The organism is Nocardia caishijiensis NBRC 108228 (assembly GCF_001612825.1).
GTDB classification, from domain to species: domain Bacteria; phylum Actinomycetota; class Actinomycetes; order Mycobacteriales; family Mycobacteriaceae; genus Nocardia; species Nocardia caishijiensis.
Genome location: NZ_BDBE01000041.1, coordinates 1 through 57,019, shown reverse-complemented (window position 1 = coordinate 57,019; position 57,019 = coordinate 1). Strand labels below are relative to the sequence as shown.

The following is a 57,019-nucleotide window of genomic DNA, read 5'->3' as shown; positions in this document are numbered from 1 at the left end:
GCCCGACCAACTCCACGACGCGATCGTCGGCGCCTATGTCGACGCGCTCGTCCCCGGATTCTGGTACCTGATCCCCGGTGCGATCCTCGCTTTCGCGCTCGCGTTGTTCATCCCGCACCTCACACTGTCCGACGAGGCGGGAATGGTCGCGCGTGGCGAAGCCGTACTGGCCGAGGAGAAGCCGGACCTCGTCGAGGAAGGCTGAGCATCCGCGCGGCGTGGGTCAGTCGTCGATGCGCAGTTGCGCGCCGAGAGCGGCGAAGGCGGTCGGGGTCAGCCCGAACATCGCGCGGAACGTATCGCTGAAGTGCGAGGGCGAGGCGAAGCCCGCGTCGGTGGCGGCGCGCGTCAGGTCGTGACCCGCCGTGAACGCCTTCGCCACCCGCAACATGCGCGCCCATTGCACATAGCGGCGGAAGCTGGTGCCGGTCTGATCGGCGAAGATGCGCAGGAAATACGAGGTGGAAAGACCGGCGGCGCGCGCCTTGTCGGCCGCACGTTGCTGCTGTGTCGGGTCGTCGCGGATCGCCGCGGCCACGGCGGCGATGCGCCGATCGCCGACGGTCGGCACCGGAACACTGGCCAGGTCGAGGACCCGGTCGATATCGGGGTCGGGGGAGTTGCCCAGGTCGATGAGGACGGCTTCGTTGCGCTGATCGGCGCTGAAGCCGTCGACGATGCGCGACATCCCGCCGAGACACCGTGCTACCCGTGACGACGTGGGGTCGAAGAAGCAGAACAGCCTTCGCCCGTCGGTGTCGAGAATGTGGTGGGTGACGCGGGCGCGGAACAGGAAACTGCGCGCCGTGATATCGGGAATACCCGCCGCGCGAACCCGGAACGGCCCGTCCAGGCCGACCCCGAGACTCGCCACAGCGGTCGAATGCGGCCCCAGCGCCATGCCGGGACCGATGTAGACCGCGTGCCCGAGGCGCAGCCACAGCCGTGCCGGTGCGGTCGCCGAATCGGGAGCGCACGTTTCCGGAAGTGCGGGCAACACCATGCACGCGACCATACATCCACGCCGACCGGCGACCACCGAGCGAGATGTGGAGCGGACAATGACGAAACCTTTCGAACTGCACGAGGTCACCGTCGACGGGGCAGTCCTGCGTTATGTCGATGTGGGACAGGGTGATCCGCTGGTACTGCTGCACGGTTGGCCGGAGAGCCACGCGGCGTGGCGGCATCAGATCGGGCCCCTGTCCCGATCGGCGCGGGTGATCGCTCCCGACTGGCAGGGCTGGGGTGCCTCGGCCCGTGACCTCCGATTGAGCTGCGACTACGACACCGAGGTCGATCGCATCGGGCGCATGTTCGACGCGCTGAACCTGGACCGGGTCGATCTGGCCTGCCACGACTACGGCGGCTTCCTCGGTCTCGGGTTCGTGCAGCGATACCCCGAGCGGGTCCGGCGCTTCGCGATCCTCAACTCCCGGGCTCATCGCACCTTCACCACGCCCTACTATCAGCTGTTCGGCCTGATCTCGGCGCTGGCGCGACGTCCGCTGCTCCGCCCGATTCTCACCGCACGAACGATCCGGATCGTGCATCGGCTGGGGCTGGCGCAGTTCGTCCGCAACGGTTCGTTCGACACCGAACGGCTCGACGCCTACCTCGACTTCCTCGACACCCGGGAAGGCCGCCGGTGGTATGCCCACTTCTGGGCTGGCTACAGCGTCCGGGTGCGCCCGGAACTCGCGGCCGGGCTCGGTGCGGTCCGCTGCCCCACCTCGGTGATCTGGGGCGACCAGGACCCGGCGATCCCCTTTCGCTACGCCGAGGACCTCGCCGCCGCGATCCCGGCGGCGGATCTCGTGCGGATCCACGGCGGGCACTTCATCATGGAACAGCGCCCCGCCGACGTCACCGCGGCACTACAGGCGTGGTTGCGGCGCCCCGCTGTGATCACCCGGAACGCGGCTCACCACACGGAAAGCCGACTCCGGTGAGCTCCTCCGACGCCATCCACAGGCGACGCGCGAGCTCGGCGTCGCTCGACGCCCACGACGAAACCGGCTTCGCCCGCCCGCCCGCACACCGCGCCGCGGACGCGCTGGCCGCGGCGCTCGTCGACGACCCTTCCGACACAACGGATTCGAACTCTTGACCTCGAGTGGAGTAGAGGTTCGAGACTGTGGTCATGCGAGTGATCAGAGTCGGCCGTTTCGGCGGCCCGGACGTGTTGGAAACGATCGAGAATCTGCCCGACCCGGAGCCGGGCCGAAACGAGCTCGTCGTGGATGTGGTGGCGATCGGTGTGAGCTGGCTCGACACGCGGATCCGGGCGGGGGAGGGGCCGGATGTGTTCGCGGTGACACCGCCCTTCGTGCCCGGCAGCGCCGTGGCGGGTACCGTCCGGGCGATCGGCCCGGCCGTCGACGGCGACCTGCTCGGCGCGTCCGTGGTCACGCACGCGATCGGCGGCTACGGCGGCGGATACGCCGATACGGTGCTCGCCGCGGCGGACGCCACCTTCCCGCTACCGCCCGGCCTCGATCCACACACGGCCGTCGCCGTCATCGATGACGGCAGCACTGCCCTCGCACTGCTGGAAACGACGCCTGTCGGACCCGGGGACGTGGTCCTGGTGGCGCCGGGTATGGGTGGACTCGGAAGTCTCCTGGTCCAGCTGGCCGTTGCGGCCGGTGGTCGGGTGATCGCGGCGGTGCGGGGAGCCGAAAAGGCCGCAGCGGCACGGGTATTGGGGGCAGACGTCGCGGATTACGCAGTGCGGGATTTCGCCGAGGAGGTGTTGCTCGCCACGGGAGGCAGACGACTGGATGTGGTGTTCGACGGGATCGGTGGCGCAGTGGGAGCGGTGTGTTCGGCTCTCGTCGCCGACGGCGGGAAGTTCTCCGGGTACGGGATGACCAGCGGGGCGGAGGCGGTCGTCGATGATGCGACGCGACAGCGGCTGACGACGGCGGACATGTCACAGCTGCCCGGATTCTGGCCCGACACCCCGCGACGGGTGCGTCACGTGCTCGCCGAAGCCGCCGCGGGTCGGCTGAACCCCGTGATCGGGCAGACGTACGAGCTGGCCGACGCCGCTGTCGCGCACGCCGACATCGAGGCGCGGCGAGTCGTCGGCAAAAGCGTGTTGGTGCCGTGACTCGCGCGATCACTCGCGGCCGGGCTCGTCCTCGGAAAAGGTTGTACAACCGCACGACTCGCCTCGGTGCAGCGTGACCGGCATCGGTGCCCGGGTCGCGCGGTCGGGTTCGGTCGGATCGAGGACGTCGCCGATCGCGCGGGCCGCGATGACGTCGATCGGTTGCATGACCGAGGTGAGAGTGATCTGCCCGAACTGGTTGGCGGCGCCACCGTCGAAGCCGACGATGCGAACATCGCCGGGAACGCGCGGACCGGCGTCGGTGACCGCGCGCATGGCGGCAGCGGCCTGACCGTTCGTGCCGACGACCAAGGCCTGCGGTGCGGTATCAACCGCGCGCAGGTGTTCGCCGACTGCTCGATACGCGCCCGCGGGGGTGAGGTCCGTCCGGATGACGGTGCCGTCGATGACCGAGGCGAAACCCTCGTACCGCTGAGCGACGGTTTCCCGATCCCCGTATTCCACGTCGGTCGCGGTGAATCCACCGACGAAGGCGATGTCGCGACAACCGTGGACCTCGACGAGATGCGAAGCGGCGAGCCGCCCTGCCGCCACGTGGTCGGCGCCGACCAGCGGGGTCGGGGTGTCGACGGTTCCCCGTCGGTTGTGCACCCACGCGACGGGCACGCGGGCGCGGCGGCATACCGCGCTGATCTCGGGGGTGTTCACCGCGCCGACCACGATCAAACCGTCGATGCCGACATCGGTGAACGCCGAGGCGAACTCCAGCTCCCGGTCGGGGTCGTAACCGGTGTTGCCGATCATGGTCAGGTGCTCGTGGTCGCGCGCCTCGATCTCGAGCCGCCCGGCCAGCGCGGCATACAGCGGCAACGTGAGATCGGGAACCAGTAGGCCGAGTTGGCGCCACTTGCGCGGCCGCCGTAGTGCCCTGGCATTGCGGTCGGGGCGGTAGTGCAGCTCGTCGGCGGCGGCCAGAACTTTGGCTCGCAACGCGGCGGACACGGGGCGAGGTCCATCGTTGAGGACATAGCTCACCGCGGCGGTCGAGACGCCCGCCAGCGTCGCGACATCGGCGAGAGTGGGCCGTCTGGTCGTCACATTCGCTCCATCATCGCGGGTCGCACCCGAGTTGACGCGGGTTTCACTCATCCCGATTCCTACCCTGTCCAACGCCGTATTTCTGCTTACGCTAATCGATTAGACACGTTACCGGCGCGACCCGCCGCCGCAATAAACGACAGGTGAAGTAGACGACATGTCCTACGTACGACTCAGCGGAGTCACCCATCACGAACCCGGCAACGCCCATGACAGCTACATCCTGTTCACCGGCGCCGACTCGATCACGCGCCTCATCGATCTCGCGGGCACCGTGGTGCGGGAGTGGCCGTTCGCCGGAGTTCCTCCCCGCATCATCGACCCGGCCCTCAACGGCGGCCGCATCGGCGACATCGGCGTCCAACTCAGTGAGAGCGGTGACGCCCGAGGCGGGATCTACGCCAACGGCACGGTCGGGCAGCTCACCTGGGCCGGTGACACCGTGTGGGAATGGGGTACGCAGGCTCCCGGCGGTGCCGCCCGCCAGAACCACGACTGGGAACTGTTGCCCAACGGCAATCGCCTGCTCCTGGTGACCGTGCCGCGTGTGGTGCCCGACCTCGGCGCGATGACCGTGGGTGACCAGGGGTTGTTCGAGGTCGATCCCGACGGCGCCGTCGTCTGGCAGTGGCTCGCCGGTGACCATCTGCACGAATTCGGTTTCAGCGAGGCCGGGTGGGAAGCGTTGCGCGCCACGGCCGCTCGTGATCCCGAAGACCCCTGGGGCTACCTGGAGATGAACAGCGCGAAGTCCCTCGGCCCCAACACCTGGCACGACGCGGACCCCGATACGGTGTTTCGGCCCGACAACATCCTGGTCAGCTTCCGCAAGGCCGACATCATCGCCCTGATCGACAAGACATCCGGTGCGATCGTCTGGCAGCTCGGCCCGTATTTCGACGAGGTCCCGGGCGCCCAGCATCAGCGCATCAACGTGCACAAGGTGCCGCGCCCGGTCGATCAGATCTCGGGCCAGCACAATCCGCACATGATCGCGCCGGGACTGCCGGGAGCGGGCAATATCCTGGTCTTCGACAACCAGGGTGGTGCGGGCTATCCGCCTGCCCCGCTCGGCATCTACGCGGGCTCGCGCATCCTCGAGATCGATCCGGCGACCGAGCAGATCGTGTGGCAATACACCGCCGAGGACTCGCGACGTCCGTCGTGGACGTTCTTCAGCTCCTTCGTGAGCAACGCCCAGCGACTGCCCAACGGCAACACCCTCATCACCGAGGGCATGCGCGGCCGGATCTTCCAGGTGACCCCGGACGGCGCCGTGGTCTGGGAATACCACAGCCCCTACGAGGGCTACGGCGTCGCGGGCGAGCCCGAGGTTCGCGAACCCCGCGTCCCCGGGGTCGATCGGTTGACGCTGACGCCGCTGGTCTACCGAGCGCAATCGGTTCCCTTCGACTGGGTCCCCGACGGGGCGGCGCAGGCGGTCGACGGGCGGGCGACGACATGACGACCGGTGTGGGGACCGCGACCGCGGTCGATCCCGCGACCACGAAACGTCGGCCCCGCCGTGGCACCGGGACACCGATCTGGGTCGGGCGCTCGAAGACGCTGGGATGGACTGTGGTCGGGCTGGGGCTGGCCGCACTCGGCTGGACACTGGTCGCGGCCAGTGGGCGATTCCCCGCCGAACTGTTCCCGGCACTGCCCCAGGTCGCGCGAGCCGGGTACGGTCTGTGGCTCGACGGCCTGCTGGCCGACGACATCGTCGCCAGTGTGCGTCGTGCCGCGACGGGATTCGGCATCGGCGCGCTCGCGGGCATCGTCGCCGCCGTGCTGACCGTGACCACCGCCACCGGGCGTCGACTGCTCCAGCCGGTGCTGCGGCTGCTCGCTCCGGTCCCGACCATCGGGCTCGTTCCGCTGGCGATCCTGTGGTTCGGGCTCGGCGAGGACAGCAAAGCGCTGGTCATCGCACTCGGCGTCTTCGTGCCGGTGTGGATCAACAGCCACACCGGCCTGTCCAGCACGCCGCAGGACTATCTCCAGGCTGCCCGTTGCCTTGGCGCGGGGCGGCGCCAGACCCTGCTCGAGATCGTGCTGCCAGAAGCGGCACCCGACATCGTCTCCGGGTTGCGTGTCGGCGCGGCGATGTCATTCGTACTCATCGTCGTCGCCGAGATGACCGGCACCACGGCGGGCATCGGCTACCGCATCTACCAGTCGCAGATGTTCTCCCAGGCCGACCGGGTGATCGCCTGCCTGATCGTCCTCGGAATCATCGGCGCCGTCTGCGATCTCGTGATCGCCTCGTCCACGGCGCCGTTGACGAAGTGGTCGGAAAGAGAGCACTGACATGGCGATTCACATCCGCGACCTGGTCGTGCGCTATCCCGGGCAACCAGCTCCGACACTCGGCGGGATCACCCTGTCGATCCCCGACGGTTCCTTCACCGTGCTGGTCGGCGCCTCGGGCAGCGGCAAGTCGACGCTGCTGCACTGTCTGGCCGGTCTCATCACGCCCACCTCGGGGCAGGTGACCGACAACGGTGATCCGGTGCTGGCACCGGATCCGCGTCGTGGCATGGCTTTCCAGCGTGACGTCCTCTTTCCGTGGATGTCGGTGGCCGACAACATCGAGTTCACGTTGCGGGCGCGAGGTGTGCGCGCCCGCGAAAGGCCCGCCCGGATCGCCGAACTTCTCGACGTCGTCGAGCTGCCCGACGGCGTGGGTGCGCGCAGGCCGAGCGAACTGTCCGGCGGAATGCGCCAGCGGGTGAGTATCGCCCGCATGTTGGCAGGCGAGCCGACAGTGATGCTGATGGACGAACCGTTCGCGGCACTCGACGCGCTCACCCGGCTGAGAATGCAGGACCTGCTCATCGACCTGTGGACCAGATACCACCGCACCGTCGTGTTCGTCACCCACGACATCGACGAGGCGATTCGGCTGTCCGACACCGTCGGTGTACTCCGGGACGGTCGCATCGTCGACCGCATCGACAACCCACTGGCTCGACCACGCCCGTCCGACGCGCTGGCCGAGCAGCCCGGCTACAGCCGGTTGCGCAAGCTCTTGCATCACGAACTCGGCATCGACCACGCCATCGCCTGACCCTCTCGACCTAGGACAGACCACTGTGAAAATCTCCCCTCGTCGCATCCTCGCCGCGACGCTCACCGTTCTCGCTTTCACGACCGTCACCGCCTGCGGTGACGCCGACCGCGCCGATCCGACCAAGCTGACCGTCGGATTCGTCGTCGACCCGTCCTGGGCGCAGATTCCCGTCGCCGAGCGGACCGGGCTGTTCGACAAGCACGATGTGACAGTCGAAGTCGTCAACTTCCCGTCCGGCGTGGAAGCCTTGCAGGCGGTCGCCGCCGGACAAGTCGACATCGCCACCGCCGCCGACGTACCCACCTCCGCGGTCCTCACCCGGTCACCCTCGTTGCGGATCGTCGGCGACGGTTCACGCTGGGAAGGCTCGCGCATCATCGCCCGGCGCAGCGCGGGAATCGACGACGTGGCGGATCTGGCGGGCAAATCCATCGGTACGCCACTTGGCACCAGTGCGGCGTACTTCGCGGCGAGTACGTTGTCGCACAACAACATCACGGCCAACCTCGTGCAGGTGGCACCCTCGGCGACGGTCACCGCCGCGACCAGGCACGATGTGGACGCGGTATCGATCTTCCAGCCGTACCAGGCGCAGGTGGTCGCTGCTCTCGGTGCCGACGCGGTCGAGCTGACCGGAGGCAGCTACAACCAGCACAGCCTCTACCTGGCGACGCAGGACGCCGTCGCCGGTAAAGCCGAGGCGCTGACCGCGTTCTTCGCGGCGCTGTCGGAGGCCGGTGAAAAACTCAGGGCCCTCGACGATTCCGCGGTGGAGGCGGTCGCCGCCGCCACCGCACTGCGCCCCGACCTCCTGCGTGGGGTCCTCCCGCAATTCGACTTCACCCTGCACTTGCCGCCGACTTTGCCCGGCAAGCTCACGGAGCTGGGGCGGTGGGCCGAAAGCCAGGGCAAGATCCCGGCGGGTACGCCGCTGCCGGACTACGCGGCGCTGACCGACAACCGCTTCCTGCCCGTGAGCTGACCGAGCCTGATCCGCCGGACCCTCGGTGTCGATGGACCGTCTCGACACCGGGGACCGAGCCGCGCGAATTCCGCTGAGGGTGCGCGGAAGCATTGCACCTGTTCACGAGACCGGCGAGAGTTCAGGCCTCTCATCGAGTAGGAGCCGCCATGCCCGTCACCGAGCCGCCGCGTTCCGGCGCACAGACTGTCGACCGTGCGGTGCGGGTACTCGAATGTTTCCGCGGCGGTGACCCGGAGTTGTCGCTGAGTGAGATGGCGCAACGCTGCGGCTTGCCGGTCAGCACGACTTTCCGGCTCGCGCAGGCGTTGGTGCGCGGCAGACTGCTCGAGCAGGACCCGACCAGCGACCGCTACCGGATCGGGCACGGTCTGGCCAGCCTGGCGCGGCCCGCACTGGCCCGCCTCGGGCTCGACGCCGCCGCGCCGCACCTCTACGCGCTCGCGGCCGGTATCAAGATCACGGTGTCGCTCAGCGTTCCCGATGCCGGTGAGGCCTTGACCGTCTTCCAAGCGCGACCACCGGTGTCGTTCTGCCACAACCAGATTCCCCCGGAGCGCAGGTCGCTGCACACCAGTTCCGTCGGGCACGCGCTGCTCGCGCACACCCCGGTCGGTGGTGGCCGGGGCGAGCTGATCGATACGGTGCGCAAACGGGGGTTCGCGGTCGAGGAGATCGACGGCGAGGACCCGATCCGTGCGGTGGCGGTCCCGGTACTCGGGCCGGGTAGACAAGTGTGGGGAGCGCTCGGAGTGCAGGCACGCGCGGTGCGCCTCGACCACGACCTCGTCCGGGCCGTCGTGCCCGCCATGCACCGGATCGCGGTGCGTATCGGCCCGTATTTCCACACCGCCGCCGCAGGTACGGAATTCGACGCACGGTGATTTCCACTATGCGAAATCACTGTTGTCCGGCCGTAATATCGCAGGGCATCATGAAATGCGTTGCGGTGAATTCTTCACTGCACCTGCACCGAAAGTTTCCGACATGCTCGAATTTCTTGCGCTCGTTCGCCGTCGTACGGTGGACTTGATGCGCCTTTCCCCCGGATTCTGTCGCAGCTGACCGCACGGCGCGATTCCTCGTCGCCGTCTCACGCTGCCTCCCCGACTGTCCACCGTCGAAAGAATCCGAATCATGTTGCCCACCATCTTCCGACGACGTTCGCTGCGCGCGCTCGCCGCCGCCCTCGTCGCTCCCGCCGCACTCGCGGTGGTCACCGCGTGCGGCGCCGCCGAGGCGCCGACGACCGCCGACGGCAGGACCGTGCTGCGGTACCAGGGCCAGACCGGCCTGGTCACCCCGTACGAACTCGCCGACGAACTCGGCTATTTCAGCAAGATCAGTTTGCAATGGGAAGGTGACACCACCAGCGGCCCGGCCAATATCCAGGCCGCCGCCACCAAACAGATCGAATTCGGCAGCGCGTTCAACGGCGCGGTGGTCAAGCTTGCCGCCGGTGGCGCACCGGTGCGGTCGGTGCTCAGCTCCTACGGTTCCGACGACAAATCCTTCACCGGATACTTCGTCCGGGAGAATTCGGGGATCACCACCGCTCGTGACTTGATCGGCAAGAAAGTCGGTGTGAACACCCTCGGTGCCCACCACGAGTTCGTCACCCGGGAATGGCTGCATCAACAGGGACTGACCGAGGCCGAGATCAAGCAGGTGCAATTGATCGTCGTGCCGCCGGTCAACACCGAGGAGGCATTGCGCAGCGGTCAGATCGATGTCGGCGCGCTGAACAGTGTGTGGCGCGAAACGGCGGTCGGGCGCGGCGGGGTGCGCCCGCTGTTCACCGATACCGCCATCTTCGGTGAATTCGACTACGGCACCTACGTGTTCCGCACCGACTTCATCGCCCAGAACTCCGAGGCCGTCGCCGACTTCGTCCAGGGCACGGCCCGGGCGACCCGGTGGCTGCAGGTCACGCCGCGCGAGGAAGTGATCGCCAAATTCACCGACATCATCACCAAGCGCGGCCGCAACGAGAATCTGAAGCTGCTCGACTACTGGCGCAGCATCGGAATTCCGGTGCCGGGTGCGGTGATCGCGGAGAAGGAAATCCAGATCTGGATCGACTGGCTCGTGCGCAACGGCGAACTGCCCGAGGGCAAGATCGCCGCGAAGGATCTCTACACCAACGAATACAACCCCTACGCCAACGGCACCTACCAGCCCGCCAGCGGTCCGACCGGAGAGGTGGTGGCCGCGAAATGAGTGAGACGACAGCGAAACTCACGTTGCGCGGTGTCGGGAAACAGTTCGCCGTCCGTGGTACGACGGAGAAGTTCACCGCCGTCGACGACATCACGATCGACGTCGGCGCCGGGGAGTTCCTGGTACTGGTCGGGCCGAGCGGTTCCGGCAAGTCCACGCTGCTCGACCTGCTCGGTGGCCTGAGCACACCGAGTTCGGGACAGATCCTGCTCGACGGCTCCCCGATCACCGGTCCTGGCCTCGATCGAGGTGTGGTGTTCCAGCAGTACGCGCTCCTACCCTGGCGCACCGCCCGCGCCAATATCGAGTTCGGCCTGGAAGCCAAGGGCGTGGCCCGCAAGGAACGCAAGCAGATCGCCGACCACTACCTGGAACTCGTCGGGCTCGTCGGATTCGGCGACCGCTACCCGCACGAGTTGTCCGGCGGTATGAAGCAGCGGGTCGCGATCGCGCGCAGTCTGGCCTTTGATCCCGAGGTGCTGTTGATGGACGAACCGTTCGCCGCCCTCGACGCGCAGACCCGGGAGTCGCTGCAGGACGAACTGCTGCGCATCTGGCGTACCACCGGCAAGACCATCTTGTTCATCACCCACGGCATCGACGAGGCTGTCTACCTGGGGCAGCGCGTCGCGGTACTCACCTCACGGCCGGGTCGGGTCAAAGCAGTGATCGACATCGACATCGACCGCGGCGAGGACAGCGACATCCGCTCGAGCGAACAGTTCCGCGACTACCGCCACCGCATCTGGACCGAACTGCGCAGCGAGGTGAGCCGAGCACAGCAACTCGAGCTCGCCGCCGACGACAACGCGGTCACCGCGTCCACCGACAGGAGCCCCGCCCATGTCTAGCGCCGTCCCGCTGCTCGTGCGCCCGAGGGGGGCGACCCTTCGTGCCGTGTCTGTTCCCGCTGGTCTCGACCGCGCCGCTCGCACGACCCTGACCACCGTGGCGCGTGTCACCAAACCGCTGCTCGCCTTCGCGCTGTTGCTCGGCGTGTGGGAACTCGCACCGCGAGTCGGTCTGGTCGACGAGGTGTTCCTGCCGCCGTTCTCGGTGGTGGTGCAGGCCTTCGCCGAGCTCGCCGCCAACGGTCAACTGGGTGAGCATATTTCGGCCAGCCTCACCCGCTCGGTCACCGGCTTCTCCATCGCCTTGGTGATCGCGGTGCCGGTGGGCATCGCCATCGCCTGGTACAAGCCGGTGTCGGACTTCGTGAACCCGGTCCTGGAGTTGTTCCGCAACACCGCGGCCCTGGCGCTCCTGCCGGTCTTCGTACTGATCCTCGGCATCGGTGAGACGTCGAAGATCGCGCTGATCGGTTACGCCACCTTCTTCCCGATCCTGCTCAACACCATCACCGGTGTGCGAACCGTCGACCCGCTGCTGGTGAAATCAGCGGTATCGCTGGGCTTCTCGCCGCTGCGGTTGTTCCAGAAGGTGATCCTGCCCGCCGCCGTCCCGTCCATCTTCACGGGTATAAGGATGGCGGCGGCGGGCTCGATCCTGGTGCTCATCGCGGCCGAGATGGTCGGTGCGCGTGCGGGGCTCGGCTACCTCATCACGGCCGCTCAACAGAACTTCCAGATCCCGCAGATGTACGCGGGCATCGTGGCCATCTCGTTGATCGGTCTCGGTTTCAACTTCGCTCTCGTCGCGCTGGAACGTCGGCTGTCCCGCTGGCGCACCGCACCGACCGCCTGACCAGGAGTCACCCATGTCCCGCACAACCTTTCATCTCAACGCCTTCCTGATGGGCGTCGGACACCACGAGGCGGCCTGGCGGCATCCGCGTACCGACGCGCACCGGGTCCTCGATGTCGGGCATTTCCAGAACCTCGCCCGGATCGCCGAGCGCGGCAAGCTCGACTCGGTGTTCTTCGCCGACACCCTCGCCGTCGGCCCGCGCATCGAACGCAACACCCTCGCGGTGTTCGAACCGGTCACGCTGCTGTCGGCGATCGCCACCGTCACCGAGCGGATCGGTCTGATCGCCACCGCCTCCACCAGCTACAACGAGCCGTTCAACCTGGCCCGCAAGTTCGCCTCTCTCGATCACATCAGCGCAGGCCGGGCCGGGTGGAACATCGTCACCTCCGGCACCGCCGACGAGGCCCGCAACTTCGGTCTCGACGCCATTCCCGAGCACGCCCGTCGTTACGAGCGTGCCGAGGAGTTCGTCGAGGTGGCGCTGGCGCTGTGGGACAGCTGGGAATCCGAGGCGATCGTCCTCGACACCGACAACGGTGTCTTCGCCGACCCCGCTCGCGTGCACACCCTCGACTATGCGGGGGAGCGGTTCCGCGTGCGTGGTCCGCTGAACTCGCCGCGCGGTCCCCAGGGGCGGCCGTTGTTGGTGCAGGCGGGTTCGTCGGAATCGGGGCAGGAGTTCGCCGCGCACCACGCCGAGGCGGTCTTCACCGCCCAGCGCACCCTCGCCGACGGCGTCCGCTTCTACCGCGAACTGAAGGGGCGGCTGGCGAAATACGGTCGCGCCGAACACGAGCTGAAGGTGCTGCCCGGCCTGGTTCCGTTCATCGCCGACACCGTCGAGGAGGCCAAGGCCCTCGAGCAGGAATTCACCGACCTCATCTCACCCGACTACGCACTGCGCCAGCTCTCGACCATGCTCGGTGTCGACCTCACCGCGCACGCGCTGGACGCGCCGCTGCCACCGCTGCCCGCCGAGCGTGACATCGAGGGCGGCAAGAGCCGGTTCACCCTGGTCAAGGAGCTCGCCGAAACCGAGGACCTGACGGTGCGCCAGCTCATCGGCAAGCTCGGCGGCGGACGCGGACACCGAACCTTCGCCGGCACACCCGAACAGGTCGCCGACGAACTGCAGAGCTGGTTCGACGCGGGTGCGGCCGACGGCTTCAACATCATGCCGCCGTACCTGCCGGGCGGCTTGGAGGACTTCGTCGACCGAGTGGTGCCGATCCTGCAGGATCGCGGCCTGTTCCGTACCGACTACGAATCCACCACTCTGCGTGGGCATTACGGCCTGGAACCGGTCGAGAGCCGGTTCGCCCACCACGACGCCCGGGTCAGCGCCTGATGCCGACCACACCCAGCTTCTCCTGAAGGACCACACATGACAACGATCGAAAGCCCTCGCAGTGCGGCAGCACTGGACATCACCCCCGTCGCCGGGCACATCGGCGCGGAGGTCGCCGGTGTCGACCTGCGCACCGAACTGACCGCCGCCGCCGTCGAGGACCTCACCGCGGCGCTGCACCGGTACAAGGTGCTGTTCTTCCGCGACCAGCACATCGGGCACGCCGAACAGATCGCGTTCTCCCGTCGCTTCGGCGCGGTGACACCGTCGCACCCCTACGACGACGACGCGCCGACCGAGTATCCGGAAATCCTCGCCGTCGACAGTCGACTCTACGAGAAGCGTTTCGGCCGTAAGAAGTTCAGCTACACCAACCAGTGGCACACCGATGTCTCCCCCCTGATCAACCCGCCCGCGGCCTCGATCCTGCGTGCCGAGATCGCCCCGGCACACGGTGGTGACACCCAGTGGACCAACCTGGCCGCCGCCTACGCCGGTCTGCCGCAAGCTCTGCGCACCTTCCTCGACGGGCTCCGTGCCGAGCACCGCTTCGGCGGCCGGATCCCGCCCTGGGAGGCCGACAGCGACTACGCCCGCAAGACCGCGGCCTCGCCGCTGGTGACCGAACACCCCGTCGTGCGGGTGCACCCGGTGACCGGGGAGCGAGTCTTGTTCGTCAACCCCGGCTTCACCACCCGCATCATCGGCCTCACCCCGCGCCAGAGCGACGCCCTGCTCGCGTTGCTGTTCGACGAGATCGCCCAGCCCGCTTACACCGTCCGATTCCGTTGGACGACAGGCAGTATCGCCTTCTGGGACAACCGCGCCACCGCCCATCTGGCCCCGAGCGACCTCGACCACCTCGACGTCACCCGCGTGCTCTACCGCACCACCCTCGAGGGCGACGTCCCGGTCGGCGTCGACGGCGTCGCGTCCACCTCGGTGGCCGGGGCGAAGTTCACCAGCGCCTGACAACCCTCCCGGTGCCCGGTCCGCCGGGCCGGGCACCGGTTCCCGACAGGAGAACGATTTCGATGAGCGAAACCTGGTCCGCGAGGACGGATGTCCTGGTGATCGGTGGCGGCCCGGCAGCCGCCTGGGCGGCGATCCACGCCAGGGAGGCGGGCGCGCGGGTGACCCTGGTCGACAAGGGATACTGCGGCACGAGCGGCGCGACGGCTCCCTCGGGTACCGGTGTCTGGTACGTGGCTCCGGAAGCCGAAGCGCGGGCGACGGCGAAGGCGGCTCGGGAGGCGCTGGGCGGCTACCTCGCCGACCACTACTGGATGGATCGGGTCCTCGACCAGACTTATCTCAACATGGACCGACTCGCCGTCGGAGGACGCTATCCGTTCCCGGTCGACCCCGCGACCGGGAAGCAGTTGCGCACCGGCGTGCAGGGCCCCGAGTACATGCGCCGGATGCGCGCCTGGCTCCGGCGGATCGGTGTGACGATCCACGATCATTCTCCCGCGCTCGAACTTCTCGTCGACGAGGCGGGTGCGGTGTGCGGCGCGGCCGGTTATCAGCGTCAGCTCGATCGCGACTACCGCATCACGGCGGGCGCGGTCGTGCTGGCCTCCGGCGGCTGCGCCTTCCTGTCCGGCGCGCTCGGCACCAATGTCGACACCGGCGACGGCGCGTTGATGGCCGCCGAGGTGGGCGCCAGGTTCTCGGGCATGGAATTCTCCAACGCCTACGCGATCGTCCCGAAAGGCGCGACCATCACCAAAACCGCCTATTACGGCTACGCCACCTTCTTCGGCGAGGACGGTCGGGTCATCGAGGACGCGGGGTCGACCCGCGGCCGGTCGGTGATCGCCCGAAACCTGCTGCACCAGAAGGTCTTCGCGCAGCTCGACCGAGCCGACGCCACTGTGCAGGCGCAGATGCGGGTGGGTCAGCCGAACTTCTTCCTGCAATTCGATCGGCGGGGGATCGATCCGTTCACCCAGCGCTTCGAGATCGACCTGCTCGCCGAGGGCACGGTGCGCGGAACCGGCGGCATCGACGTGGTCGACGACGACTGCGCCACCAGCGTGGCTGGCCTCTACGTCGCGGGTGACGCGGCCACCAGGGAACGTATCTGTGGCGGCTTCACCGGTGGCGGCAGCCACAATGCGGCGTGGGCGATGTCGTCGGGGAGCTGGGCCGGTGCGGGCGCCGCGCGATACGCGCGATCGGCCTCCGAAACCGGCGAGGTCGCCGGTGCGGGCGGCGTCGGGTTGCGCACCGCTGGTTCCGGCTCGCTCACCGCGGCGGAACTGGTTGCGGCCGCTCGACGTGAGCTGATTCCGTTCGAGAAGAACTACTTGCGCCACGGCGACCGATTGCGTAGCGCCGCGTCCCACCTCGACGAATTGTGGGACGTGGCCGTCGCGGAATTGAGCGCCGACGGCGGGGATCGAGTGCGTGCCCGGCAGGCCGCGGCGATCACGGCAGTGGGCAGACTCATGTATCGATCGGCCTTGTCGCGCACCGAAACCCGTGGCATGAGCAAACGAGCCGATCATCCGCACGCCGACCCCGCTCAACATCACCACGTGATCTCCGGGGGACTCGACACTCCGTGGACAGCAACCGCTGCCGCGCACCACACCGCCCGGGCGGTGGCCTCGTGATCGAGTTGCTGCGTGCCGAGGACTGCATCGGCTGCGACAAATGCGTGCTGGCATGCCCCACCGATGTCTTCGACCGAACCGAGGCCGGAATACCCGTCATCGCCCGACAATCCGACTGCCAGACCTGCTTCATGTGCGAGGCCTACTGCCCGACCGACGCGCTCTACGTGGCACCCGATGCCACACCGCTCGCGTCGACGGCCGACCTGCCGACCGAACACGTCGGCCGGTACCGCGAAAAACTCGGTTGGGGGAATGGTCGCACCGCAGGCGCCCTGCTCGCGGTCGGCCCAGCCCTGCCGCACGGTGCCCCGCCGCCGCGACTCACCGTGGACGTGGTCCGGGACGGGTGAAATCAGGGGGCACAGGTCGATCCAGCCAGCGCCGCGGTCAATTCGGCGAGTGTTGTCGCCGAGTGGAAGTCGCCGCCGGAGAGCCGACCGACTTCGCGCAAGGAGTCCTCGTCGGTAGGCACTCGTACCTGATCGGTGCCCTGTGCGCCGGGAATCTCGATCACACCACTTGTGGTACCGAGTGAGATGGCCGAGATCCCGGCGTACTGTCGTTTGGCTTCCCGGGCGGCGGTGAACGCACCGCGGGTGTCGTCGAGGTCGGCGGGCACGGTTTGCTTGCCGTCGGAGACCAGGATGATCCTGCGTGGTCCCTCGATAGGTGCGACCGTGTGCAGTACGTCGATCGCGGCGAGGGCGCTGAAGATCGCTTCGCCGGTGGCGGTGCGTTCGGCCAGTCGCACGGCATCGATCGCGCGAGCGAAAGCGACCCGGTCGGCCGAGGGCCGCACCTGCACGGATGCGGTTCCGGCGAAGGTGATCAGGCCGAGCTGTGTGCGTGGGGGCAGCCGCTGGGCGTAGTCCTTCGCCGCGGCGGTGGCGGCGGCGAGCCGAGTGGGCGCCACATCGGTGGCTTCCATCGACAGCGAGATGTCGAGCACGAACATCACCACCGCGTCGCAGACCGCGAGCCCGGCCTTCGGCTGTGCGTGACCGGGCAGCGTGGTCGCACAAGCCGACGTGAGACCGACCACCGCGGCTGCCAGGAAGGCCGCGACCGAGAGCTTCGAATGCCGTTGGCGCACAGGCTCAAACTACCAGCGGGTCGGCCGATGGTTGGGGCCTGCGGCTACCCCCCGAACAAGAGGTACAGCCCGGTGAAAGTGAAGCCGACCATGGTCAGCATCAACGCCAGCTGACCGGTCAGCCGGTGACCGGGCGGGAGCAGGAGCAGGCAGCGATCATGTGCGGCGGCGACACCGAGGAGGTGACCGATCAGGACAGCGAGCACCTTCCAGGTGGCGAGCACACTCGGATGGCTCGACAGCACGTAGGCCACATCGCGATCGGCCAGCCCCGCGACGTTCCAGCCGCGGTCAAGGGGGTCCGCGAACAGGAGCGCCGTCGCCTGCCCCTTCTCGACGAGGAACGTCGAGTAGTGAGCGACCAGATAGCCCGCGACGATCGGGGTGAGACTGTGCGCGAGCCGCCTCGGTAGCAGCGCTCGATCGGTGGGGGAGACGCCACCGGTCGCGCGCGCGGCGAGGGAGAACAGTCCGCCGACAACCCCGACGAAGACCAGCAGACCCGCTGTGCGGACGAGGGTCGCGTCGACGACCGGGCTCAGGTCGTCGACCAGTTCACGCCATCGGGGGAAGGCGGAGAAGCTGTCGAAGGCGGTGGATCCGAGCAAGGCCGCGGCGACGGCCACGGATCCGACGCGTCCGGGAGTGCCCGCGAGATTGTTCAGCGGCCTCCGCAGCACCGGCCGCCCGGCACGATCGCGGCCGTACGGACTCAGACGCGCGAGCAGCGTGCTGTACACCTCGAGCGGGTCGGCCCGCTCCGCCCAGATGGTGCCGAACAGGGCGAGCCCGATCGTGTTCACGACCAGATAGCCGATCAGCCAGGTGAGCACCGCACTCACCGAACCCGGCGTGCGCCAAGCCAATTCCAGCCACACGAAGGAGAACAGGCCGACGGCGGCAGGGAGGTGACCCCACTGCTCGGGGTAGCGGAGAGTGGCCCGTTCCGGCGCGCGCCGCAGCAGTAGGCAGCCGAACCGATGGATCGCCCGGACGGGAGAGACGACCTTCCAGACCGGTCCGATCAGCAGCGACGCCACCATCACCCCGACCCAGATGCCGATGTACAACACACCCGGCACCGGATTCCGGGCCGGATCCGGAGAACCGAGGATCGCGGTCACGATCACACACGCGGTCACGGCCACGCTCGCCGCAGAGACGACCCACCGCGTCGCGGGCGCGTCGATCATCCGGGATACCGGCGCGGGCAGCGGAATTCCCGGCGACTCCGGTTCGAGTCGCGGCCGACGCCAGGCGAGGAACAGCAGCGCGAACGAGAACGTCAGCGCCCACGCCGCGCCGATCAACGCGTAGCTGAGCGGAATCGGTAGGTCGTCTGCGCCGGGGAGGCCGTGGGCGAGGGGGTTCACTGCCGGACCAGCAGCGTCGTCACTGTCCGTCCGAGCTGGTGGAGTTCGATCTCCACCCGTCCCGGCACCGCCACGGAAAAGGCGAACTCCTGATCGACGGTCGCCGCGACGGGGAAGGTGTGCGCGGGAGCGGAGTGGACGTGCAGTTCGTCGGTGGCATCACTGTCCACCCGCAGCACGATGCGTTGGCCGACCTCGGCTTCGGTCCGCGTATTGACCGGGGACACTTCGCCGTTCGCGATCCGGATATCGATGGTGTGAGCTGTGGGAATCGGCTCGACGGTCGGTTCGCCTGATGAGCAGCCGACCAGCAGGGCGATCGTGATCGGCCCGAGCCCTCGCACACTCACGAATCCTCCTGGCCGTGCTTCGCCTGTTCGGATTCCGCTGTCGCGTCGTCGTTTTCGCGCTTCTCCGCGCGTCGGTCGCGCATCGCGATGAACCACACCAGCCCGGCCAGCGCGACAGCGGGCAGGAACGCCGGGATCGCCAGCAGAACGGAGTGGTCGGCGAGAAGGTCGACGTGCTCCCCGCCGATCACGTGGCGACCGCTGCTTCCTGGTCCGGTGTGCTGCCCGCCGCACGATAGCGGTCGTTGACCCGGGCGGCGCCCCACGCCATCGCCGAGATCAGCGCGAGGCTGCACGCCAGCACCACGAGCCCCGCGAGACCGAACAGCCAGGACGGATGGTCGAACGACCGCTCGCGTTGCAGGACCGAGATCTCCTCGACGAACGGTCGGGTGAACGTGGCGGGGGCCGACACTTCCGCGGCACCGATGCCTGGATCGTGCGGCAGGAAGATCGGAAGCGCGGCTTGCCTGCGTCCGTCCTGCAGACGCAGCACGGTCTTCCAGGTGCCGTGCACGGGTACCGGGCGGTTGGACACGAAATGGTCGTCGTCGACGCGTCGCAAGATGTCCACGACGAGGCCGTGGCCGGGACTGTCGTCACCGGTGCCGCCTTGCCAGGACAGTATCTCCACCCATTCCGGATCGGCACCGACCAGATCGGCGGGGGTGAACCGGATGTCGGCGGTGACCATCCGCCCGCCCCGCACCGGTTCGGCGTCGGTGAGTACGACGGTCGCCGACGCGTGCTCCGGTACCCGGATGACGAGCCCATTGGTGGTCGCCGCGGCCGCGATCACGACGGCGATGACCACGAGTCCACGCCGCACCGCAGGCGTCGGCAGCGCTTCGCCGCGCAGGACGGTGCCGAGCATCGCACCGATCACGCCGCCCGCGACGCCGACCGGCACCGCCATCGCGAGCAGTTCGGGCCACATTCCGGCCACCCACGGATTGACGAACATCCGCTCGACCCACAGCGACTCCAGCCAGATGCCGACCGTCGCCACCCCGAGTCCGGTCAGCGCACCCCACCACAGCGGTCTGCGAATCAACGGCGTGAGGGCCGACAGTTCGACCACGACCGCGGCACCGAGGTAGAGCGGGAAAACATTGCGGGGCGCCTCGAATCCCGTGCCGACGAGGACCGCGACGACAGAACGCACCGCGAAGGCGAAGGCCACGAGCAGTAGGGCACTGAACGGCCCGAGGGTGAGTCGCGCCGAGATCAGCGCGATCGTCGCGGCGAAGACGATCAGCATCGGTTGCAACACCAGCCGGAACTGCTGAACGCCGAAGTCGAACTCGACGCCGAACACCGACAGCCCGATCACCAGGCCGCCGAAGGCGAAGGCCCGAACCGCCCAGAGCACCCGGCCGTCTGTCCGTCCGGGGTCGGGCCGGTTGTATCGGCCTTCGAGTTCGAGCAGTAGCACCCCGACCAGCGACAGACCCGCACCACCGATGAGCATCAAGTGCGTGGGTCCCCACAGCGTGACATCCTGGCCGAACAGCCGATGCCAGATGTCGTCGAGTGGAAAGCCGATCAGTGCGTACAAACCGGCACCGGCGATGAGGATGCCGCCGACCGGGGCGTACCACTCGCGGGTGATCCGGACCGCCGCCCGGCCCGGCTTCTCGTCCAGCGGCAGGACGACGGCCAGCATGCCCGCCATGAAGAGGAAGAACAGGCCGACCAGGATGAAGTAGTGCGCGGGGTTGGCCAGCGGCCCGGCATCGCGGCCCTTGCCGACGTGCAGGCTGACGTCCCAGATGAAGCCGAGGAACGCGGTCAAGATGGTCGCGAGAAACATCGCGATCGGTAGCGCCACCCAGCCTGGCCGGTTCATGACGCGGCCGCTGAAATCGGCGAGTCGTTGCAACCAGGTGATGCGTCGGGTCCGGTGCAGGAACGCCACCCACAGCAGTACCGCGCCGACCACCACGGCGGCGCCGGTCATCAGCGCGACCTGATCCAGGGCGGCACCACCGCCCTCGGCGCCCTGCGCGACGGTGGTCGCCGATAAAGCGGATATTGCTGTGGCCATGGCAGTTCTCCGATGTGTCGAAGCGCCCGGGTCTTGGGGTAACGAACAGTATTCCGAACTTCGCGCCGCAACGGTACATATCGCGCTCTATCGGCAGCGGACAACTCGGCTGATGGCAATGATGATTACATGAGTCGAGCTCCGTCGGCGGTACACCGAAGACGGACTCGCGCGGCCAGTGCCTCCGGTACTCGGTGACGCCGTCTTCCTCGAGGAGTTCGATCGCGGCATTGATCAGCGCGGTAGGCAGGTCACCGTGGTGGTATGGCGTGTTCGACGGTGCCATGGCACACTCTGAGACCGGTGCTCCGAGTGTCGTCAGCGGGGCGTGGTGGTCGGGCCGGGAGGGGCGCTCGGTGTGCCGTCGTCATCCGGTGCGGTCGGACTGTCCGGCACCGCCGCGGCACCGTAGAAGACCGGCAGCATGGCCTTGGCCAGCACCAGCGCCGACCCCTCGCCCGACGGCACCGTCGCCAGATTCGTGAGAACGACGATCGTCAGGTCCGACTCCGGATCGTGTCCCATGAAGGACATGAAGCCGGGGAGTTGTCCGTCGTGCCCGAACAGGTGCGTCCCGAATCGGACGAGCCCGAGCCCGTATCCGGCCACGTCGGGAGCGGCCGGATCGATGGGCTGGACGCTGTCCATCCTGACCCGCTGCATCTGCTCGTCCAGCAGATCGCCCTCGACGAGTGCCCGCACGTAGGTGGCGACATCGTCGACCGTCGAGATCGCCGCACCGGCGGTCCACGCCCACGACGGGCTCGCGTCGGTCGTGTCGGCGGGCCGCAGGGTCCCCGCGAGGGCGGCGGCCTGCTCCTCGGGCGGCAGGGCGAACGTGTCGATCGTGGAGACATTGGTGCCGAACGCGTACCCCTGCGGGTGCGGGTCGGGGATCGAGAGATCCGTCGCGGCGGGCAGCGACGTGTGCTTCAGCCCGAGCGGTTCGAAGATCCGCTGCCGGAAATTCTCGGCGGCAGACATGTTCGTGATCTTTTCTATGACGAGGCCGAGCAGAATGGTATTGGTGTTGCTGTATTCGAATTCTTCGCCCGGCGCGGAATTGACGGGGTGGGCGAAGGCGATGGCCAGCAACTCCTCGGGCGTCCACACTTTGTCCGGGTCGCTGTCGAGTGTGGCATTGAATTGCGGGTCGAAGGTGTAGCTGTACAGGCCACTGCGCATTTCGGCGAGCTGACCGATCGTGATCTCGTCTCCGTTCGGCACGCCCGGCCAGTAGTCGGCGATCGGATCCTCCAGCGCGAGCTTGCCCTCCTGCGCCAACTGCAGGACGACCGTCACGGTCATGGTCTTGGTGTTGCTGCCGATCCGGAAATGGTCGTCCACGGAGACGGCGTCGTCGGCGCCGATGACACGGGTACCGAAGGCCTCGGTCCAGTCGCCCTCCTTCGGCGATTCGACGAGCACGACGGCGCCGGGGATCACATTGTCCTTCATGAGCTGGTCGATCATCGGCCGGAGCGTGGCCACGTACGCGGGCTCGGCCGGTGGACCGGGCGAGGTGCCGGTGGTCTCGTCGGCGGTGTCCGACGACGTCCCGCACGCCGTGGCGATGAACAAACTCGCGGTCGCGACCAACACTGCGAACCTCGTCCGGTGTCCCATGATTCTCCGATCAGCAGCTGCTCGGGAGGGGTGACGTCGCGCTGTGTAGTCCAACTCTGCTCCGAACACACCGAGGAATCAATCAACAACCCGGTAACGCTGAACGCGCGGTCACAGGAGGCGTCGCACGGCCTCTACCACGGCGCGACGGCGATCTTCGGCACTCTCGACCGCGGGCGCATGCGCGGGGTTGCTCGGGTCCCAGGCGAGCGCGATGCCGACGACGAGGGTCAGCAGCGTCGTGGGCGAGAAGGCCGAGCCGACATCGTTCGCCTTGCGCGCATCGGCCAACGCAGCCAGCTTGTCCGCACGCGGCGCGGCCGTCCCGGTGGGGTCCTGATCGCGGCGTTCGAGGCGATGCCAGGTGGCGAGCCGGGTCACCTCGGGATGTTCGCGGCTGTAATCGAAGAGTCGTCCCGCGTACTCGGGCAGGTCGTCGGGGGTGAAAGGGACCGAGTCGAGCCCATCGGTGACGTGGGCTTCGTAGACCGCGTCGAAGAGTTGGTCCTTGCTGCAGAAGTAGACGTAGATGAGATTCTTGTTGGCCGACGCGGCCTTGGCGATCCGGTCCACCCGCGCTCCGGCGATTCCGTATGTGGCGAACTCGTCGGTGGCGGCTCGGAGGATGCGGGCCTTGGTGGCGTCGGCTCGGGACATGCGGTCATCGTAGTTTCGGCTGCCGGGTGCGCCACCGGCTCGCGGCGGCTGGTCCCGGTCCGGGCGGTCAGCCGATCCCGGCGACGTCGAAGGCCATGGCCGACGCGACCGCCAGCACGGTGCACCACAGGGTGATCCCGGTCATCAACCACCGGATGAGTCGCCACCGAGGAATGCCGAGCGCGGCACCGAGCAGTGCCGAGCCCCACGTGCCGAACAGCGCGGGCCCGAGTATTCCGAAACCCACGACACCGAAGCGGGCAAGGATTCGCCGAGCCCGTTGCCCCGCGACGCCGGACAGCCGGGACTCCGCTGCGGCCGCGCCCGGTTTCTCGGCGGTATGAAATGGTGAAACCTGAAGTACCGCAGCCGATTTCGCGCCGAGTCGCCAGGACTGCCAGTGCCGCCGGACGCGCTCCATGGCGAAGACCGCGAAGGCGACACAACAGCCCGCGCCCAGGAGTACCGCGACCACTGCGACCGGCGCGGGTAGGGAGAGCGAGAGACCGACGGGCACTGCCGGGGTACCGAGCGCGAAGCCCGCGAGCAGCGTCCACACGAAGCGCCCCATCGGAGTCCTTCCAGCCGAGCCGACCGTCGAGAAGACTCGGCCGAAGTAGGTAACTAACTGGTTAGTATATTGCCATGGAACCTCTAGATACCGTGCTGGACGACTTGGCGGCCGGAAAGTACCTGCTGCTGACCACTTTCCGGCGCGACGGCACCCCGGTCGCCACGCCGGTCTGGGTGATGCGCGACGGCCCGGCGCTGGCGGTCTGCAGCGCCCTGGACGCCGGAAAGGTGAAACGGATCCGCAACAGCGGCCGGGTGACGGTGTGCGCGAGCGATCGGCGCGGCGCACCGCGCGGTCCTGCGGTGTCCGGCATCGCCGAAGTGCTGGCGCCCGGTGACAGGGCGCACGTCATCGAGCTGATGAAGCGAAAGTACGGTCTCCTCGCCCGGATCGGGCTGGTTGGTAGCGCGCTGCGTGGTGGTCGGGAACGGATGGTGGGTATCCGAATCCGACTCGACGGGTGACCGCCTCACGTGGCGTGGGAGCTCGCCTAGCGGAAGTACGGGTAGTTCTGGACCCAGTGGAACCCACGACCGCGCAACGGGAAACTGTCGAGGTCCCGACGCTCCAAGGTGACGACGAGAGGACGGTTGTGCAGTTCTCCGCGCAGAACCAGGAGATCCGGGGTCGGACGCTCGGTGGACAGCGTCGCGAACGGTCCCGCCGTTTCGGCGAGTTCCAGTCGTCCGCCTTCGAGGTCGGCTCCGACCGGTACGAGCTCACCGTCCATCCGTTGCACGGTCGCCGACCCGGGACGCTCGAAAACCATTCGTTGCCAACGGGTTCCGTCGGTGGTCAGCGGGGGAGCGAGTTGCCCGTCGACGGTGAATTCCCGCACGTCCCAGATGCCGTACAACTCGGACCTGGGACTGCCTGCCCCGTGCTGTTCCTGCCACACCACCCACCGGTCGTACCCGCTGCCGAGCGCCACCCAGAGCCCCAGACCCGCCACGAACCATGTCGCGACGCGGTTCTTCCGTTCGTCGGCGAACAGCGACGGTGGTGACAGCGGGGCGCACCCTCTTTGCCGCACGAAGACGTCGAGCAGCCGTCGCAGGTAGGGCACGAGCAGCACCAGGCTGATCAACAGCAGGTGCAGGGCGAGCAGCTTCTCCGGAATGTCGAAGGTCATGTTCAGCAGCAGGATCTGCGCCGTAGCGAGCAGACACAACACCGCGCCGAGCACCGTCGTGCGCGCGAAGAACAGCAGCAGACCCGCCACGACTTCCACAGCACCGAGCGCCATCTCGTAGGCGGGAGAAGTACCGACCTGCAACCACAGCACCGAGGCCGGACTCAGATCGCCGTACGGCTGCAGCAGGTGCGCCAACGAGGGCCGGGGCATCTGTGTGGGGATCAGCTTGGCGAAACCGAACCCCACCATCTGCGCACCCAAGCACAGTCGCAGGAACAGCGAGAACCAGGCGGTGAGCCGGGGATGTGTCGGGCGGCGATCCCATGCCGTCCATCCCGTGGCGACGACCACCGCCACAACGAGAAGACACAGCACCAGCACCCACACCGCCGCCTGATCACCGGCGCCGGAGTCCCGGTGCTGCACCGCATCGACGCCGAAGAACGTCCGTCCGACCCATCCGGTGACGGGGTCGGTCAGCGACATGTCCCAGGGACTCACATAGCGACGCACCCACCGCCCGACCACCCCGAGCCATGCGAACGGAATATAGGTGTTCAGCAGGCAGAACAGCACGAAGTAGACCACAGAGAACCGGAACACGATCAGCTTCGCGGGCACGCGAACGGTCATCGCCGCATCCTCGGGTCCTCGGTGGGATCGGCATACCGGGCCGGGCACCCGTTCACCACCGCGTCAGGTCGCAGTTCGTAGTGCCAGGACTCGTTGTCGTAGATCTGGCACAGTCCGTAGGCGGCTCCGTGTGCGGACAGCCACGTCGTCGCCGCACTGTGCCCGATGTCGACCGCGTGACCCGACACGTGCGCGGAGGTTTCCGCGGTGGCCACCCAGCGTGCGGCTTCGGCCTCGGATCCGTACCTGCCCACCGCCTCGCGCAGCAGCCGCGTCTGATGGTCAGCCGACCGCCAACCACTGGTCACCACGAATTCGACCCCCTCGGCCCCCGCGTCGACCGCCGCGCGGCGGAGCGCGTCGAGCAACGCGGGATCGAGACGTGCCACCGAGGGGGACTGGTCGTCGAACACCCCCGCACCGGGCGAACCGGGATCGCCACGCGGAATGTCGAGCGACAACGCGACGGAGGAGAACCGGTTCGGGGGATGGTTGACAACGATCGCCACCGCACCGGCCGCGCCGAGCGCGGCGACCGCACTCGCTAGAATTCGGCGGGTATTTCTCTGATTCATGCTGTCAGTCAAGACAACGCGGCGTTGCGGGCACGTATGCGATTTTCGATACGCCGACGATATGTTCCCGCTGGGAGAATCGAGAGTCGATGCGTGTACTCATCGTCGAGGACGAACCCTATCTGGCCGAAGCCATCCGCGACGGCCTGCGTTTGGAAGCCATCGCCGCCGACATCGCGGGCGACGGGGACACCGCGCTGGAACTGCTCGCTGTCACGACCTACGACATCGCCGTCCTCGACCGTGACATCCCCGGCCCGTCCGGCGACGAGATCGCCGCCCACATCGTGGCCACCGGCAGCGGGCTGCCGATCCTCATGCTCACCGCCGCCGACCGCCTCGACGACAAGGCGACCGGATTCGAGCTCGGCGCCGACGACTACCTCACCAAACCTTTCGAACTGCGGGAACTGGTCCTTCGCCTGCGCGCCCTCGACCGCAGGCGCGCCCACAGCAGGCCGCCCGTCCGCGAACTCGCCGACCTGCGGGTGGACCCGTTCCGCCGCGAGGTGTACCGCGACGGCCGCTACGTCGCGATGACCCGCAAACAGTTCGCGGTGCTCGAGGTGCTCGTCGCGGCCGACGGCGGGGTGGTGAGCGCCGAAGAACTCCTGGAACGCGCCTGGGACGAGAACGCGGACCCGTTCACCAACGCCGTGCGCATCACCGTCTCGGCGCTGCGCAAACGTCTCGGTGAACCGTGGATCATCGAGACCGTTCCCGGTGTCGGCTACCGCATCGGCACGGGAGGTGACGGTGGATAGGCCACCCGGACTGAGCGTCCGCCTCAAACTCACCCTCAGCTACGCGGGTTTCGTCATGCTCGCGGGCACCTTGTTGCTCGTCGCCGTCCTGGTGTTCTATCTCTATTACCTGCCTGCCGGGTGGATCAACGCCAGCGGCAACTTCTGGATCGACCGACGGCTTCTGCTCCGTTCGTTCGCGCCGTTCATGGCGGCCGTACTGGTCTTCTTGATGGTCTTCGGGTTGGTCGGCGGGTGGTTCCTGGCCGGGCGCATGCTCGCCCCGCTCACCCGGATCACCGCCGCCGCCCGCCTGGCCGCCAACGGCTCACTGTCGCACCGCATCCGGCTCGCGGGCGCGGCCGACGAATTCCGCGAACTGGCCGACACGTTCGACACCATGCTCGCCCGGCTCCAAGCCCACGTCGCCGAGAACCAGCGGTTCGCCGCCAACGCCTCCCACGAACTGCGCACGCCCTTGGCGATCACCCGAACCATGCTCGAGGTGGCCCGCACCGACCCGCCCGACGACCTGATCGAGCGCCTTCACACCGTCAACACCCGTGCCATCGATCTCACCGAGGCGCTGCTCCTGCTCAGCCGTGCCGACCAGCGCGCGTTCACCCCGGAGCCCGTCGACCTGTCGCTGCTGGCCGAGGAAGCCACCGAGACACTGCTTCCCTTCGCCGAAAAGCTGGGCATCACCCTCGACACCGCGGGCGAGCCGACGCCGACCACCGGTTCGCACGCACTGCTCCTCCAGTTGACGACGAACCTCGTGCACAACGCGATAGTGCACAACCGGCCCGGCGGAACCGCCTGGACTACCACCCGCCGTCACCCTGATTCCGTGACCCTGACCGTCGAGAACACCGGCGAGACACTCGGTCCGGCCATCGTCGCCACGCTCGTCGAACCGTTCCGGCGCGGCTCCGAACGCATCCGCACCGACCATTCGGGCGTCGGCCTCGGGCTGGCCATCGCCGACAGCATCACCCGAGCGCACGCGGGCGCGCTCACTCTCACCGCGCGTCCCGGCGGTGGGTTGCGTGTGTCGGTGCGGCTTCCGGCACGCTAGACGGTCAGGACGAGACCACCTCACCTCCCGGTTGCGCGGCCTGCTCGATCGCGGCGGGTGTTCTCCCGACGAACGCATGGCGGACGAGCCTGAGCTCGGCGAGGCGGCCGTCGAGGTCGGTATCCGCATCGGGTGCGATGCCGAGGTCCTCCCGGATCGCCCGGCGCAGGAGTCGAACAGCCGAACCCAGCGAGACGTCCACGTAGTGATACAGCGCCGCGACCGCGACGGAATCGTTCTCGTCGATCTCGAGCGCCGCGCGATGGCCGATGTCGAGGCAGCGATTCACCTCGGACGCGAAATCGAGCGCGCGGTCCGAAACCACCATCTGCGCCCGGGAGTAACTGTCGCGCAGTGCCTCCCGGGCAGCCTCGAACTTGGCGAGATCAGCCGGACGGCCGCCGCACTTCTCGTCCAGGTGGTGGCGGATAGCGGTCCGGCACGAATGCGCGGCGGTGTTGAGGCTCGCGTACACCGACCGCTTCTCGTCGGTGCTCTCCTTCCGGGCGAGCTCCCGCAATTCCTCGGCCCGGTTGTCGCGCTGCGCCTTCGCATCGATGCGCTTGCTGCGAATCGCGAAGACCTGGGTCACGATGCCACCACCGAGCGTCCCGGCGACAGTGATCGAGGCAACCGCCACATTCGTCCAATCCATGGCGGCCATTCTTCCTGTCCCGCACGAACTTCGGGCTCGCGGGCCGACCGGGTGTCAGAGGAAGCGGGCGATGAGATCCTTCATGACCTCGTTGGCGCCCGCGTAGATGCGGGCGATGCGGCCGTCGGCCCACATCCGGGCGATCGGATATTCCTCCATGTAGCCGTAGCCGCCGTGCAACTGCACGCACCGATCGATCACCTGCGACTGCTGATCGGTGGTCCAGTACTTGACCATCGCTGCGGTCTTGACATCGAGGGCTCCTCGGAGGTGCTTGTCGACGGCGGAATCGACGAAGGTGCGAACCACCTCGGCGACGGTCGCGCACTCGGCGAGCTCGAACCGGGTGTTCTGCATGGCGAACAACGGCTTACCGAACGCGGTGCGCTGTTTGACGTAGGCAAGCGTCTCCTCGACGGCGGCCTCGATCGCGGCCGCCGCCGCGACACCACAGATCAGCCGTTCCTGGGGTAGTTGCTGCATGAGCTGGATGAAGCCCTCGCCCTCGGCGGATCCGAGCAGGTTGGCCTGGGGTACTCGCAAGCCGTCGAAGAACAGTTCAGTGGTGTCCTGACCCTTCTGGCCGATCTTCTTCAGCAGGCGGCCGCGCTCGAATCCGGGAGTGTCGTCGGAGACCTCGGCGACCACCAGCGATACACCTTTGGCGCCCTGTGTCGGATCGGTCTTGACGGCGATGATCAGCAGGTCGCAGTTGCGGCCGTTGGAGATGAAGGTCTTGGCGCCGGTGATCAGGTAGTCGTCACCGTCCTTGACCGCCTTCGTGGCGATGTTCTGCAGGTCCGAACCGGTGCCCGGTTCGGTCATGGCGATGGCGCCGATCCACTCGCCGGAGGCGAGTTTCGGCAGCCAGCGCCGCTTGTTGTCCTCGGTGGCGTAGGCGAGGATGTAGTGCGGCACAATGCCGGTGTGCACGCCGAGTTGCATCGAGGAATCGCCGCCCTTCACCTGCTCGGTGAACAACACGGCCTCGTGGGCGAAAGTGCCACCGCCGCCGCCGTATTCCTCGGGAACCGACATGCACAGCAGGCCCAGCTCCCCGGCCCGCCGGTAGACCTCGCGGCTGGGATAACCCCGCTCGGCGAACTCCTCGCGGTGGGGACCGACGGTGTCGACGAAGAAGGTCCGCGCCAATTCGGCCAAGTCTTGCAGCTCTGATCGGACGTCGGAGGTGCGGTCGGTCGGTGCGGGGCTCATGCGGGGTTCTCCTTGCTGGCGGGGGACTCGGCGTAAGCGTGACCGCACTGTTGGCGATCTGTCAATAGTGCGGAAAGTGGCGCCGGGTCGGACTGAGGGAGCTGTTGACACGATGTCAACAAGCTGTCATCGTTGCGATGCTTGGGCGTCCAACTATCGGAGCCCCTCCAGTTATCGCCCTTCGTACGACGACTTGAAGAAGTAGGCAGGTATGGTTCGCGAACTCACGCACTTCATCGACGGACAGCACGTCAGCGGCACCTCGGGGGTGTTCGGCGAGGTGTTCGATCCGAACACCGGGCAGGTGCAGGCGCGGGTGCCGTTGGCTTCGGCCGACGAGATCGAGGCCGCGATCGCCAACGCGGCGGCCGCACAGCCGGTGTGGGCGGCGTTCAACCCGCAGAAGCGCGCCAGAGTCATGATGAAGTTCCTGACCTTGGTCAACGAGGAGATCGACAGCCTGGCGGCGCTGCTGTCCGCCGAGCACGGCAAGACCATCGCCGATGCCAAGGGCGACATCCAGCGCGGGCTCGAGGTGATCGAGTTCGCCGTCGGGATCCCGCACCTGCTCAAGGGCGAGTACACCGAGAGCGCGGGCACCGGCATCGACGTGTACTCGATGCGCCAGCCGCTCGGTGTGGTCGCCGGTATCACCCCGTTCAACTTCCCCGCCATGATCCCGCTGTGGAAAGCCGGACCGGCGTTGGCGTGCGGCAACGCGTTCGTGCTCAAGCCCTCTGAGCGCGACCCGTCGGTGCCGCTGCGCCTGGCGGAGCTGTTCCTGGAGGCCGGGCTGCCGCCGGGGGTGTTCAACGTGGTCAACGGCGGCAAGGAAGCCGTCGACACCATCCTGCGCGACGACCGGATCAAAGCGGTCGGCTTCGTCGGCTCGACCCCGATCGCCCAGTACATCTACGAGACGGCCACCGCGAACGGCAAGCGCGCCCAGTGCTTCGGCGGAGCCAAGAACCACGCGATCGTGATGCCCGACGCCGACCTCGACGACGTCGCCGATCAGCTGATCGGCGCGGGCTACGGGTCCGCGGGCGAGCGCTGCATGGCGATCTCGGTGGCCGTGCCGGTGGGGCAGGAGACCGCCGACCGGCTGGTCGCCAAGCTGACCGAGCGCGTGCACAAGCTCAATGTCGGGCGCTCCGACGATCCGGGTGCCGACTTCGGCCCGCTGGTCGGCCGCGACGGGGTGGATCGGGTGAACAGCTACGTCCAGATCGGGGTCGACGAGGGCGCCGAACTGGTCGTCGATGGCCGCGGCCTGGTCGTCGAGGGCGCCGAGGACGGCTACTTCGTCGGCGCGAGCCTGTTCGACAACGTCACCCCCGACATGCGGATCTACCAGGAGGAGATCTTCGGTCCCGTCGTGACCGTCGTGCGCGCCGGTGACTACGAGCAGGCCCTGCGCCTGGCCGACGAGCACGAATACGGCAACGGCGTGGCGATCTTCACCCGCGACGGCGACATCGCGCGTGACTTCGCGACGCGGGTACAGGTGGGCATGGTCGGGATCAATGTGCCGATCCCGGTGCCGATCGCCTACTACACCTTCGGCGGCTGGAAGCGTTCGGGCTTCGGTGATCTCAACCAGCACGGCCCGGATTCGATCCGCTTCTACACCAAGACCAAGACGGTGACGCAACGCTGGCCCGCGGCCCCCGCGAAGACCAACGCCTTCGTCATCCCGACGATGGACTGACCCGGTGCTCACTCTCAACGACGACGAACGCGCGATCGTCGAGACCGCGCGCCAGTTCGCCGACGAGTTCCTGGCGCCCAACGCCCTGGATTGGGACGAGCGCAAGCACTTTCCGGTGGATGTGTTGCGCAAAGCGGGACCGGTGGGGCTCGGCGGCATCTATGCCCGCGAGGACGTCGGCGGCTCGGGACTGCGCAGGCTCGACGCCGTGCGGATCTTCGAGGAGCTCGCCACCGGATGCCCGACGATGGCGGCCTACCTGTCGATCCACAACATGGCCACCTGGATGATCGATGAGTACGGCACGGACGAGCAACGCCGCACCTGGGTGCCGGGCATGGCCGCCCTGGAGACGCTCGGCAGCTACGCCCTCACCGAGCCCGGAGTCGGTTCCGACGCGGCGGCCATCGGCACCAGAGCGGTTCGCGACGGCGACGACTATGTCCTCACCGGTGCCAAACAGTTCATCTCCGGCGCCGGATCCAACGACGTCTACGTGATGATGGTGCGCACCGGAGGCCCGGGCTCGCACGGCATCTCGGCGCTCATCGTGCCCGCCGACACGCCGGGTCTGACCGTCGGGCCCAACGAACGGAAGATGGGCTGGAACGCCCAACCGACCCGCCAGGTGATCCTCGACGGCGCGCGGGTACCCGTGGAGTACCGGCTCGGCGCCGAGGGCGACGGGTTCTCGATCGCCATGAACGGTCTCAACGGCGGCAGGCTCAACATCGCCGCCTGCTCGGTCGGCGGTGCGCAGGCGGCGCTGCACAAGACCGTTCGCTACCTCGGCGAGCGGCACGCCTTCGGTAAGCCGTTGGCGCACAACGAGGCGCTGCGGTTCGAGCTGGCCGACATGCGCACCGAACTGGAAGCGGCGCGAACCCTGCTGTGGCGGGCGGCGGCCGGGCTCGACGCCGGGCTGCCGGACAAGGCCGAACTGTGCGCGATGGCCAAGCGGTTCGCGACCGACACCGGCTTCGAGGTCGCCAACAAGGCGCTGCAGTTGCACGGCGGCTACGGCTACCTGCACGAATACGGCCTGGAGAAGATCGTCCGCGACCTGCGGGTGCATCAGATCCTCGAGGGGACCAACGAGATCATGCGGGTGGTCGTCTCCCGCGCGATGACAGGAGCGGCATGACCGACGAACCCGAAGTGCTGATCACCGTCGAGGACGGCCTCGGCCGCATCACCCTGAACCGGCCCAAGGCGATCAACGCGCTCAACCACGCGATGGTCCTGGCCATCACCGATGCCTTGCGGGCCTGGGCCGTCGACGACACCGTGCGCGCGGTCGTGGTCACCGGCGCGGGCGAGCGCGGCCTGTGCGCGGGCGGCGACATCGTCGCCATCCACGCCGACGCGAAAACCGGGAACGCGGGCCCCGATTCGCCGACCGGGGTGTTCTGGCGTGACGAGTACATCCTCAACGCGCTGATCGGTCGCTATGCCAAGCCCTACGTCGTGATCATGGACGGCATCGTGATGGGCGGTGGCGTCGGCCTGTCGGGACACGGCAGTCACCGCGTCGTCACCGAACGGTCCCGCATCGGGATGCCCGAGGTCGGCATCGGATTCGTGCCCGACGTCGGCGGCACCCATCTGCTCTCGCGCGCACCCGGTGAACTCGGCACCCATGTCGCGCTCACCACCGCGCGGATGACCGCGGGCGACGCCGTCGCGACCGGATTCGCCGACCACTACGTGCCCTCGGCGGCCGTCCCGGCGCTGCTCGACTCGCTGCGCACCGCGACCGTCGACGACGCGATCGCCGCCGTGGCCGAGCAGGCGCCACCGTCGGAGCTGCTGGCTCAGCGCCACTGGATCGATGCCTGTTACAGCGCCGACACCGTCGAGGAGATCGCGGCCCGCTTGCAGTCCGCCGACGCTCCCGAGGCGACCAAGGCGCTCGACGACCTGCTGGCCAAATCGCCTGTCGCGCTGAAGGTCACACTGCGGGCGTTGCGCGCGGCGCGGGACGTGCCGAGCCTGGAATCGGTGCTGAAGCAGGAGTATCGGGTCTCCGTGGCCGCGCTCGGCTCGCACGATCTGGTCGAGGGGATCCGCGCCCAGGTCGTCGACAAAGACCGCAATCCGCAGTGGAAGCCCGCGTCGCTGGCCGAGGTCACCGACGCACAGGTGGCGGCGTACTTCGCCGACCTCGGCGACAGGGAACTCGACGCGACCGCCCAGGAGGCACAGTGATGACCACAAAGATCGGTTTCCTCGGGCTCGGTCACATGGGCGCACCCATGGCGGCGAACCTGGTCGCGGCGGGGCACGACGTGCTCGCCTTCGACCCGGTACCCGAGGCACGCGAGAACGCCCGTGCCGCAGGCGCGACGGCGGTGGACACCGCGGCCGAAGCGGCCGTCGACCGCGACGTGGTGATCACCATGTTGCCCAAGGGCAAACTCGTCCTCGACGTCTACGCCGAACTCCTGCCCGCCGCCGCACCGGGCACGCTGTTCATCGACTGTTCGACCATCGATGTCGCCGACGCGAAGACCGCCGCGGCGCGCGCGGTGACCGCGGGTCACCGCGCCCTGGACGCCCCGGTCTCCGGCGGGGTGACTGGCGCGACGGCGGGCACCCTCACCTTCATGGTCGGCGGTGCCGCCGCCGACTTCGCCGCCGCGCACAAGATCCTGAGCGTGATGGGTGGCAAGGTCGTGCACTGCGGTGACGTCGGGGTCGGACAGGCCGCCAAGATCTGCAACAACATGCTGCTCGGCATCTCGATGATCGGACTGTCCGAAGCCCTGGTCCTCGGCGAGCGGCTCGGATTGAGTCACCAGTCGTTCTTCGACGTGGTCTCCACGGCGTCGGGACAGAGCTGGGCACTCACCAGCTACTGCCCCGTCCCCGGCCCGGTCCCGAACAGCCCGGCCAACAACGACTACCAGCCCGGTTTCGCGACCGCGCTGATGTCGAAGGATCTCACGTTGGCGGCGAACGCCCTGCGTGCCAACGGAATCGACGGGCAGCTCGGCGAACTCGCCGCCGCGATCTACGAGCGTTTCAACAACACGGATGCGGGACGCGACTTCTCCGCGATCATCACCGACATCAGACAGCGCGGAGAGGGCACCGAATGACCGACTACGACACCATCCTGCTCGCGCGTGAGAACCGCGTCGGCTGGATCACCCTCAACCGGCCCAAGGCCCTCAACGCGCTCAACACCCAGGTCCTCGACGACGTCGTCGCCGCACTCGACGAGTTCGACGCCGACGCCGAGATCGGCGCGATCGTGATCACCGGCTCGGCCAAGGCCTTCGCCGCGGGCGCCGACATCAAGGAGATGCAGTCCAAGTCGTACATGGACATGTTCATGGACGACTACTTCGCCCGCTGGGACCGACTGGCACAGTTCCGCAAACCCACCATCGCCGCCGTCGCGGGCTACGCGCTCGGCGGCGGCTGCGAACTCGCCATGCTCTGCGACATCGTGATCGCCGCCGACACCGCACGGTTCGGGCAGCCCGAGATCAAGCTCGGCGTCATCCCCGGCATCGGCGGATCCCAGCGGCTCACCCGGGCGGTCGGCAAGGCCAAGGCGATGGATCTGGTGCTCACCGGGCGGACCATGGACGCCGAGGAAGCCGAACGGGCGGGGCTCGTGGCGCGGGTCGTGCCCGCCGACGCGCTGCTCTCCACCGCGGCCGAGGTCGCCGAGACCATCGCCACCATGTCGCTGCCGGTGACGATGATCGCCAAGGAATCGGTCAACCGGTCCTTCGAGACCACCCTCGCCGAGGGCACCCGCTTCGAACGCCGCGTCTTCCACTCCCTGTTCGCCACCGCCGACCAGAAGGAAGGCATGAGCGCCTTCGTCGACAAGCGTCCTGCCGAATTCACCCACCGCTGACCGGTCTCGCGACCCAGTTTCGAGGAAATCATGACCGAAGCATTCATCTACGACGCGATCCGCACGCCACGCGGTCGCGGCAAGAAGAACGGCGCTCTGCACGGCGTCAAACCGCTCGACCTTGTGGTCGGGCTCATCGAGGAGCTGAAGCGCCGCCACCCGGGGCTCGACCCGGCGACGATCGATGACATCGTCCTCGGCGTGGTCTCACCCGTCGGTGACCAGGGCGCCGACATCGCCAAGACCGCCGCCCTGGCCGCGGGACTGCCCGACACGGTCGCCGGTGTGCAGCTCAACCGATTCTGCGGCTCAGGCCTCGAGGCGGTCAACACCGCGGCGCAGAAGGTGCGTTCGGGGTGGGAGCAGCTGGTGATCGCCGGTGGCGTGGAGTCGATGTCGCGGGTGCCGTTGGGTTCCGACGGTGGTGCGTGGGCGATGGATCCGGTCACCAACTACCACACCTATTTCGTGCCGCAGGGTGTGAGCGCGGACCTGATCGCCACCCTCGAAGGGTTCACCCGCGAGGACGTCGACGCGTTCGCGGTGCGCTCACAGCGCAAGGCCGCCGCGGCGTGGTCGGGTGGCTACTTCGCCAAATCCGTGGTGCCGGTCGTCGACATCAACGGTGCGGTCCTGCTCGACTACGACGAGTTGATGCGCCCGGACACCACCGTGGACAGCCTCGCCGCGCTGGCCCCGTCGTTCGCGGTGATGGGGGAGATGGGCGGCTTCGACGCGGTCGCGTTGCAGCGCTACCACCACGTGGAGAAGATCGACCACGTCCACCACGCGGGCAACTCCTCGGGCATCGTGGACGGTGCGGCGCTGGTCCTCGTCGGCAGCGAATCCGCCGGTGCGGCAGCGGGTCTCACGCCACGTGCTCGCGTCGTCGCGTCCGCGGTGAGCGGCAGCGACTCGACGATCATGCTGACCGGGCCGGTCCCGGCCACCGAGAAGGTGCTGGCGCTTGCCGGGCTGACGGTCGACGACATCGACCTCTTCGTGCTCAACGAAGCGTTCGCCTCGGTGGTGCTCAACTACCAGAAGAAGCTGAACATCCCCGACGAGAAGCTCAACGTCAACGGCGGTGCCATCGCCATGGGTCATCCGCTGGGTGCGACCGGCGCCATGATCACCGGAACCATGGTCGACGAGCTCGAGCGGCGCGGCGCGCGGCGCGCGCTGGTGACCCTGTGCATCGGCGGTGGCATGGGCATCGCCACCATCATCGAGCGCGTCTGAGCGCGGTCTGCGACACCTGAGGAACAACGAAAAGCAATGACTGACAACATGATTTCCTGGGATCTCGGTGCCGATCGGGTGCTCGTGCTCACCATGGACGACCCGAACCAGTCGACCAACACGATGACCGAGGACTTCGCCCGCGACCTCACCGCCACCGTCGACCGGCTCGAGGCCGAGAAGGACACCTTCGACGGCGTCATCCTCACCTCCGGCAAGGACACCTTCTTCGCCGGTGGCGACCTGAACCTGCTGATGAACGCGACACCGCAGACCGCGCCGCAGATCGCGCTCGGCCTCGACACCTACAAAGCGGCGTTCCGGCGGCTCGAGCGCCTCGGCAAGCCGGTGGTCGCCGCGATCAACGGCACCGCACTCGGCGGCGGCTTCGAGGTCGCGCTGGCCACCCATCATCGGATCGCGCTCGACGCCAAGGGCAGCCTGCTCGGCCTGCCCGAGGTCACCTTCGGTCTGTTGCCCGGTGCCGGTGGTGTCACCCGGACCGTGCGATTGCTCGGTATCACCGGCGCGGTGCTCAATGTCGTCGGCCAGGGCCAACGGATGAAGCCCGCGAAGGCCTTGCAGGTGGGCATCATTCACGAGGTCGCCGCGACCCGCGAGGAGATGTTCGACAAGGCCCGCGCCTGGATCGCGGCCAACCCCGAGGCCGCGCAGCCGTGGGATGTGAAGGGGTACAAGATCCCCGGCGGCACTCCGGCCAGTCCGGCGGTGGCGGCGAACCTGCCCGCGTTCCCGGCGAATGTGCGCAAGCAGCTCAAGGGCGCGCCGATGCCAGCGCCGATCGCGGTGCTGGCCACCGCCGTGGAAGGCGCGCAGGTCGACATCGACACCGCCTTCGCCATCGAGACCCGCTACTGCACCAACCTGATCTGCGGCCAGGTCTCGACGAACATGATCAAGTCCCTGTTCTTCGATCTCGGCACGATCAACAAGGGCGGCAGCCGCCCCGAAGGCTTCCCGGTGCGCACGCCGGAGAAGGTCCTGGTGCTCGGCGCGGGCATGATGGGCGCGGGCATCGCCTATGTGCAGGCCCGCGCGGGCATGCGGGTCGTGTTGAAGGACGTCACCATCGAGGCCGCCGAACGCGGAAAGGCGTACTCGCGCAAGCTGCTCGACAAGGCGCTGGGCAAAGGCGCGATCACCCAGGACAAGTACGACGAGATCCTCGGCCGCATCCACCCGACCGCCGACCCGGCCGACGCCGCGGGCTGCGACTTCGTCGTCGAGGCGGTCTTCGAGGATCCGAGCCTGAAGAAGACGGTGTTCGGCGAGATCGAGCACCTGGTGAACCCGGACGCGCTGCTCGGGTCCAACACCTCGACGCTGCCGATCATTGATCTGTCCACGGGCGTGCGGCGGCCGAAGGACTTCATCGGTCTGCACTTCTTCTCCCCGGTGGACAAGATGCCGCTGGTCGAGATCGTCGTCGGCGAGCAGACCAGCGACGAGGCCATCGCGCGTGCCATCGACTACACCCTCGCCATCAAGAAGACCCCGATCGTGGTCGACGACAGCCGTGGCTTCTTCACCAGCCGGGTGATCGGTCAGTTCATGGACGAGGCCATCGCCCTGGTCGCCGAGGGCGTGCACCCCGCTTCGGTCGAACAGGCCGCCACCCAGGCCGGTTATCCGGTCGGTGCGCTGGCGCTGGCCGACGAGATCAATATGAAGCTGGCACAGAAGATTCGGCGCAGCCTGAAGGAGAACCTGCTCGCCGAAGGCAAGAACTGGGTCGACTCGAAGGCCTACCCGCTCGTCGACGCGATGGTCGACGAATTCGATCGGCCGGGCCGACTCGAGGGGCGCGGCTTCTACGAATACGACGCCGACGGCAAGAAGCTCGGCCTGTGGCCCGGTCTGGTCGAGAAGTACACCCGCCCCGACCACGGCATCCCGTTCACCGACATGCAGGAACGGATGCTGTTCGCCGAATCCCTCGACACCGTGCGGTGTTTCGACGAGGGCGTGCTGCGCACCGTCCCGGACGCGAACATCGGGTCGATCTTCGGTATCGGGTTCCCCGCGTGGACCGGTGGCGTGATCCAGTACATCAACCAGTACGCGGGCGGGCTGGCCGGATTCGTGGCCCGCGCCGACGAGCTGCGCGCCGCCTACGGCGACCGGTTCGAGGTCCCGGAGTCGTTGCGGGCCAAGGCCGCCGCGGGCGAAACACTCGGCTGATGGTGACGACGACGGAGACGACGTCTCGGTGCTCGGCGCTGCCGGGCACCGAGAACCCGGCTCGCGCGGTGCGCGGCGACGGCCGCCGAGCGCACCGTAGGCGGGTGGTGTTGGCCGCCGCGCGCGACGTGTTCGTCGTCAACGGGTATCACGGCGCACGGATGGAGGAGATCAGTGCGCGAGCCGGGATCAGCAAACCGGTTCTCTACAGCCACTTCTCGGGCAAGCTCGATCTGTACCTCGCCGTGTTGCAGGAGTACCTGGATCGGATGGTCGACAGTGTCCGCGCCGCTGTCAGTGCGGACACCGTCGCGCGGACCAGGGTGAGTTCGGCGGGGACGGTGTATTTCGACCGACACCGGCTCGACGTGGGTCGGCCGATCCCCAAGCAGCAGGCCGTGGATATCACCGTCGGCATGTGCTGGGGCGGGCTGTCGACCTACGAGACAGCTCTGTGACGCGCCGGTACGGTCACCGGGTGATGATCGGGACCAGGTAGCGGCGGGCGAACTCCCGGAGCTCGTCCTCGGTCGTGAGTGACAGCATGCCGGACGGCGCGAGGATCATCGAATGGGCTATGCGACAGACGATCTCGGCGCGGGCGGTCAGGTCCGGTAGGTCCGGCAGCAGCCCCGCGTCGACAGCCTGACCGAGAATGGTGGTAGTGCTGGCGATCGACATCGCCATGGTCTGCGCGCTGTCGACGGTGAGCTGGGGCAACACCCGCTCGGGCTCCAGAACCAGCAATCGATTGACCAGGGGGTGCTCGCGCCATCGCCGCACCACGGTGACGAGGGTGTCCGCCACCAGGTCCTCGAGGCTGTCGGGGTTGTCGGACAACGACGTGAGCTCGGTCAGCACCCGCGCGATCTCCCTGGCGTATACCGCGCGGACCACATCGTCGCGGGAACCCACCCGCCGGTACACGGTGGCGCGGTCGACCCCGGCGCGGCGGGCGATGTCCTCGATGGTCGTCTTCTTGACACCCACGTGCCCGAACTGGACCAGTGCGGCGTCGAGGATGCGGGACGCCGCGTCGTCGGTATCGGCGGTGTCGGTGGAGGTGAGGGGTGCCGCGGCCATGCCGCAACGATATCAATCGCCCGGCCGATGCAACATATCCACAAAATTTGTTGCTGCAACATTGCAATTAAATGTGTCGCATCGTACCGTGTGGTTATGGCCCAGTCAGCCGACGCAAAGAGGCGTCACCACCGTGAGGAAGCGCACGCGATCAACGCGCGTGACGTGCACTTCGACTTCAGCGACGTGCCCATGCACTACATCCCGGGCGAGGTCGTCGCCACGCACGTCATCAATGTGATGCACCTGGTATTGCCCGAGGGCGAGCGGGCGATGGCCCAGGCGCTCGCCGAGGCGCTGCCGTTCATCGAGGACCAGCGGCTGCGCGAGGAGGTGCAGGGCTTCGTCGGTCAGGAGACGATGCACGCGAGCAGCCACGCGGGCGCCCGCGATCACCTGCAGTCGATCGGTCTCGATGTCGACTCGATGGTCGAGACGTTCGCCTGGTTCGTCGACCGGATTCTCGGTGACCACGGCCTGACCGGCCGTGCCAAGGAGGAATGGCTCAAGGAGCGCCTGGCCCTGTTCGCGGGGATGGAGCACTACACCGCCGTCATCGGCGAATGGCTGTTGGAGAACGACAAATTCGAGGATCTCGGCATGGATCAGACCATGCTCGACCTGATCCGCTGGCACGGCGCCGAGGAAGTCGAGCACCGCAGCGTGGTCTACGACGCGTACATGTATCTCGACGGCGGCTATGTGCGCAAGGCGCGCACGGCGGTGGCCGCCAGCGCCACCCTGCTGGCGACGTTCCTCGTCGCCTCGGCCTACCTGTACGCGAAGGATCCGGCGCCGCGCAAGGGCCCGTCCTTCCCGGTGCAGCTGGTCCGGGCGACAGTGCGCGGTGTCATCCCCAGCTTCGGCCTGTTCATCAGTGAGATCCCGCGCTATCTCCGCCCCGGTTTCCACCCCTCCCAGCTCGGGCCGATGGATCGGGCGCTGCGCTACCTCGCGCATTCGCCCGCCGCCCGGGCAGCGCAGCGATGACGGGGGTGCTCGACACGATGCCGGAGTACACGCCACCGGTGGGTCTTCGTGCCCTGGCCGCTGTCGCCGACGGCTACCGGCAGCTGTTCGTCGAGAGCCGCGCGGCATCGCTGATCTCGCAGCCGAAACCCGTGCGCCACAGTGGTTTCGAGATCGAGCTGAGTGTCGATCGGATCGAGCCGATCGCCGAGGACGTCGTGTCGGTGACACTGCGTTCACCGGTCGGCGCCGTGCTGCCCCCGTGGCGGCCGGGCTCACACATCGACATCGTGTTGCCGTCGGGTCGCCTACGTCAGTACTCACTGTGCGGCGACCACGCCGACCGCAGTCGCTACCGGATCGCGGTGCGGCGCATCGCGGACGGCGGCGGAGGCTCGGTGGAGGTGCACGAGCAGTTGGCAGCCGGGGCATCGCTGCGAATCCGGGGCCCCCGCAACGCCTTCGACTTCATCGATGCGCCGTCCTACCTGTTCGTCGCCGGGGGGATCGGGATCACCCCGATCCTGCCGATGGTCCGCGCGGCAGCCCGCGCCGGTGCGCGCTGGCAATTGATCTACCTCGGCCGCTCGCGCTCGACCATGCCCTTCCTCGACGAGTTGGCCACCTTCGGCGGCGACAACATCGACATCCGGCCCGACGACGAGTTCGGTGTGCCCCGGGCGGTGGACCTGCTCGGTCGCGCCGAACCCGGCGCGTCGGTGTACGTCTGCGGTCCGCCGCCACTGCTGGAGGCCGCGCAGCGGTGCGCTTTCACCGTCGACCCGACCGGATCGCTGCACACCGAACGATTCTCCGCGCTGCCGGTCGTGGACGGCGAGGCGTTCGACGTGACACTGGCCCGCTCCGGAACCACGATCCGTGTCGCAGCGGACGAGACGGTGCTGGCCGCCCTCACCCGCGGCGACCGAGACGTCGTCTATTCGTGCAGGCAGGGATTCTGCGGCACCTGCAAGGTCGCGGTCGTGGCGGGCGAGGTGCGGCACCGCGACCGCAAACTCCTGGACTCCGAGCGCGGCAGCCACATGCTGACCTGTGTCTCCCGCGCGGCCGGTTCCTCGCTCGTGCTCGACCTCTGAGCATCCCTCACAGTGCAGAAAGGACGACCACGTCCGATGCGACGCACCTTCACGCTCGCTGAATCAGATGACCGGTTCCTCGCGACCGCCGCCCGCCGCCACGTCCATGTCGTGGACGTGCCGACCGCGTCCGAACACGTGTGGGCGGCACTGACCGCCGACGACGCCCTGGTCTCGTGGGCGAACGCCGTCACCGATGTGCGGTGGCACTCGCCGCGTCCCTTCGGCGTCGGGACGGTACGCACCGTCACCCTCGCCCGTGGCGTGGCGCTGACCGAACGCTTCTTCCGCTGGGACGAAGGGCGACGGATGACCTTCACCGTCGATTCCGCGTCCATTCCTGGACTGCGCCGGTTCGCCGAGGACATCGTCGTCGAGCCCGCCGGTGCCGACACCCGGGTGACGTGGACCTTCGCGCTCGAAGGTGAACCGGCACTCCGGCCGATCCTGTGGGCGGGTGCACCGGTCAACGCCCTGGTCACCGGTTCCATCGCGCGCGGCCTCACCCGCGGCGCGCTCGCCGTGGCACGGAGGGACCCCCGATGACATCACTCGACGCGCCGAGCGTCTCCTTCGACGTCGTCTCACCGGCCACCGGAGCCGTGGTCGGCAGCTACCCGATCCACACCGCCGCCGAGGTCGACGCCACCGTCGAGGCCGCCCGCGGGGCGGGGCAGTGGTGGTCGGCGCTCGGTTTCGCCGAGCGGGCCCGGCGGCTGGACGCGTGGCGAGGCGAGATCGTCAGCGGGAGAGTCGAACTCGCGCACCTCATGCACGAAGAGATGGGCAAGCCACTGTCGGACGCGGCGCTCGAGATCGCGATGGCCGTCGAGCACCTGGCGTGGGCGGCACGCAACGCGCGCAAGGTCCTCGGCCCTCGCTCGGTGAATCCTGGTCTGCTCGCGTTCAATCAGGAATGCACGCTGGAGTACCGGCCGTTCGGTGTGGTCGGTGTGATCGGGCCGTGGAACTATCCGGTCTTCACCCCGCTCGGCTCGATTTCGTTCGCGTTGGCCGCCGGAAACGCGGTGGTCTGCAAACCGAGCGAATACACCCCCGGCGTCGGCCATTGGCTCGCGCGCCGGTTCGACTTGGTCGTGCCGGAGCAGCCGGTGCTGCAAATCGTCACCGGGATGGGGGACACCGGTGCCGCGCTGTGCCGGTCCGGGGTGGGCAAGATCGGTTTCACCGGATCCACCGCGACGGGAAGACGGGTCATGGCGGCGTGCGCGGAGAGCCTGACACCGGTACTGATGGAACTCGGCGGTAAGGACGCGCTCATCGTCGATGCCGACGCCGATCTGGATGCGGCCGCGGCGGCCGCGGTGTGGGGCGGAATGTCCAATGCCGGGCAGACCTGCCTCGGCGTCGAGCGCGTCTACGTCCACACCGAGGTCTACGACGCGTTCGTGCCGAAGCTGGTCAGCCGCGCCGAGAACGTGCACGCCGGGACCGGCGCGGCCAAGATCGGCCCGGTCACGATGCCCAAGCAGATCGCGATCATCCGCCACCACATCGAGGACGCGCTGGCTCGGGGTGCGCGCGCGGTGCTCGGCGGCGCCGACACCATCGACGGCCAGTTCGTGCAACCGACGATTCTCGTCGACGTCCCCGAGGACGCCGTGGCGGTCACCGAGGAGACCTTCGGCCCCACGCTCACCGTCACGCGGGTGCGCGACATGGACGAGGCGATCGAGCGGGTGAACGCCGGAACCTACGGGCTCGGCGGCACCGTCTTCTCCCGCCGCAACGGCCGCCGGATCGCCGATCGGATCCGCTCGGGCGCGACCTCGATCAACGCCTATGTCGCGCACGCCACCATCGCCGGGCTGCCGCTGGGCGGTGTCGGCGACTCCGGTTTCGGTCGCGTCCACGGACCCGACGGGCTCAAGGAATTCACCTACGCCAAAGCGACCACCCGGCAACGTTTCCCGTCGCCGCTGGCGCTCACCACGTTCACCCGAGGCCCCGCCACCGACAAGATCGTCGATCGGCTGATCACCGTGCTGCACGGAAGGAAAGTGTCATGACCGAACACCGCCACATCGTCGTGATCGGTGCCGGTTTCGGCGGCATCGGCCTGGCGATCAAATTGCGCGAGGCCGGTTTCGACGATCTCGTGATCCTCGAGCGCGCCGCCGATCTGGGCGGCAGCTGGCAGGCCAACACCTACCCCGGCTGCGCGTGCGATGTGCCCTCGCAGCTCTACAGCTATTCGTTCGCGCCCAACCCGGATTGGTCGCGCACCTACGGCAAGCAGTCGGAGATCCTGGACTACATCAGGTCGGTGGCCACCGAGTTCGACGTCGTGCGCCATCTACGACTGAACACCGAACTGCTCGCGGCTCGCTGGGACGAGGACGACACGCTCTGGCGCCTCGAGACCTCGGCAGGCGAGTTGACCGCGGACTTCGTCATCTCGGCGACCGGCATCTTCGCCGAGGCGAAGTACCCGTCCCTGCCCGGGATCGACACCTTCCGCGGCCGCACCTTCCATTCGCTGCACTGGGACCACGAGCACGACCTGTTCGGCGAACGTGTCGCGGTGATCGGAACCGGCGCCTCCGCGGTGCAGTTCATTCCCGAGATCCAGCCGAAAGTGGCCGCGCTGACCGTGTTCCAACGGTCGGCGCCGTGGATCGTGCCGCGCATGGACCGCCGCACGCTCGAGCTGGAGCGGTTCATCCTGCGCACCGTGCCGTTGACGCGCAAGGCGATCCGGGCGGCCTGGTACACGGCGATCGAGGGTTTCGGTCTGGTCGGCTTCGTCGACAACCGGTTCCGGCACCCCTACGAGATGCTGGGTCGGTGGCAGTTGCGCCGCCAGGTCCGTGACCCCGAACTGCGCGCGAAGCTCACCCCCGACTACATGATCGGCTGTAAACGAGCGATCTTCTCCGACGCCTACCTGCCCGCCCTGGACCAGGACAATGTCGAGGTGGTCACCGACGGGATCGCGGAGGTCCGCCCGTATTCGATCGTCACCCGCGCGGGCCACGAGATCCCCGTCGACACGATCATCTACGGCACCGGTTTCGAGCCGACACCGTCGACCTACGATCGCATCACCGGACTCTCGGGAGCCTCGGTGGGCGAGCTGATGCGCACACAACGCCACACCTATCTGGGAACCGCCATCGCCGGGTTCCCGAACTTCTTCCTCACCCTCGGCCCCTTCGGTGCGGCGGGCAACCAGTCGGCGATCTTCATGATCGAATCCCAGATCGCCTACATCGTCGACGCCATGAAGACCCTGCGCAACCGCGGTGCCCAGCGGGTGGAGGTGCGCCGCGCGACCCAGGACCGCTTCGTCGAGGAGATGCGCCGTCGCAGCACCTCGACGGTCTGGCTGACCGGTGGCTGCGAGAGCTACTACACCCTCGACGGGCAGAACGCCGGTCTCTACCCGAGCTGGAGTTTCGAATACCGGCGCCGGACCAGTTCCTTCGACGCCGAGCGTTACGAGGTGCGTGCCTGATGCTGATCTCCGCCGTCAACCCGCTCGAGCTGTTCGCCCAGCCTTCCTACGACGTGGCGGGTAAAGCTGTCCTGATCACCGGCGCGGGCAAGGGAATCGGCCTCGAACTGGCCGAAATCCTGTATTCCCGTGGTGCTTTCGTTGTCTTGGTGGACATCGACCGAGCTGCTGTCGAGGCAGCCGCCCGGTCGCTCGGTGCGCGGGCGCTGGCGATCGCCGCCGATGTCTGCGACCGGGAGGCGATGGCGGCCGCGGTCGCCCTGGCCGTCGACACCGTCGGACATCTGGATGTGGTGGTCGCCAACGCTGGCGTCACCCCGCGGCCGAGCACCGTGCGCACGATGGACCCGCGCGACTTCGATCGCGTGATGGCCGTGAATCTCGACGGGTGCTTCAACACCGTGCATCCGGCACTCGACCACGTGATCGCCGCGCGCGGGCACGTCGTGGTGGTGTCGTCGTGCGCCTCGTTCGCACCGGGCATGGCCGGTTCGCCGTACATGATGAGCAAGGCCGCCGTCGAACAGTTCGGACGAGCGCTGCGGGTCGAACTCGCCGCGGTGGGCGCCAGCGCCGGGGTGGCGTATTTCGGGGTCGTCGACACCGAGATGACCCACACCACGCTCGACGCCGACGACATCGGCCGGTCGCTGGACCACATGCTGCCCTGGCCGCTGAACATCCGGATCACCGCCACCCAGGCGGCGACCGTGCTCGCCGATGGCATCGCCCGCCGAGCGCCGCGGACCATCGCCCCCCGCGGGTGGGAGCCCTACGCCCTGCTCCGCGGCGCGATCAACGTGGTGCTCGACGCCCAACTCGCGGGCAGTGACAGGGTCAGAGACCTGCTCGAGCGGGTCGAGGGACGGGCGAACAGCCGGTGACCGCGCGCCTGCGCGGATCCTTGCGCACGCGGGCCGCGCGGCTGATGGCGGAACGGACGGTCCGGCCGCTCGCGGCGGTGCTGCCGGTCAACACCACCACTCTGCGACTCGCCCGCATGGCCATCGATGCCACAATGCGCGTCGTCGGCCCGAGCCTGGCCGGGACGGCGGTCACGCGGGTGGACGACGGCGAGGTCCACGGTGAACTGGTCACCGGCCCGAAAGCTGTTCGTGGCGACGCGGTCGTGCTGTATGTGCACGGCGGCGGGTTCGTCGCGGGCTCGGCCCGCGCCTACCGAGGCGTGGCGTCGAGGTTGTCGACCACGACTCGCGCGCCTGTCTTCGTGGTCGACTACCGTCTGGCTCCGGAATACCCGAGCCCCTGCGCGCAACACGACGTCGCGCACGCGTACGGATGGTTGCTGCGGCGCGGTTTCTCCCCGGACCGGATCATCGTCGCCGGTGATTCGGCCGGTGGTTACCTCGCCGCCGACTTCGTCATCGCCACCGCCGGACGGGGACTTCCGGCGCCCGCAGCGCTGGTGTTGTTCTCGCCCATGACCGATCTGAGCCTGGCGACCGCGCGCGGCGGCACGGTCATCCGTGACGTGATGTCCTATTCCCTGTCCGTCAAAGCCGTCGCCCAATTCACGGGTGAGCCTCTCGATCTGCGTCCCGAACACGGAAAGTCGCTGCCGCCCACCCTGATTCAAACAGGGGAGTCGGAGTACTTCGCCGCCGACGCCGCCGAGCTGGCGAACCGGTTCGGCGCCGTGAACGCGCCGTGTGAGCTCCAGATCTGGCCCGACCAGATGCACGTCTTCCAGGTCATGCCCGCGCTCGCACCGGAGGCTCGCTTCGCCTTCGGTGCCGCAGGGCGATTCATGACCTCGATCCTCGATACCCCCTGCCGCCACGGCGGTCTGAAAACCGAAAGACGATCACCCATGTCGAGCAACCGCTTCGAAACCCTCTGTGCCGCTTTCCAGCACGTTTCCTCACTCGACCCGGATGCCATCGCGCTGCGCACCCCGGGCGACACCAAGACCATCAGCTGGCGTGACTACGCCACCGCGGTTCGCGAATCCGCGGCGGGCCTGGCGGCGCTCGGCGTCGGCCGCGGCGACACGGTCGCGCTCATGATGAGCAACCGCGTGGAGTTCTATCCGCTGGAAGTGGGTGCCCAGCACGTCGGCGCGACCTCCTTCTCCGTCTACAACACGTTGTCCGCGCAACAACTCGCGCACGTTCTCGGTAATGCGACAGCACGGGTCGTGATCTGCGAGCCGCAGTTCGTGGCTCGGCTGCGCGACAGTGGCGTGCCCCTAAACCACATCGTCTGTCTCGACGAGCCCGTCGAGGGCACGCTGTCGGTGGCGGACATGATCGCCGCGGGTGACCCCGATTTCGATTTCGACGCATCGTGGCGCGCCGTCCGGGCCGACGACGTCGCCACCCTGATCTACACCTCGGGGACGACAGGAAATCCCAAAGGCGTCGAGACCACGCACGCGAACCTGATGTTCCAGGCGTACGGCCTCCACGATGTCCTCGGGTTCGAGTTCGGTGATTCGATCACCTCGTTCATGCCGAGCGCGCACATCGCCGACCGGCTCACCTCGCTGTACCTGCAAGAGGTCTTCGGAACACAGGTCACCGCGGTCGCCGACCCGAAGCAGATCGGAGCCGCACTGGCGGACCTGCGCCCGACGATTTGGGGCGCGGTGCCTCGCGTGTGGGAAAAGCTGAAGGCAGGGATCGAGGCCGTGGTCGCGGGCGAACAGGACCAGAACCGCAAGCAGGCCCTGCAGTGGGCGCTGTCGGTGGGCGCCGAGCGCAGCGAGTACGAACTGGCCGGTGAACCGATCCCCGCCGAGGTTGCCGAGCGATGGGCCAAGGCCGACGAATTGGTTCTCTCCACGCTGCGCAAACGCCTGGGGTTGGATCGGCTGCGCTTCGCGCTGTCGGGCGCGGCCCCGATTCCGCCCCGGACGCTCGGCTTCTTCGCCGGACTCGGCGTCCCCATCTCCGAGATCTGGGGGATGTCGGAACTGTCGTGCATCTGCAGTGTCAGCCATCCGCGCGACGCTCGGCTCGGAACGGTCGGTCGGTTGCTCGCCGGGATGGAGTCCCGCATCGCCGACGACGGTGAACTGCTGGTGAAGGGCCCCCTGGTGATGAAGGGCTATCGCGGTGAGCCGGACAAGACCGCCGAGGCCGTCGACGCGGACGGCTGGCTCAGCACCGGCGACGTGGTCACCATGGACAGCGACGGGTACCTGAGGATCGTCGACCGCAAGAAGGAACTGATCATCAACGCCTCGGGCAAGAACATGTCGCCCACCACCATCGAACACGCCATCAAGGCGGCGACACCGATGATCGGCGCGATGGCCACGATCGGTGACGGCCGCCCCTACATCACCGCACTGATCGTTCTCGACGGCGAAAGCGCCGAGCACCACGCCGCCCGACACAACCTGCCCGATGCCTCGGCCGCCACCCTCGCCGCGAACCCCGCGATCCGGCAGGAGATAGCGGCCGGAGTAGCCGCGGGAAACGCGACGCTCTCGCGCGTCGAACAGGTCAAGAGATTCCGCATTCTCCCGGTGTCCTGGGAACCCGGCGGCGACGAGGTCACCTTGACGATGAAACTCAAGCGAAATGTGGTCGCGGAGAAGTACGCGACCGAGATCGCCGAACTCTACGCCGACAACCCACCCGCCGACGTCCAGCAACCCGCGGAATCGAACTGACCGCAGCCGCGGGTGACACGGTTTCGAGCTGTCACTGTGTGAACGGTCAAATGTCATGCGGGGGAGCCATGGGAGGATGCCGTGGTAGAGCCCGAACCTTCGTTCGCCCGGTGACCGGCAGAACGAGTTCCGTACCCGGCGAGGAGTGATTCAGTGGGATCGCTTGTGCCGTGGACCCTTCCGGCAGCTTGATCAGATGTTTCGATGTTGTGGTGTGGACGGTGGGTCGGCGTAACGGATCCCGTCGTCCCCGGGTCGAGTGCGGCACGGTGGAGCCGTCGTTGATTTCGGCGCGGAGCTGAGTCGGCCGTGGGCGCCCCCGCTAGTTCGGCGGGGGCGCCCACGTCAGTCGGTGTCTGTCAGAACGCGGAGGCGGTGCAGTTGACTACGGCGTACTTTCCGGTCGAGGTCTGTTCGTCAGCGACTTTCCCGTCCACAATGATTCGGCACGTCACCGAGGAGCCGTTGGTCTGGGCGCCGAGCCCGATGATCGCGACGGTCGAGTCGTTCGTGACCGATTTCGTCCACGGTGCGGTGGCACTGATCTCCTGCTGCAGTTCGGAGTTGCCGTCGAAATAGGTCACCGAGTTGAGGTCGGCGGCATCCGAGATGATCTCGTAGGTGATGTTCTTCCCCTTACCCGTGGAACTTCCAGGAGTGAGCGGGGGGATCGGCGCGCCCGGCGTCTCGGGTGCCGTGGGTGCGGCCGAGTTGATCGAGCTGGCCGCGGCGTCGAGCGACTTGCTCACCTCTTCGCCTGCCTTGCCGAGGACCGCGATACAGCCGCCGATCCCACAGAGCAGAACTACGGCGACTACCGCGAGCACGATCCATGTGGTGTTCGACTTCTTCGGCGGCGGTGGGTACCCGGGCCGCCCACCGTAGGGCTGCTGCGGGTACTGCGGATGCTGCGGTCCGGTCAAGGTGTTTCCCTGCTGTAGTCGAGGTGGTGACGCTGGCTGTCGAGACGTGATCGACGTCACGCCCCGAGTCGTTACCGAATGCCGGTCCCGGCAATCAAGCTGGGCGTACCTCAATCCCCTGTCACAAGCTCGCCGGTCGGATCTTTGCCAGGATCAGCGTCACCACGCGGTAAGCGAGGACCGCCGGGACGACGATGATGAGCACCAGGCGCAGCGCCACCACGACAACGGCGAGGGTGACGAAGCCGGTGCCGAGGCCATCGGGCGACCCGTACCCGTGTCGGACCGACGACGCCGCCAGAACCGCATGCAGAGCGAGGTAGACCACTGTCAGGATCAGCGGAATGCGGCACAGGCGCCACACGGTCGACACCGCGATCGGAACCTTCATCGGGCCAGCTCCGGCCCAGAGGACAGGAACGCGAGCATGAGCGCGTTGCCGATCGCCCCGCCGGTCGCGAATCGTGTGCGTGCTTCACGCTGTAGCGGCACTCCGAAGAGGTCGGCTGTGCGGAACAGGCGGGTGAAGGTCTGGCGGTAGCCGAAGGCGCGGGCGGGTGCGAGCGCGAAACCGGTGGCCGACAGCGATAATCCGAGTATCAAGGGGCCGCTGTCCATATCGCCGGGGCCGCTGTAGCCGTCGCCGTACTCGTCGATCGCGCTGAATCCGAGGACGGTTCTTTCCTGACCGAACAGACCTGTCGCCAATTCCTCGGCGAGCGTCCGGTCCGCGAAACCGGCGAAATAGGCTGCCAGGCCGGTTCCCGACGCGCGTGGTGCGTCCTGGGCCCGGCCATCGGTCCCCATGCGCTGGATCACCAGTCCGGTGTCCCGATCGATCTGAACCGCACGCACCTGTCGCGCCCAATGCGCGATGACCGCTGTGTGATCGACTCCGGTCACCCTGCCGTGCACCGCGATCGCCGCCGCGACCGCCGCCACATCGGTGGGGTACGCCCTGCCGGGAAAGGTGTCGAGCAGCGCGGTCGGCGAAGCGAGCAGCCGCCGCTCGAGGGCGGAGATCAGTGCGTCGTGTTGAACGGCGAGGTCGGCGGGGAAGGCTGGATCGATCCATCGGGCCATCCCGAGCGCGAGGCCAGGATAGGAGAGGTAGGCGTGACCGTCGGCGCTGTCGAGTTCGGCGAGACCGTCGCGGCCGTGCCAGGCCGAGGTGAACTCCGAACGCATCTGAGGCAAGAGGCTTTTGACCGCGGCGCGAGTGATCACCGGGGCGTACCGCTCCCGCCATTCGGGGTGTTCCAGACAGACTTGCGCCAAACCTTGTGCCGTCATCTGATGGACGAGTAACCCCCACATGCCGTCGATCCCGTCATCGCCGTCGGTTGCTCGTCGCTGATCGTCGGCGGCTTCGAAAGCCACCATCTCCTCGGCGAGTCCGCGCAGCAACGCATGGTCACCTCGATACCACCCGTCGGCATCCCGGCCACACCACCATCTCGGCAATGCGCACACGACCGCGATCGCCACCACCATCGCGATCACCACTGTGACCGGACCGCGCAGCCTGCGCACCGCTCCGACTGAACTCTGCATTCCCCGAAGCTACATGCGCGGCAAGAACTTTCATCTCGAGCCGTAGCCGACCTGGTTCTCGGGTCGGCATGGCGGCCGAGCGGTGGACGGCTCGTCCGGTCGTTCAGGCCTCCACCAGGAAGGCACGGGAGAGCGAGAGCGCAACGATGAGCAGGGCGGTGCCGACGTACACCGGCAGGAGATGGATGAACGCGGTGTAGTGGATCAGAAAATGCACGGCGAGCGCGCTGACGGAGCCTGCTGTCGCCGCCCCGAGCAGCGACCACCACACCCACGCCTCGCCTTGCCGCCAGCCCCACATCCCGATCAAAAGGATGCCGACACCGGTTGCCACCAGCGCTCCGCCGAACCCTGCACGGTCGTGCGCGATGAACGGCAGCAGATGTGCATTGGCGGCGCGTAGCGTGTCCGCGTCGGCGTGCAGGAATGCCAGGTCGGTCGGCACGAACACGACGGTCAGCCCGATCGTCGAGATGACGATGCCGCCGATGACGACGCCCAGTCCGGTCCCGACCACCAACAACTGTCCGATCAGGGCGCGTCGGCGCACCCGCTCCTCGCACGGGGGAGATGACCGGCGGCAGGGTGGCCCGGGTGTGTGTCGCACGCCGAGCAGGAACATCGGGAAAAGCACCACCGTCACCGCGACGTGCAGCGGTTCGACGAATCCGATGAACAGGAAGTAGAACAGTGTCGGAAACCCCACCAGCCCGGACAGCATCAGCGCCGTGCGGGCCCACGCCCAGCCGCGTCGGATACCGCCCCAGGCGAGTCCGATGTACAGCGAGCCGATCGCGATCATGTTGCCCGCCATGGTGATTCGATCGTGCTGCAGAAAATGAACCAGGTGATGATTGATCCGGTGGAGGCCGTCGACGTCGGTGCCGAGATAGTCGCGGTCGTACCACAGCAGCACCGGGCCAAGGGTGATCGCGGCCGCGCCCAAGCCTGCCACGACCATCCCGATGCCGACCAGCAGGCTCCAGAACCAGCCCGGCCACCGGCGTGGGTCGAGCGGGACGTCGCGCAGGGTCGGTGCGCGCGAGACCGCCGGGGCGGCTGCCTCGATCACCCGCTGGAACCAGCCGGGACCGGCCGCCACCAGCACGGCGGTCGTCGCGACCACTGTGGTCCCCGGAATCGCCAGAGCTCGGACCGCTGCGGTGATGTCGGGATCCGTCAGATATATTCTGCCGCCCGCTGTTTCGCCGACGAGCACATCGTCCACGGCGTCCGCCAGGTCGGCCGCCACACCGTCGTCCGAGACTCGGGCGACAACCCGGCAGCGGCGACCGCGTGCGGCATCCCGTACCGCCGTCACGGTCGTGGCATCGACTGGGCCGACTTCCACGAACCCGGCACCCTGCGGCGGAAGCGCCCGGATCGCCTGCCTGGCGGCCGCCACGGGCACGGTTGCCCCGAGCCGACCCGCCCAGTCCTCGGGCGGCCGCGGATGATCGAAAACTCTTCGAATGGTCGCGGCTCCACCTGGTAGCGCCGACAGCGTGCCGAGTAGTCCCAGCGCGCAACGCTGCGCGCGTCGCTCTCCGACAAGGGCGTTCGCCACCGGCCGCAGCGGGTGATAGGTCCAGTCCGGCACGGCAGCATCCTCACACACCGCCCCGGGGCTGTCGGATGTGCCCGTCGAAGCCCGTTTCGAACTTCCCGGATTCGTGGCCGACCGACGATTACTTCGGCACCCCCTGCCGGGTCGTATCGATAGTGGGACGTTCCCACCGGCTGGGGCCAGACCCCGGCCCGACGAAAGGGAGACCGTCATGTCGCTCGACGAAGACCGGATCCGCACCATGATTCACGAGTGGGTCGCCGCGGTCCGTGCCGGTGACCTCGACCGCGTACTGGCCGACCGCGCCGCCGATATCGTCATGTACGACGTGCCGCCACCGCACAACGGTGTTCGGGGTATCGACGCCTACCGGCAGACCTGGCCACCGTTCTTCACCTGGCTCGCGGGCGGTGCAGCCTTCGACATCGTCGAACTCGACGTCACAGCGGGCGTCGACGTCGCCTACGCGCACGCTCTGCTCCGCTGCGGCTCACCGGAAGAACTTGTCGCAGAACCAGACACACGGCTGCGGCTGACCCTCGGTCTGCGAAAGGAGAACGAGCGGTGGGTGGTCGCCCACGAACATCATTCTTTCCCGGACACCACCGCCGACCCTGCCGGGGATATCGAGGCGATCCGCGCGCTGCACCGGCGGTGGTTCGCCGCGACCGCCGAGAAGGATCTGGAAAGCCTGATGGCGGAGATCGCCGCCGACGTCGAGTCCTACGAACACGACGCTCCACTGCGCTACATCGGCGCGAACAATGTCCGCGAGGTGTGCAGGCGGGGACTCGAGTCCGCTCCGGGCCCGGTGAGCTGGGATGTGCCCGAGATGGCAGTCGAGGTGAGCGGTGACCTCGCGGTGGTGTGGGGACTCAACCACATGAGCGCCGAGGCGGCGGACGGGCGAGTTGAGCGCTCCTGGTCGCGTGGCACCCGCGTGTTCCGCCGACGTGACGGGCGGTGGTTGCTCACGCACCAGCACGTGTCCTACCCCTATGACCCGGAAACCGGCACGGCGGCAACGGATCTCGTTCCAGCGGACGAACAGTTGCGGGGGTAGTACCTCCGCCTCCGCTGAGGAGGGTAGTTCTCACTGTCGCGGTCCTGAGTACTTCGTCGACACGGTGTCGCCTCGGATCATGTCCGTCGCGACACCGTGCTGACAGTGGGTAACAGGGGCACGCGTGGCCAGGGTTGGTCGAGGCGCTGGGTGTGACCCTGCTGTGCGACGGGCTGGTATCGGTAATCGGTTGCCGTGGAGGTCGTCGCCCTCGCGGTCGGTGCCGGGTTCTGGCCTCGCGTGCGGTCCGGTGGAACGCGACTACGTGTTGGTTGTCTTCATCAGCTCCACCAGGCTGGAGAAGCTGTCCGTTGCGTGCCCCGCGTCCATGCCACGTCGGAACAGCGCCGCGACGGCGGCTGGCAGCGTGGTGTCGACGCCCGCGTCGGCGTTGGTGTGCAGAACGTGTTCGACGCTGGCCATTCCCATGGCGAGCCGGTCCACGTCGCCCGGATGTTCCCCGGCATCGATGCGCTCGGCGTAGAAGGAGAAGAAGTCCGGCATCCCGGTCATGGTCTCGGTGGCATACGGGAGGACGTCGGTTGCCGTGAGTCCGTTGGCGTCCGCGAGCGCTACGACCTGCCAGTAACTGAGCGTGGAGGTCCAGAACATGGTCATGCCGATCTGGTACAGGAGCGCGGCCAGGCCGGGGTCCTCGCCCCGGTAGTCGGTGCTCGTGAGGATTTCGAGGGTGGATCGGTGTGCTTCGAAGGCATGGCGTGGACCGCTGTAGAAGGCGAACGCCCCTGGCTGTCCGATGCCGGACGGCGAGGCGTTGACACCGCCGGTGAGATGGATCCCGCCGTGCTCGGTAACCCACTGCGCCCCGGCACGCGCTTTCGCCGGGGTGTCGGAGCTGAGGTTGACGAGGGTGCGGCCGATCAGGGCGTGGGACGCCGGTTCGAGCACGGTGTACATCGCGTCGTAGTCGGTCAGGCTCAGGACGATCAACTCGCTTGCGGCGACAGCGTCTTCAGCGCTCGTCGCCCGTACGGCGCCGCGTGCGACGAGGGCATCGGCGCGCGACGCGGTCCGGTTCCACACGGTGACGTGGAGTCCCTTGTCGAGTAGCACCTGGGCCATCGCCTGCCCCATCGGGCCGAGTCCTATGACGGTCACGTTCTGCCTGCTGCTCATCGGGAAGACCTCCGGTGCGATTGACCCTGACTAAAACGAACGTTCTATCCAATCCGACGGTACCACGCCGCTGTAACGAACGCTCTATCCAGTAGGGTGGGTGTATGGGGCAGGCCAGCACTAGGGACCGGATCGTCATTGCCGCAGCGAGCCTGCTGCAGCGTCAGGGCTATGTCGGAACGGGCATCAAGCAGATCGCCAAGGAGGCGGACGCGACGCTCGGATCCGTCTACCACTTCTTCCCCGGCGGCAAAGAGGCCGTCGCGGTGGCCGCCATCGAGCACAGCGGCCAGGAGTTCACCGAGGTTCTCCGCTCCGCGCTGGACAGTGAGGAGGACCCGGGGGCGGGCGTTCAAGCCTGCGCCCGGCAGCTCGCCGAAGGACTGCGTGCGTCGGGTTGGACTGACGGCTGCCCGGTCACAGCAGCGGCCCTGGAAACCTTGGGAACCGACTCCGAAATCCAGCAGGTATGCGCCGCCGCACTGCACAGCTGGGAGCGAACGGTCATCGACAAGCTTCTGCGCTCCGGTTTCCGTGCACACGACGCCGAGGAGCTGGCGACCACCATCATCAGCGCTCTGGAAGGTGCCGAAGTGGCAGCCCAGGTCAACCGCAGCGAGGAACCACTACGGGCCACGGGCCGACAATTGGCGCGATTGATCGGTACATACACCGCATCCCGCTCGTAAGAGGCGGTGGCGTCGACGACAACGGTGCATCACAAGCCTGCCCCCTCTGATGGTTGGCGGGTACGACCGCGTCGGCATCGGCAGCCGGTGTTCCAGCGTGGTCGGCGACCCGGGTTCGGGCGCATCTACAGACCGAACCCCCTGCTGTGCAACCGACGGATAACCGCAGGTCAGATAGGCGATTTGGTTTACGACGACAGGTCGGATAATCTTTTGGCACACCAGCAAGTCCGGGTGGCGGAATGGCAGACGCGCTAGCTTGAGGTGCTAGTGCCCGTATTAGGGCGTGGGGGTTCAAGTCCCCCTCCGGACACAACCAGTACGCCCACGGGTGGGGTCGCTTAGGCGATCACCACCCGTGTTTTGTCTCTATAGGTGAGTTTGAGTCCGAGTTGGCAGTAGACTAGATTCTTATCGTCCGGCTCAGCGCGATGCAGGGCTGTGAGCATCCCGCCGAGACCTTCGATCAGCTCCCGAATCTCTCGATTTGTCAGCCGCGGATGCTGACCAGCCCTTCGCTCCAAGGTCGCGAGCCTGTTCGCCGCGACCTGTCGCTCGGCCTGCGTCTGTCTGGTCCAACCTGCGACAGTGACAGGATCAGCGCCAGCGTCGAGCGCATCACGATACCGGGCCAGCTTTCGGTCGAAATCGCTGATCAACCGTCTTGTTGTCTCGAGTTCGCGCGATTGGTCAGGTTGGGCGCCCTCCATGGCTGCCAACGAGACATCGATCTGTTCTGGGTTGAAGATCTGAGCCAGCCAGTGGTCGAGGGGGACTGCTGCACCATCTTCGGCAACGACAACACCACCAACTACTACGACCAGATCGCCTGGTTCAGCACCCCCGAGGACCACAGCCTGCTCACCGATCTCACCTACACCCAGCGAGCGGGTCACTTCGACTTC

General features: G+C 67.7%; 57 protein-coding genes, 1 tRNA gene and 2 pseudogenes (1 of these 60 cut by a window edge). 39 read left to right on the top strand and 21 right to left on the bottom strand.

What is annotated here, in order from left to right:
* Positions 1–205: the end of an MDR family MFS transporter gene (locus tag NC7_RS23735; RefSeq protein ID WP_067986822.1), read on the top strand. It extends 1,388 nt beyond the left edge of the window; 205 of the gene's 1,593 nt are visible here — the last part of the coding sequence; the start codon falls outside the window, past its left edge; the stop codon is at positions 203–205.
* 18 nt (positions 206–223) lie between these two features.
* Here NC7_RS23735 and NC7_RS23730 read toward each other — a convergent pair whose 3' ends face one another.
* A complete protein-coding gene (locus NC7_RS23730; protein ID WP_067987003.1) occupies positions 224–1,003 on the bottom strand; it encodes a helix-turn-helix domain-containing protein in 780 nt (259 codons plus the stop codon).
* A gap of 58 nt (positions 1,004–1,061) precedes the next feature.
* On the opposite strand from NC7_RS23730, the gene NC7_RS23725 reads away from it, so the two are divergent.
* Genes NC7_RS23725 through NC7_RS23720 form a run of 3 tightly spaced genes read left to right on the top strand, consistent with a single transcriptional unit; the run spans position 1,062 to position 3,115 of the window.
* Positions 1,062–1,952, top strand: a complete 891-nt coding sequence (locus NC7_RS23725; protein WP_067986820.1) for an alpha/beta fold hydrolase — start codon at positions 1,062–1,064, stop codon at positions 1,950–1,952.
* Positions 1,949–2,110 (top strand): hypothetical protein, encoded by a 162-nt coding sequence (locus tag NC7_RS29350; protein WP_157102150.1) that lies wholly within the window; start codon positions 1,949–1,951, stop codon positions 2,108–2,110. Before NC7_RS23725 ends, NC7_RS29350 begins: the two co-directional genes overlap by 4 nt.
* 33 nt (positions 2,111–2,143) lie before the next feature.
* On the top strand, positions 2,144–3,115 hold the full coding sequence (locus tag NC7_RS23720; protein ID WP_067987001.1) for a zinc-binding dehydrogenase: 972 nt from the start codon (positions 2,144–2,146) through the stop codon (positions 3,113–3,115).
* Between the two features lie 9 nt (positions 3,116–3,124).
* Here NC7_RS23720 and NC7_RS23715 read toward each other — a convergent pair whose 3' ends face one another.
* Positions 3,125–4,174: a LacI family DNA-binding transcriptional regulator gene (locus NC7_RS23715; RefSeq protein ID WP_236573664.1), complete on the bottom strand. Its 1,050-nt coding sequence runs from the start codon at positions 4,172–4,174 to the stop codon at positions 3,125–3,127.
* 157 nt (positions 4,175–4,331) lie between these two features.
* On the opposite strand from NC7_RS23715, the gene NC7_RS23710 reads away from it, so the two are divergent.
* From NC7_RS23710 to NC7_RS23655, 12 genes are all read left to right on the top strand, one after another.
* Positions 4,332–5,639 carry an aryl-sulfate sulfotransferase gene (locus tag NC7_RS23710; protein ID WP_067986816.1) on the top strand — a complete coding sequence of 436 codons (1,308 nt, stop codon included), beginning with the start codon at positions 4,332–4,334 and terminating at the stop codon, positions 5,637–5,639.
* Positions 5,636–6,484: an ABC transporter permease gene (locus tag NC7_RS23705; RefSeq protein ID WP_067986814.1), complete on the top strand. Its 849-nt coding sequence runs from the start codon at positions 5,636–5,638 to the stop codon at positions 6,482–6,484. Before NC7_RS23710 ends, NC7_RS23705 begins: the two co-directional genes overlap by 4 nt.
* Before the next feature lies 1 nt (position 6,485).
* Complete coding sequence (locus NC7_RS23700; RefSeq protein WP_067986812.1) at positions 6,486–7,244, top strand: ABC transporter ATP-binding protein; 759 nt, start codon at positions 6,486–6,488, stop codon at positions 7,242–7,244.
* A 25-nt stretch (positions 7,245–7,269) separates the two neighbouring features.
* Positions 7,270–8,229, top strand: a complete 960-nt coding sequence (locus NC7_RS23695) for an ABC transporter substrate-binding protein (protein ID WP_067986811.1) — start codon at positions 7,270–7,272, stop codon at positions 8,227–8,229.
* Between the two features lie 149 nt (positions 8,230–8,378).
* The gene (locus NC7_RS23690) at positions 8,379–9,113 is read left to right on the top strand and encodes an IclR family transcriptional regulator (RefSeq protein ID WP_067986809.1); all 735 of its coding nucleotides are present in this window, start codon (positions 8,379–8,381) and stop codon (positions 9,111–9,113) included.
* A 253-nt stretch (positions 9,114–9,366) separates the two neighbouring features.
* Positions 9,367–10,449, top strand: coding sequence for an ABC transporter substrate-binding protein (locus NC7_RS23685; RefSeq protein WP_067986807.1), 1,083 nt, complete (start codon positions 9,367–9,369; stop codon positions 10,447–10,449).
* Positions 10,446–11,300, top strand: a complete 855-nt coding sequence (locus tag NC7_RS23680) for an ABC transporter ATP-binding protein (protein ID WP_067986805.1) — start codon at positions 10,446–10,448, stop codon at positions 11,298–11,300. The genes NC7_RS23685 and NC7_RS23680 overlap by 4 nt, the downstream gene beginning before the upstream one ends.
* Positions 11,293–12,153, top strand: a complete 861-nt coding sequence (locus NC7_RS23675) for an ABC transporter permease (protein ID WP_067986803.1) — start codon at positions 11,293–11,295, stop codon at positions 12,151–12,153. The genes NC7_RS23680 and NC7_RS23675 overlap by 8 nt, the downstream gene beginning before the upstream one ends.
* Positions 12,154–12,166: 13 nt before the next feature.
* Positions 12,167–13,507, top strand: a complete 1,341-nt coding sequence (locus NC7_RS23670) for an LLM class flavin-dependent oxidoreductase (RefSeq protein WP_067986801.1) — start codon at positions 12,167–12,169, stop codon at positions 13,505–13,507.
* 36 nt (positions 13,508–13,543) lie between these two features.
* A complete protein-coding gene (locus NC7_RS23665) occupies positions 13,544–14,479 on the top strand; it encodes a TauD/TfdA dioxygenase family protein (protein WP_067986800.1) in 936 nt (311 codons plus the stop codon).
* A gap of 62 nt (positions 14,480–14,541) precedes the next feature.
* Positions 14,542–16,128 (top strand): FAD-dependent oxidoreductase, encoded by a 1,587-nt coding sequence (locus NC7_RS23660; RefSeq protein ID WP_067986798.1) that lies wholly within the window; start codon positions 14,542–14,544, stop codon positions 16,126–16,128.
* Positions 16,125–16,481 carry a 4Fe-4S dicluster domain-containing protein gene (locus NC7_RS23655; RefSeq protein WP_067986998.1) on the top strand — a complete coding sequence of 119 codons (357 nt, stop codon included), beginning with the start codon at positions 16,125–16,127 and terminating at the stop codon, positions 16,479–16,481. The genes NC7_RS23660 and NC7_RS23655 overlap by 4 nt, the downstream gene beginning before the upstream one ends.
* A 2-nt stretch (positions 16,482–16,483) precedes the next feature.
* Here the strand turns inward: NC7_RS23655 and NC7_RS23650 are convergent, their stop codons facing one another.
* From NC7_RS23650 to NC7_RS23615, 9 genes and pseudogenes are all read right to left on the bottom strand, one after another.
* Positions 16,484–17,224, bottom strand: coding sequence for a VWA domain-containing protein (locus NC7_RS23650; protein WP_067986796.1), 741 nt, complete (start codon positions 17,222–17,224; stop codon positions 16,484–16,486).
* A 44-nt stretch (positions 17,225–17,268) separates the two neighbouring features.
* The gene (locus NC7_RS23645; RefSeq protein ID WP_067986793.1) at positions 17,269–18,597 is read right to left on the bottom strand and encodes a hypothetical protein; all 1,329 of its coding nucleotides are present in this window, start codon (positions 18,595–18,597) and stop codon (positions 17,269–17,271) included.
* The gene (locus NC7_RS23640) at positions 18,594–18,947 is read right to left on the bottom strand and encodes a hypothetical protein (protein WP_084458746.1); all 354 of its coding nucleotides are present in this window, start codon (positions 18,945–18,947) and stop codon (positions 18,594–18,596) included. Before NC7_RS23640 ends, NC7_RS23645 begins: the two co-directional genes overlap by 4 nt.
* Positions 18,944–19,138 carry a hypothetical protein gene (locus NC7_RS23635; protein ID WP_067986789.1) on the bottom strand — a complete coding sequence of 65 codons (195 nt, stop codon included), beginning with the start codon at positions 19,136–19,138 and terminating at the stop codon, positions 18,944–18,946. The genes NC7_RS23640 and NC7_RS23635 overlap by 4 nt, the downstream gene beginning before the upstream one ends.
* Positions 19,135–20,994 carry a hypothetical protein gene (locus NC7_RS23630; RefSeq protein WP_067986787.1) on the bottom strand — a complete coding sequence of 620 codons (1,860 nt, stop codon included), beginning with the start codon at positions 20,992–20,994 and terminating at the stop codon, positions 19,135–19,137. Before NC7_RS23630 ends, NC7_RS23635 begins: the two co-directional genes overlap by 4 nt.
* A 190-nt stretch (positions 20,995–21,184) precedes the next feature.
* Positions 21,185–21,280 (bottom strand): annotated as a pseudogene (locus NC7_RS30305) (TetR family transcriptional regulator); the annotation flags it as partial.
* Between the two features lie 32 nt (positions 21,281–21,312).
* Positions 21,313–22,596: a serine hydrolase domain-containing protein gene (locus NC7_RS23625; RefSeq protein WP_236573662.1), complete on the bottom strand. Its 1,284-nt coding sequence runs from the start codon at positions 22,594–22,596 to the stop codon at positions 21,313–21,315.
* A 135-nt stretch (positions 22,597–22,731) separates the two neighbouring features.
* Complete coding sequence (locus NC7_RS23620; protein WP_067986783.1) at positions 22,732–23,277, bottom strand: TetR/AcrR family transcriptional regulator; 546 nt, start codon at positions 23,275–23,277, stop codon at positions 22,732–22,734.
* Positions 23,278–23,344: 67 nt separating this feature from the next.
* Positions 23,345–23,848 (bottom strand): hypothetical protein, encoded by a 504-nt coding sequence (locus tag NC7_RS23615; RefSeq protein WP_067986781.1) that lies wholly within the window; start codon positions 23,846–23,848, stop codon positions 23,345–23,347.
* Between the two features lie 74 nt (positions 23,849–23,922).
* Here NC7_RS23615 and NC7_RS23610 point away from each other — a divergent pair, with 74 nt between their 5' ends.
* Entirely contained in the window at positions 23,923–24,315 is a 393-nt protein-coding gene (locus NC7_RS23610) for a PPOX class F420-dependent oxidoreductase (protein WP_067986779.1), read from the top strand.
* A gap of 26 nt (positions 24,316–24,341) precedes the next feature.
* Here NC7_RS23610 and NC7_RS23605 read toward each other — a convergent pair whose 3' ends face one another.
* Entirely contained in the window at positions 24,342–25,619 is a 1,278-nt protein-coding gene (locus NC7_RS23605) for a DoxX family protein (RefSeq protein ID WP_067986777.1), read from the bottom strand.
* Positions 25,616–26,194 carry a M15 family metallopeptidase gene (locus NC7_RS23600; protein ID WP_084458761.1) on the bottom strand — a complete coding sequence of 193 codons (579 nt, stop codon included), beginning with the start codon at positions 26,192–26,194 and terminating at the stop codon, positions 25,616–25,618. The genes NC7_RS23605 and NC7_RS23600 overlap by 4 nt, the downstream gene beginning before the upstream one ends.
* Before the next feature lie 89 nt (positions 26,195–26,283).
* Here NC7_RS23600 and NC7_RS23595 point away from each other — a divergent pair, with 89 nt between their 5' ends.
* Both NC7_RS23595 and NC7_RS23590 read left to right on the top strand, forming a co-directional pair.
* The gene (locus NC7_RS23595) at positions 26,284–26,958 is read left to right on the top strand and encodes a response regulator transcription factor (protein ID WP_067986776.1); all 675 of its coding nucleotides are present in this window, start codon (positions 26,284–26,286) and stop codon (positions 26,956–26,958) included.
* The gene (locus NC7_RS23590) at positions 26,951–28,015 is read left to right on the top strand and encodes a sensor histidine kinase (protein WP_201449930.1); all 1,065 of its coding nucleotides are present in this window, start codon (positions 26,951–26,953) and stop codon (positions 28,013–28,015) included. Before NC7_RS23595 ends, NC7_RS23590 begins: the two co-directional genes overlap by 8 nt.
* Positions 28,016–28,019: 4 nt before the next feature.
* Here NC7_RS23590 and NC7_RS23585 read toward each other — a convergent pair whose 3' ends face one another.
* Both NC7_RS23585 and NC7_RS23580 read right to left on the bottom strand, forming a co-directional pair.
* Positions 28,020–28,670 carry a hypothetical protein gene (locus tag NC7_RS23585; RefSeq protein WP_157102149.1) on the bottom strand — a complete coding sequence of 217 codons (651 nt, stop codon included), beginning with the start codon at positions 28,668–28,670 and terminating at the stop codon, positions 28,020–28,022.
* Positions 28,671–28,724: 54 nt separating this feature from the next.
* The gene (locus NC7_RS23580; RefSeq protein ID WP_067986772.1) at positions 28,725–29,885 is read right to left on the bottom strand and encodes an acyl-CoA dehydrogenase family protein; all 1,161 of its coding nucleotides are present in this window, start codon (positions 29,883–29,885) and stop codon (positions 28,725–28,727) included.
* A gap of 211 nt (positions 29,886–30,096) precedes the next feature.
* Here NC7_RS23580 and NC7_RS23575 point away from each other — a divergent pair, with 211 nt between their 5' ends.
* The 8 genes from NC7_RS23575 to NC7_RS23540 are packed head-to-tail and all read left to right on the top strand — an operon-like array spanning position 30,097 to position 39,372.
* Entirely contained in the window at positions 30,097–31,596 is a 1,500-nt protein-coding gene (locus tag NC7_RS23575; protein ID WP_067986769.1) for a CoA-acylating methylmalonate-semialdehyde dehydrogenase, read from the top strand.
* A gap of 4 nt (positions 31,597–31,600) precedes the next feature.
* Positions 31,601–32,740, top strand: coding sequence for an acyl-CoA dehydrogenase family protein (locus NC7_RS23570; RefSeq protein WP_067986766.1), 1,140 nt, complete (start codon positions 31,601–31,603; stop codon positions 32,738–32,740).
* Positions 32,737–33,804: an enoyl-CoA hydratase/isomerase family protein gene (locus NC7_RS23565; protein ID WP_067986764.1), complete on the top strand. Its 1,068-nt coding sequence runs from the start codon at positions 32,737–32,739 to the stop codon at positions 33,802–33,804. Before NC7_RS23570 ends, NC7_RS23565 begins: the two co-directional genes overlap by 4 nt.
* Positions 33,804–34,697, top strand: coding sequence for a 3-hydroxyisobutyrate dehydrogenase (gene mmsB, locus NC7_RS23560; protein ID WP_067986762.1), 894 nt, complete (start codon positions 33,804–33,806; stop codon positions 34,695–34,697). Before NC7_RS23565 ends, mmsB begins: the two co-directional genes overlap by 1 nt.
* A complete protein-coding gene (locus NC7_RS23555) occupies positions 34,694–35,470 on the top strand; it encodes an enoyl-CoA hydratase (protein WP_067986760.1) in 777 nt (258 codons plus the stop codon). The genes mmsB and NC7_RS23555 overlap by 4 nt, the downstream gene beginning before the upstream one ends.
* 27 nt (positions 35,471–35,497) lie before the next feature.
* Positions 35,498–36,712, top strand: coding sequence for an acetyl-CoA C-acetyltransferase (locus tag NC7_RS23550; protein ID WP_067986758.1), 1,215 nt, complete (start codon positions 35,498–35,500; stop codon positions 36,710–36,712).
* A gap of 36 nt (positions 36,713–36,748) precedes the next feature.
* Positions 36,749–38,914, top strand: coding sequence for a 3-hydroxyacyl-CoA dehydrogenase NAD-binding domain-containing protein (locus tag NC7_RS23545; protein WP_067986755.1), 2,166 nt, complete (start codon positions 36,749–36,751; stop codon positions 38,912–38,914).
* Entirely contained in the window at positions 38,914–39,372 is a 459-nt protein-coding gene (locus NC7_RS23540) for a TetR/AcrR family transcriptional regulator (RefSeq protein WP_084458745.1), read from the top strand. The genes NC7_RS23545 and NC7_RS23540 overlap by 1 nt, the downstream gene beginning before the upstream one ends.
* Positions 39,373–39,385: 13 nt before the next feature.
* On the opposite strand, the gene NC7_RS23535 is transcribed toward NC7_RS23540, so the two are convergent.
* Positions 39,386–39,997, bottom strand: coding sequence for a TetR/AcrR family transcriptional regulator (locus NC7_RS23535; RefSeq protein ID WP_067986752.1), 612 nt, complete (start codon positions 39,995–39,997; stop codon positions 39,386–39,388).
* Positions 39,998–40,093: 96 nt separating this feature from the next.
* Between NC7_RS23535 and NC7_RS23530 the strand changes: the two genes are divergently transcribed.
* The 8 genes and pseudogenes from NC7_RS23530 to fadD11 all read left to right on the top strand — a co-directional run bounded on the left by NC7_RS23530 (position 40,094) and on the right by fadD11 (position 49,181).
* On the top strand, positions 40,094–40,987 hold the full coding sequence (locus NC7_RS23530) for a metal-dependent hydrolase (protein WP_067986750.1): 894 nt from the start codon (positions 40,094–40,096) through the stop codon (positions 40,985–40,987).
* The gene (locus NC7_RS23525) at positions 40,984–42,063 is read left to right on the top strand and encodes a PDR/VanB family oxidoreductase (protein WP_067986749.1); all 1,080 of its coding nucleotides are present in this window, start codon (positions 40,984–40,986) and stop codon (positions 42,061–42,063) included. Before NC7_RS23530 ends, NC7_RS23525 begins: the two co-directional genes overlap by 4 nt.
* Before the next feature lie 36 nt (positions 42,064–42,099).
* Positions 42,100–42,609: an SRPBCC family protein gene (locus tag NC7_RS23520; RefSeq protein ID WP_067986746.1), complete on the top strand. Its 510-nt coding sequence runs from the start codon at positions 42,100–42,102 to the stop codon at positions 42,607–42,609.
* The gene (locus NC7_RS23515; protein WP_067986744.1) at positions 42,606–44,093 is read left to right on the top strand and encodes an aldehyde dehydrogenase family protein; all 1,488 of its coding nucleotides are present in this window, start codon (positions 42,606–42,608) and stop codon (positions 44,091–44,093) included. The genes NC7_RS23520 and NC7_RS23515 overlap by 4 nt, the downstream gene beginning before the upstream one ends.
* Complete coding sequence (locus NC7_RS23510; protein WP_067986742.1) at positions 44,090–45,541, top strand: flavin-containing monooxygenase; 1,452 nt, start codon at positions 44,090–44,092, stop codon at positions 45,539–45,541. The genes NC7_RS23515 and NC7_RS23510 overlap by 4 nt, the downstream gene beginning before the upstream one ends.
* The gene (locus tag NC7_RS23505) at positions 45,541–46,425 is read left to right on the top strand and encodes a short-chain dehydrogenase/reductase (protein ID WP_067986741.1); all 885 of its coding nucleotides are present in this window, start codon (positions 45,541–45,543) and stop codon (positions 46,423–46,425) included. Before NC7_RS23510 ends, NC7_RS23505 begins: the two co-directional genes overlap by 1 nt.
* A gap of 44 nt (positions 46,426–46,469) precedes the next feature.
* Positions 46,470–47,240 (top strand): annotated as a pseudogene (locus NC7_RS30300) (alpha/beta hydrolase); the annotation flags it as partial.
* Positions 47,241–47,372: 132 nt separating this feature from the next.
* Entirely contained in the window at positions 47,373–49,181 is a 1,809-nt protein-coding gene (gene fadD11 / locus NC7_RS23500; RefSeq protein WP_067986992.1) for a fatty acid--CoA ligase FadD11, read from the top strand.
* Between the two features lie 359 nt (positions 49,182–49,540).
* Here fadD11 and NC7_RS23495 read toward each other — a convergent pair whose 3' ends face one another.
* From NC7_RS23495 to NC7_RS23480, 4 genes are all read right to left on the bottom strand, one after another.
* Positions 49,541–50,104, bottom strand: coding sequence for an MmpS family transport accessory protein (locus tag NC7_RS23495; protein WP_067986738.1), 564 nt, complete (start codon positions 50,102–50,104; stop codon positions 49,541–49,543).
* A gap of 121 nt (positions 50,105–50,225) precedes the next feature.
* The gene (locus NC7_RS23490) at positions 50,226–50,495 is read right to left on the bottom strand and encodes a hypothetical protein (RefSeq protein ID WP_067986736.1); all 270 of its coding nucleotides are present in this window, start codon (positions 50,493–50,495) and stop codon (positions 50,226–50,228) included.
* Entirely contained in the window at positions 50,492–51,658 is a 1,167-nt protein-coding gene (locus tag NC7_RS23485) for a hypothetical protein (protein ID WP_067986734.1), read from the bottom strand. The genes NC7_RS23490 and NC7_RS23485 overlap by 4 nt, the downstream gene beginning before the upstream one ends.
* Positions 51,659–51,761: 103 nt before the next feature.
* Positions 51,762–53,258, bottom strand: coding sequence for a hypothetical protein (locus NC7_RS23480; protein ID WP_067986732.1), 1,497 nt, complete (start codon positions 53,256–53,258; stop codon positions 51,762–51,764).
* Between the two features lie 178 nt (positions 53,259–53,436).
* On the opposite strand from NC7_RS23480, the gene NC7_RS30450 reads away from it, so the two are divergent.
* A complete protein-coding gene (locus tag NC7_RS30450; protein ID WP_067986730.1) occupies positions 53,437–54,288 on the top strand; it encodes a YybH family protein in 852 nt (283 codons plus the stop codon).
* Positions 54,289–54,549: 261 nt separating this feature from the next.
* Here the strand turns inward: NC7_RS30450 and NC7_RS23470 are convergent, their stop codons facing one another.
* Complete coding sequence (locus NC7_RS23470) at positions 54,550–55,446, bottom strand: NAD(P)-dependent oxidoreductase (protein WP_255285065.1); 897 nt, start codon at positions 55,444–55,446, stop codon at positions 54,550–54,552.
* Positions 55,447–55,529: 83 nt separating this feature from the next.
* Here NC7_RS23470 and NC7_RS23465 point away from each other — a divergent pair, with 83 nt between their 5' ends.
* The 3 genes from NC7_RS23465 to NC7_RS29345 all read left to right on the top strand — a co-directional run.
* Positions 55,530–56,114 (top strand): TetR/AcrR family transcriptional regulator, encoded by a 585-nt coding sequence (locus tag NC7_RS23465; RefSeq protein ID WP_067986726.1) that lies wholly within the window; start codon positions 55,530–55,532, stop codon positions 56,112–56,114.
* Between the two features lie 228 nt (positions 56,115–56,342).
* Positions 56,343–56,427: transfer RNA gene (locus NC7_RS23460), tRNA-Leu, on the top strand.
* 118 nt (positions 56,428–56,545) lie between these two features.
* The coding region (locus NC7_RS29345; RefSeq protein WP_218017652.1) for a hypothetical protein at positions 56,546–57,019 on the top strand (474 nt) is incomplete at its 3' end.

Coding starts and splice junctions, on each gene's coding strand:
- mmsB (WP_067986762.1), top strand. CDS start 33,804: ATGACCACAAAGATCGGTTTCCTCGGGCTCGGTCACATGGGCGCACCC.
- NC7_RS23615 (WP_067986781.1), bottom strand. CDS start 23,848: ATGGGGCGCTTCGTGTGGACGCTGCTCGCGGGCTTCGCGCTCGGTACC.
- NC7_RS23665 (WP_067986800.1), top strand. CDS start 13,544: ATGACAACGATCGAAAGCCCTCGCAGTGCGGCAGCACTGGACATCACC.
- NC7_RS23610 (WP_067986779.1), top strand. CDS start 23,923: ATGGAACCTCTAGATACCGTGCTGGACGACTTGGCGGCCGGAAAGTAC.
- NC7_RS23565 (WP_067986764.1), top strand. CDS start 32,737: ATGACCGACGAACCCGAAGTGCTGATCACCGTCGAGGACGGCCTCGGC.
- NC7_RS23600 (WP_084458761.1), bottom strand. CDS start 26,194: ATGAATCAGAGAAATACCCGCCGAATTCTAGCGAGTGCGGTCGCCGCG.
- NC7_RS23485 (WP_067986734.1), bottom strand. CDS start 51,658: ATGCAGAGTTCAGTCGGAGCGGTGCGCAGGCTGCGCGGTCCGGTCACA.
- NC7_RS23575 (WP_067986769.1), top strand. CDS start 30,097: ATGGTTCGCGAACTCACGCACTTCATCGACGGACAGCACGTCAGCGGC.
- NC7_RS23670 (WP_067986801.1), top strand. CDS start 12,167: ATGTCCCGCACAACCTTTCATCTCAACGCCTTCCTGATGGGCGTCGGA.
- NC7_RS23710 (WP_067986816.1), top strand. CDS start 4,332: ATGTCCTACGTACGACTCAGCGGAGTCACCCATCACGAACCCGGCAAC.
- NC7_RS23530 (WP_067986750.1), top strand. CDS start 40,094: ATGGCCCAGTCAGCCGACGCAAAGAGGCGTCACCACCGTGAGGAAGCG.
- NC7_RS23725 (WP_067986820.1), top strand. CDS start 1,062: ATGACGAAACCTTTCGAACTGCACGAGGTCACCGTCGACGGGGCAGTC.
- NC7_RS23545 (WP_067986755.1), top strand. CDS start 36,749: ATGACTGACAACATGATTTCCTGGGATCTCGGTGCCGATCGGGTGCTC.
- NC7_RS23720 (WP_067987001.1), top strand. CDS start 2,144: ATGCGAGTGATCAGAGTCGGCCGTTTCGGCGGCCCGGACGTGTTGGAA.
- NC7_RS23630 (WP_067986787.1), bottom strand. CDS start 20,994: ATGGCCACAGCAATATCCGCTTTATCGGCGACCACCGTCGCGCAGGGC.
- NC7_RS23585 (WP_157102149.1), bottom strand. CDS start 28,670: ATGGATTGGACGAATGTGGCGGTTGCCTCGATCACTGTCGCCGGGACG.
- fadD11 (WP_067986992.1), top strand. CDS start 47,373: ATGTCGAGCAACCGCTTCGAAACCCTCTGTGCCGCTTTCCAGCACGTT.
- NC7_RS23620 (WP_067986783.1), bottom strand. CDS start 23,277: ATGTCCCGAGCCGACGCCACCAAGGCCCGCATCCTCCGAGCCGCCACC.
- NC7_RS23605 (WP_067986777.1), bottom strand. CDS start 25,619: ATGACCGTTCGCGTGCCCGCGAAGCTGATCGTGTTCCGGTTCTCTGTG.
- NC7_RS23730 (WP_067987003.1), bottom strand. CDS start 1,003: ATGGTGTTGCCCGCACTTCCGGAAACGTGCGCTCCCGATTCGGCGACC.
- NC7_RS23690 (WP_067986809.1), top strand. CDS start 8,379: ATGCCCGTCACCGAGCCGCCGCGTTCCGGCGCACAGACTGTCGACCGT.
- NC7_RS23465 (WP_067986726.1), top strand. CDS start 55,530: ATGGGGCAGGCCAGCACTAGGGACCGGATCGTCATTGCCGCAGCGAGC.
- NC7_RS23535 (WP_067986752.1), bottom strand. CDS start 39,997: ATGGCCGCGGCACCCCTCACCTCCACCGACACCGCCGATACCGACGAC.
- NC7_RS23580 (WP_067986772.1), bottom strand. CDS start 29,885: ATGAGCCCCGCACCGACCGACCGCACCTCCGACGTCCGATCAGAGCTG.
- NC7_RS23520 (WP_067986746.1), top strand. CDS start 42,100: ATGCGACGCACCTTCACGCTCGCTGAATCAGATGACCGGTTCCTCGCG.
- NC7_RS23705 (WP_067986814.1), top strand. CDS start 5,636: ATGACGACCGGTGTGGGGACCGCGACCGCGGTCGATCCCGCGACCACG.
- NC7_RS23505 (WP_067986741.1), top strand. CDS start 45,541: ATGCTGATCTCCGCCGTCAACCCGCTCGAGCTGTTCGCCCAGCCTTCC.
- NC7_RS23675 (WP_067986803.1), top strand. CDS start 11,293: ATGTCTAGCGCCGTCCCGCTGCTCGTGCGCCCGAGGGGGGCGACCCTT.
- NC7_RS23555 (WP_067986760.1), top strand. CDS start 34,694: ATGACCGACTACGACACCATCCTGCTCGCGCGTGAGAACCGCGTCGGC.
- NC7_RS23540 (WP_084458745.1), top strand. CDS start 38,914: ATGGTGACGACGACGGAGACGACGTCTCGGTGCTCGGCGCTGCCGGGC.
- NC7_RS23680 (WP_067986805.1), top strand. CDS start 10,446: ATGAGTGAGACGACAGCGAAACTCACGTTGCGCGGTGTCGGGAAACAG.
- NC7_RS30450 (WP_067986730.1), top strand. CDS start 53,437: ATGTCGCTCGACGAAGACCGGATCCGCACCATGATTCACGAGTGGGTC.
- NC7_RS23510 (WP_067986742.1), top strand. CDS start 44,090: ATGACCGAACACCGCCACATCGTCGTGATCGGTGCCGGTTTCGGCGGC.
- NC7_RS23525 (WP_067986749.1), top strand. CDS start 40,984: ATGACGGGGGTGCTCGACACGATGCCGGAGTACACGCCACCGGTGGGT.
- NC7_RS23490 (WP_067986736.1), bottom strand. CDS start 50,495: ATGAAGGTTCCGATCGCGGTGTCGACCGTGTGGCGCCTGTGCCGCATT.
- NC7_RS23660 (WP_067986798.1), top strand. CDS start 14,542: ATGAGCGAAACCTGGTCCGCGAGGACGGATGTCCTGGTGATCGGTGGC.
- NC7_RS23595 (WP_067986776.1), top strand. CDS start 26,284: ATGCGTGTACTCATCGTCGAGGACGAACCCTATCTGGCCGAAGCCATC.
- NC7_RS23700 (WP_067986812.1), top strand. CDS start 6,486: ATGGCGATTCACATCCGCGACCTGGTCGTGCGCTATCCCGGGCAACCA.
- NC7_RS23685 (WP_067986807.1), top strand. CDS start 9,367: ATGTTGCCCACCATCTTCCGACGACGTTCGCTGCGCGCGCTCGCCGCC.
- NC7_RS23515 (WP_067986744.1), top strand. CDS start 42,606: ATGACATCACTCGACGCGCCGAGCGTCTCCTTCGACGTCGTCTCACCG.